The organism is Ensifer sp. 2TAB8 (assembly GCF_052115125.1).
GTDB lineage: Bacteria > Pseudomonadota > Alphaproteobacteria > Rhizobiales > Rhizobiaceae > Ensifer.
Genome location: NZ_JBFRGB010000001.1, coordinates 670044 through 725830, shown reverse-complemented (window position 1 = coordinate 725830; position 55787 = coordinate 670044). Strand labels below are relative to the sequence as shown.

54 protein-coding genes and 1 pseudogene (2 of these 55 cut by a window edge) are annotated in these 55787 nt (G+C 62.0%); 33 read left to right on the top strand and 22 right to left on the bottom strand.

The window, feature by feature from the left end:
• Positions 1-509 carry the 5' portion of an MFS transporter gene (locus AB4Z53_RS03605; protein WP_291148560.1) on the bottom strand. Its footprint begins 1066 nt before the window's first position, so 509 of the gene's 1575 nt are visible here — the first part of the coding sequence; the start codon lies at positions 507-509; its stop codon lies beyond the left edge, outside the window.
• 30 nt (positions 510-539) lie between these two features.
• Between AB4Z53_RS03605 and AB4Z53_RS03600 the strand changes: the two genes are divergently transcribed.
• Positions 540-1388 (top strand): helix-turn-helix transcriptional regulator, encoded by an 849-nt coding sequence (locus tag AB4Z53_RS03600; RefSeq protein ID WP_291148563.1) that lies wholly within the window; start codon positions 540-542, stop codon positions 1386-1388.
• 450 nt (positions 1389-1838) lie between these two features.
• Here AB4Z53_RS03600 and AB4Z53_RS03595 read toward each other — a convergent pair whose 3' ends face one another.
• The 6 genes from AB4Z53_RS03595 to spdA all read right to left on the bottom strand — a co-directional run bounded on the left by AB4Z53_RS03595 (position 1839) and on the right by spdA (position 9481).
• Positions 1839-2270, bottom strand: coding sequence for a DUF1810 domain-containing protein (locus AB4Z53_RS03595; protein ID WP_113536572.1), 432 nt, complete (start codon positions 2268-2270; stop codon positions 1839-1841).
• Positions 2271-2314: 44 nt separating this feature from the next.
• Entirely contained in the window at positions 2315-3301 is a 987-nt protein-coding gene (locus AB4Z53_RS03590) for an aldo/keto reductase (protein WP_113536571.1), read from the bottom strand.
• Between the two features lie 186 nt (positions 3302-3487).
• The gene (locus AB4Z53_RS03585; RefSeq protein WP_441594741.1) at positions 3488-4072 is read right to left on the bottom strand and encodes an IMPACT family protein; all 585 of its coding nucleotides are present in this window, start codon (positions 4070-4072) and stop codon (positions 3488-3490) included.
• Positions 4073-4423: 351 nt separating this feature from the next.
• A complete protein-coding gene (gene putA, locus AB4Z53_RS03580) occupies positions 4424-8131 on the bottom strand; it encodes a trifunctional transcriptional regulator/proline dehydrogenase/L-glutamate gamma-semialdehyde dehydrogenase (RefSeq protein WP_441594739.1) in 3708 nt (1235 codons plus the stop codon).
• Positions 8132-8318: 187 nt separating this feature from the next.
• On the bottom strand, positions 8319-8633 hold the full coding sequence (locus AB4Z53_RS03575) for a YkgJ family cysteine cluster protein (protein ID WP_113536568.1): 315 nt from the start codon (positions 8631-8633) through the stop codon (positions 8319-8321).
• Between the two features lie 41 nt (positions 8634-8674).
• Entirely contained in the window at positions 8675-9481 is an 807-nt protein-coding gene (spdA, locus tag AB4Z53_RS03570; protein ID WP_441594736.1) for a 2', 3'cyclic nucleotide phosphodiesterase SpdA, read from the bottom strand.
• A gap of 199 nt (positions 9482-9680) precedes the next feature.
• Between spdA and AB4Z53_RS03565 the strand changes: the two genes are divergently transcribed.
• A complete protein-coding gene (locus tag AB4Z53_RS03565) occupies positions 9681-10715 on the top strand; it encodes a proline racemase family protein (RefSeq protein WP_034797259.1) in 1035 nt (344 codons plus the stop codon).
• Between the two features lie 119 nt (positions 10716-10834).
• On the opposite strand, the gene AB4Z53_RS03560 is transcribed toward AB4Z53_RS03565, so the two are convergent.
• Positions 10835-11176 carry a tetratricopeptide repeat protein gene (locus AB4Z53_RS03560; RefSeq protein WP_441595223.1) on the bottom strand — a complete coding sequence of 114 codons (342 nt, stop codon included), beginning with the start codon at positions 11174-11176 and terminating at the stop codon, positions 10835-10837.
• Positions 11153-11698: pseudogene (locus tag AB4Z53_RS03555) on the bottom strand (sel1 repeat family protein); the annotation flags it as partial. The gene AB4Z53_RS03560 and the pseudogene AB4Z53_RS03555, both read right to left, overlap by 24 nt.
• A 214-nt stretch (positions 11699-11912) precedes the next feature.
• On the opposite strand from AB4Z53_RS03555, the gene AB4Z53_RS03550 reads away from it, so the two are divergent.
• Positions 11913-12536 (top strand): FecR family protein, encoded by a 624-nt coding sequence (locus tag AB4Z53_RS03550; RefSeq protein WP_441595222.1) that lies wholly within the window; start codon positions 11913-11915, stop codon positions 12534-12536.
• Between the two features lie 58 nt (positions 12537-12594).
• Here AB4Z53_RS03550 and AB4Z53_RS03545 read toward each other — a convergent pair whose 3' ends face one another.
• Both AB4Z53_RS03545 and AB4Z53_RS03540 read right to left on the bottom strand, forming a co-directional pair.
• The gene (locus AB4Z53_RS03545; RefSeq protein WP_441594734.1) at positions 12595-14457 is read right to left on the bottom strand and encodes a CHASE2 domain-containing protein; all 1863 of its coding nucleotides are present in this window, start codon (positions 14455-14457) and stop codon (positions 12595-12597) included.
• A gap of 5 nt (positions 14458-14462) precedes the next feature.
• Positions 14463-15167: a Crp/Fnr family transcriptional regulator gene (locus AB4Z53_RS03540; RefSeq protein WP_113536565.1), complete on the bottom strand. Its 705-nt coding sequence runs from the start codon at positions 15165-15167 to the stop codon at positions 14463-14465.
• A 262-nt stretch (positions 15168-15429) separates the two neighbouring features.
• Between AB4Z53_RS03540 and AB4Z53_RS03535 the strand changes: the two genes are divergently transcribed.
• Entirely contained in the window at positions 15430-15852 is a 423-nt protein-coding gene (locus AB4Z53_RS03535) for a DoxX family protein (protein ID WP_113536564.1), read from the top strand.
• Between the two features lie 57 nt (positions 15853-15909).
• Here AB4Z53_RS03535 and AB4Z53_RS03530 read toward each other — a convergent pair whose 3' ends face one another.
• Together AB4Z53_RS03530 and AB4Z53_RS03525 are read right to left on the bottom strand one after the other, a co-directional pair.
• Positions 15910-16338, bottom strand: coding sequence for an RbsD/FucU family protein (locus AB4Z53_RS03530; protein ID WP_113536563.1), 429 nt, complete (start codon positions 16336-16338; stop codon positions 15910-15912).
• Positions 16338-17570: an ROK family transcriptional regulator gene (locus AB4Z53_RS03525; protein ID WP_441594731.1), complete on the bottom strand. Its 1233-nt coding sequence runs from the start codon at positions 17568-17570 to the stop codon at positions 16338-16340. The genes AB4Z53_RS03530 and AB4Z53_RS03525 overlap by 1 nt, the downstream gene beginning before the upstream one ends.
• 348 nt (positions 17571-17918) lie before the next feature.
• On the opposite strand from AB4Z53_RS03525, the gene AB4Z53_RS03520 reads away from it, so the two are divergent.
• The 7 genes from AB4Z53_RS03520 to AB4Z53_RS03490 all read left to right on the top strand — a co-directional run bounded on the left by AB4Z53_RS03520 (position 17919) and on the right by AB4Z53_RS03490 (position 24694).
• Positions 17919-18944, top strand: a complete 1026-nt coding sequence (locus tag AB4Z53_RS03520) for a sugar ABC transporter substrate-binding protein (RefSeq protein WP_113536767.1) — start codon at positions 17919-17921, stop codon at positions 18942-18944.
• A 201-nt stretch (positions 18945-19145) separates the two neighbouring features.
• The gene (locus AB4Z53_RS03515; protein ID WP_113536561.1) at positions 19146-20231 is read left to right on the top strand and encodes an ABC transporter permease; all 1086 of its coding nucleotides are present in this window, start codon (positions 19146-19148) and stop codon (positions 20229-20231) included.
• Positions 20231-21013, top strand: coding sequence for an ATP-binding cassette domain-containing protein (locus AB4Z53_RS03510; protein ID WP_441594729.1), 783 nt, complete (start codon positions 20231-20233; stop codon positions 21011-21013). The genes AB4Z53_RS03515 and AB4Z53_RS03510 overlap by 1 nt, the downstream gene beginning before the upstream one ends.
• The gene (locus tag AB4Z53_RS03505; RefSeq protein WP_441594727.1) at positions 21010-21630 is read left to right on the top strand and encodes a nucleoside triphosphate hydrolase; all 621 of its coding nucleotides are present in this window, start codon (positions 21010-21012) and stop codon (positions 21628-21630) included. Before AB4Z53_RS03510 ends, AB4Z53_RS03505 begins: the two co-directional genes overlap by 4 nt.
• A gap of 186 nt (positions 21631-21816) precedes the next feature.
• Positions 21817-22854, top strand: a complete 1038-nt coding sequence (pyrC, locus tag AB4Z53_RS03500) for a dihydroorotase (RefSeq protein ID WP_441594725.1) — start codon at positions 21817-21819, stop codon at positions 22852-22854.
• 128 nt (positions 22855-22982) lie between these two features.
• A complete protein-coding gene (locus tag AB4Z53_RS03495) occupies positions 22983-23675 on the top strand; it encodes an orotate phosphoribosyltransferase (RefSeq protein WP_043618867.1) in 693 nt (230 codons plus the stop codon).
• Positions 23676-23767: 92 nt separating this feature from the next.
• On the top strand, positions 23768-24694 hold the full coding sequence (locus tag AB4Z53_RS03490) for a carbohydrate kinase family protein (RefSeq protein WP_441594723.1): 927 nt from the start codon (positions 23768-23770) through the stop codon (positions 24692-24694).
• 7 nt (positions 24695-24701) lie between these two features.
• Here AB4Z53_RS03490 and AB4Z53_RS03485 read toward each other — a convergent pair whose 3' ends face one another.
• Together AB4Z53_RS03485 and AB4Z53_RS03480 are read right to left on the bottom strand one after the other, a co-directional pair.
• The gene (locus AB4Z53_RS03485) at positions 24702-24917 is read right to left on the bottom strand and encodes a helix-turn-helix domain-containing protein (protein WP_113536556.1); all 216 of its coding nucleotides are present in this window, start codon (positions 24915-24917) and stop codon (positions 24702-24704) included.
• A gap of 3 nt (positions 24918-24920) precedes the next feature.
• Positions 24921-25475 carry a DUF2975 domain-containing protein gene (locus AB4Z53_RS03480; protein ID WP_441594721.1) on the bottom strand — a complete coding sequence of 185 codons (555 nt, stop codon included), beginning with the start codon at positions 25473-25475 and terminating at the stop codon, positions 24921-24923.
• Between the two features lie 82 nt (positions 25476-25557).
• Here AB4Z53_RS03480 and AB4Z53_RS03475 point away from each other — a divergent pair, with 82 nt between their 5' ends.
• Positions 25558-26151 (top strand): hypothetical protein, encoded by a 594-nt coding sequence (locus AB4Z53_RS03475; protein ID WP_441594719.1) that lies wholly within the window; start codon positions 25558-25560, stop codon positions 26149-26151.
• Between the two features lie 79 nt (positions 26152-26230).
• Here AB4Z53_RS03475 and pgi read toward each other — a convergent pair whose 3' ends face one another.
• Both pgi and AB4Z53_RS03465 read right to left on the bottom strand, forming a co-directional pair.
• Positions 26231-27856: a glucose-6-phosphate isomerase gene (gene pgi / locus AB4Z53_RS03470; RefSeq protein WP_291153408.1), complete on the bottom strand. Its 1626-nt coding sequence runs from the start codon at positions 27854-27856 to the stop codon at positions 26231-26233.
• Positions 27857-27994: 138 nt separating this feature from the next.
• Positions 27995-29695: a long-chain fatty acid--CoA ligase gene (locus tag AB4Z53_RS03465; RefSeq protein WP_441594717.1), complete on the bottom strand. Its 1701-nt coding sequence runs from the start codon at positions 29693-29695 to the stop codon at positions 27995-27997.
• Positions 29696-30038: 343 nt separating this feature from the next.
• On the opposite strand from AB4Z53_RS03465, the gene AB4Z53_RS03460 reads away from it, so the two are divergent.
• The 8 genes from AB4Z53_RS03460 to AB4Z53_RS03425 all read left to right on the top strand — a co-directional run bounded on the left by AB4Z53_RS03460 (position 30039) and on the right by AB4Z53_RS03425 (position 40921).
• Positions 30039-31265 carry an MFS transporter gene (locus AB4Z53_RS03460; RefSeq protein WP_441594715.1) on the top strand — a complete coding sequence of 409 codons (1227 nt, stop codon included), beginning with the start codon at positions 30039-30041 and terminating at the stop codon, positions 31263-31265.
• Between the two features lie 188 nt (positions 31266-31453).
• Complete coding sequence (locus AB4Z53_RS03455; protein ID WP_441594713.1) at positions 31454-32614, top strand: AI-2E family transporter; 1161 nt, start codon at positions 31454-31456, stop codon at positions 32612-32614.
• A gap of 329 nt (positions 32615-32943) precedes the next feature.
• On the top strand, positions 32944-33030 hold the full coding sequence (gene kdpF / locus AB4Z53_RS03450) for a K(+)-transporting ATPase subunit F (protein ID WP_057248082.1): 87 nt from the start codon (positions 32944-32946) through the stop codon (positions 33028-33030).
• A gap of 84 nt (positions 33031-33114) precedes the next feature.
• Entirely contained in the window at positions 33115-34824 is a 1710-nt protein-coding gene (kdpA, locus tag AB4Z53_RS03445; protein ID WP_441594711.1) for a potassium-transporting ATPase subunit KdpA, read from the top strand.
• Positions 34825-34837: 13 nt separating this feature from the next.
• Positions 34838-36955 carry a potassium-transporting ATPase subunit KdpB gene (kdpB, locus tag AB4Z53_RS03440; protein ID WP_441594709.1) on the top strand — a complete coding sequence of 706 codons (2118 nt, stop codon included), beginning with the start codon at positions 34838-34840 and terminating at the stop codon, positions 36953-36955.
• 2 nt (positions 36956-36957) lie between these two features.
• A complete protein-coding gene (gene kdpC / locus AB4Z53_RS03435; RefSeq protein WP_441594707.1) occupies positions 36958-37527 on the top strand; it encodes a potassium-transporting ATPase subunit KdpC in 570 nt (189 codons plus the stop codon).
• 8 nt (positions 37528-37535) lie between these two features.
• A complete protein-coding gene (locus AB4Z53_RS03430) occupies positions 37536-40232 on the top strand; it encodes a DUF4118 domain-containing protein (RefSeq protein WP_441594705.1) in 2697 nt (898 codons plus the stop codon).
• Entirely contained in the window at positions 40229-40921 is a 693-nt protein-coding gene (locus tag AB4Z53_RS03425) for a response regulator (RefSeq protein WP_223726331.1), read from the top strand. The genes AB4Z53_RS03430 and AB4Z53_RS03425 overlap by 4 nt, the downstream gene beginning before the upstream one ends.
• 30 nt (positions 40922-40951) lie before the next feature.
• On the opposite strand, the gene AB4Z53_RS03420 is transcribed toward AB4Z53_RS03425, so the two are convergent.
• Entirely contained in the window at positions 40952-42229 is a 1278-nt protein-coding gene (locus tag AB4Z53_RS03420) for an alpha/beta hydrolase (protein ID WP_441594703.1), read from the bottom strand.
• A 192-nt stretch (positions 42230-42421) separates the two neighbouring features.
• Positions 42422-43585, bottom strand: coding sequence for a class C beta-lactamase (ampC, locus tag AB4Z53_RS03415; RefSeq protein ID WP_441594701.1), 1164 nt, complete (start codon positions 43583-43585; stop codon positions 42422-42424).
• Positions 43586-44130: 545 nt separating this feature from the next.
• On the opposite strand from ampC, the gene AB4Z53_RS03410 reads away from it, so the two are divergent.
• The 4 genes from AB4Z53_RS03410 (at position 44131) to AB4Z53_RS03395 (ending at position 47440) form a co-directional block, all read left to right on the top strand.
• Positions 44131-44382, top strand: a complete 252-nt coding sequence (locus AB4Z53_RS03410; RefSeq protein ID WP_057248089.1) for a glycine zipper 2TM domain-containing protein — start codon at positions 44131-44133, stop codon at positions 44380-44382.
• 17 nt (positions 44383-44399) lie between these two features.
• Complete coding sequence (locus tag AB4Z53_RS03405) at positions 44400-44750, top strand: EF-hand domain-containing protein (protein WP_113536544.1); 351 nt, start codon at positions 44400-44402, stop codon at positions 44748-44750.
• A 396-nt stretch (positions 44751-45146) separates the two neighbouring features.
• Positions 45147-45818: a VOC family protein gene (locus AB4Z53_RS03400; RefSeq protein ID WP_441594699.1), complete on the top strand. Its 672-nt coding sequence runs from the start codon at positions 45147-45149 to the stop codon at positions 45816-45818.
• Between the two features lie 329 nt (positions 45819-46147).
• Positions 46148-47440, top strand: a complete 1293-nt coding sequence (locus AB4Z53_RS03395; RefSeq protein ID WP_441594697.1) for a tyrosine-type recombinase/integrase — start codon at positions 46148-46150, stop codon at positions 47438-47440.
• Here the strand turns inward: AB4Z53_RS03395 and AB4Z53_RS03390 are convergent.
• Positions 47437-47982 (bottom strand): hypothetical protein, encoded by a 546-nt coding sequence (locus AB4Z53_RS03390; protein ID WP_441594695.1) that lies wholly within the window; start codon positions 47980-47982, stop codon positions 47437-47439. The genes AB4Z53_RS03395 and AB4Z53_RS03390 overlap by 4 nt on opposite strands.
• 129 nt (positions 47983-48111) lie before the next feature.
• On the opposite strand from AB4Z53_RS03390, the gene AB4Z53_RS03385 reads away from it, so the two are divergent.
• From AB4Z53_RS03385 to nusG, 6 genes are all read left to right on the top strand, one after another.
• Complete coding sequence (locus AB4Z53_RS03385; RefSeq protein WP_441594693.1) at positions 48112-48336, top strand: helix-turn-helix transcriptional regulator; 225 nt, start codon at positions 48112-48114, stop codon at positions 48334-48336.
• A 112-nt stretch (positions 48337-48448) separates the two neighbouring features.
• Positions 48449-48766 (top strand): winged helix domain-containing protein, encoded by a 318-nt coding sequence (locus AB4Z53_RS03380; RefSeq protein WP_441594691.1) that lies wholly within the window; start codon positions 48449-48451, stop codon positions 48764-48766.
• A gap of 130 nt (positions 48767-48896) precedes the next feature.
• Complete coding sequence (locus AB4Z53_RS03375; protein WP_441594689.1) at positions 48897-49973, top strand: bifunctional DNA primase/polymerase; 1077 nt, start codon at positions 48897-48899, stop codon at positions 49971-49973.
• Positions 49974-50048: 75 nt separating this feature from the next.
• A complete protein-coding gene (locus tag AB4Z53_RS03370) occupies positions 50049-51137 on the top strand; it encodes a hypothetical protein (RefSeq protein WP_441594688.1) in 1089 nt (362 codons plus the stop codon).
• Complete coding sequence (locus AB4Z53_RS03365) at positions 51134-51763, top strand: ribonuclease H family protein (protein ID WP_441594686.1); 630 nt, start codon at positions 51134-51136, stop codon at positions 51761-51763. The genes AB4Z53_RS03370 and AB4Z53_RS03365 overlap by 4 nt, the downstream gene beginning before the upstream one ends.
• A 4-nt stretch (positions 51764-51767) precedes the next feature.
• Positions 51768-52328, top strand: a complete 561-nt coding sequence (gene nusG / locus AB4Z53_RS03360) for a transcription termination/antitermination protein NusG (RefSeq protein WP_441594684.1) — start codon at positions 51768-51770, stop codon at positions 52326-52328.
• A 125-nt stretch (positions 52329-52453) separates the two neighbouring features.
• Here the strand turns inward: nusG and AB4Z53_RS03355 are convergent, their stop codons facing one another.
• Both AB4Z53_RS03355 and AB4Z53_RS03350 read right to left on the bottom strand, forming a co-directional pair.
• Positions 52454-52708, bottom strand: a complete 255-nt coding sequence (locus tag AB4Z53_RS03355) for a hypothetical protein (RefSeq protein WP_441594682.1) — start codon at positions 52706-52708, stop codon at positions 52454-52456.
• 687 nt (positions 52709-53395) lie between these two features.
• Positions 53396-53842 carry a hypothetical protein gene (locus AB4Z53_RS03350; protein WP_441594680.1) on the bottom strand — a complete coding sequence of 149 codons (447 nt, stop codon included), beginning with the start codon at positions 53840-53842 and terminating at the stop codon, positions 53396-53398.
• 62 nt (positions 53843-53904) lie between these two features.
• Here AB4Z53_RS03350 and AB4Z53_RS03345 point away from each other — a divergent pair, with 62 nt between their 5' ends.
• The 3 genes in view from AB4Z53_RS03345 to AB4Z53_RS03335 are tightly spaced (at most 14 nt apart) and all read left to right on the top strand, a layout consistent with a single transcriptional unit that may run on beyond the window.
• Positions 53905-54294, top strand: coding sequence for a hypothetical protein (locus AB4Z53_RS03345; protein WP_441594678.1), 390 nt, complete (start codon positions 53905-53907; stop codon positions 54292-54294).
• Positions 54182-55621, top strand: a complete 1440-nt coding sequence (locus AB4Z53_RS03340) for a terminase large subunit domain-containing protein (protein ID WP_441594676.1) — start codon at positions 54182-54184, stop codon at positions 55619-55621. Before AB4Z53_RS03345 ends, AB4Z53_RS03340 begins: the two co-directional genes overlap by 113 nt.
• 14 nt (positions 55622-55635) lie before the next feature.
• On the top strand, positions 55636-55787 hold the beginning of the coding sequence (locus AB4Z53_RS03335) for an HNH endonuclease signature motif containing protein (protein WP_441594674.1). It continues 418 nt past the right edge of the window; the window shows 152 of its 570 coding nt (coding positions 1-152); it begins with the start codon at positions 55636-55638; its stop codon lies beyond the right edge, outside the window.

The following is a 55787-nucleotide window of genomic DNA, read 5'->3' as shown; positions in this document are numbered from 1 at the left end:
GCGTAGCCCACGCCGAACATGGTGGCCCAAATGCCGAAACCAAGCGCGCGCTGCCGGGGATCCCTGAAGATGTTGCTGATGAGCGCGAGCGTCGAGGGCATGAGTGTTGCCGCCGACACGCCGAGCGCTGCGCGGGCAGCGATCAGCATGACGGGGCTGCTCGAAAAGGCAGCAAAGATCGAGGTGACAGCAAAGGCCGATGCGCCGACCATCAACAGCCTGCGCCGACCGATGCGGTCGCCGAGCGTACCCATGGTGATGAGGAAGCCGGCGATCATGAAGCCATAGGCATCCATGATCCAGAGCGCCTCTGTACTGGAGGGGCGCAAATCTGCCGCCAGCGCCGGAAGCGCGAGGTGCAGAAGCGTCAGGTCAAGCCCGAGCAGCGCAGTGGGCAGGGAAAGAAGTGCCAGCCCCATCCATTCACGTAGGCTCGCCCTGTTCACGTCAGGCCGTGTGCCGCTCGTGGCAGTCTGGCGTTCGTGTAGATCGATATTGCTGTCGGACATCATCACCTCCTTGTGGGAGGGAGACAATTGATGCACGATCTAGACTGTTACAATATTGCTTATTATCCTGTTACTGAGGGCACTATCTTGTCTGGTCGAACCCTTGCACGCACGCGAAGCGATCTCTCCGACTTCCTGGTCCGGCACAGGGCAAAGCTCACGCCGAGCGACGTCGGGCTTCCGATAACAGGCGGCCGCCGCACACCGGGATTGCGGCGCGAGGAGGTGGCGCAGCTCGCCGGTGTCGGGCTCACCTGGTACGTCTGGTTTGAGCAGGGCCGCGACATTCAGGTCTCGGAGAGCTTCCTCCTCAAGGTCTCGAAAGCGCTGAGGCTAGATGACGCGGAGTGCAGCCGCCTTTTCCTGCTTGCCCATGGCCGTCCGCCGCGACCCGAGGCCTACCAATGGCCTTCCGTCGGGCCGCGGATCCAGCAGCTGCTGGACGATCTGGTCGCGCGCCCCGCCTATGTACTCAACCTGCGCTGGGATGTGATCGCGTGGAACCGAGCGGCCGACGGCCTGTTCGGCTTTTCAGGCCGCGACAAAGACGATCGCAACGTCATGCGGCTGGTTTTCGCCGATCCCGACATGCGCCATCGGCTGCCCGCATGGCAGGAGGATGCGCCGAGATTGCTTGCCCAGTTCCGTGCCGACCTGGCCACCGCCCCGGATGATCCCGCCATGCTTACCCTGATCGACGAACTGAAGACGCTTTCCCATGAGTTTCGCAAGTGGATGGAACAGCCCGGCATGGATCGCTACGGCCGCGGCCTCGGCTCCGTCCTGGACGCACAAGGTGCGCGCCAGGACTTCGCGCATGAGACGCTGCTCGTCGACGAGCACCGTCATTTGCGGATGATCGTCTACTTCGAACGCTAGAAGGCTTGATCGGATGACGCGCCGATCTTTGCGGCGGGGCAGAGCCTCCGCGCCGGCAGGCCGAAAGGCAATTGTTCAATGCCCCGAAGTGGTTAGGTGACAAGGAATATATATTAGTATAGCATAATTTACAGAGGTCGTGGAGGCGTCGAACCCGTCTCGGAGCCGTTGGAGGAGGGAGTTCCGGATCACAAAAAGGCGGGAGCGCCTTCACGAACTTTTGACGCCTGTATCTGAAAATTGGCCCAATGAATTCCTATATTCAGGGTGATATCGCGGCCATTGAAGGAAAGGAGGTGCCGGATGTATCGCTACATGATGAAAGAACTGCTGGTGATCGTTGCTGGCCTTTCGATTTGTGCCTTCACGATCTTGTTCTTCCTGGTCAATTCGACGCCCAATCTCTGACGGTCGCCAGACGGCGTTCCGCCAGCGCCAATGCGCTCGACATCACTGCCGATGCGCCAGTATGTCCAGAGTGCGCCGATCTCTCTCTCCCTCGAAGTAATTCCCTAGCGCCTGCTCGAACAGGCGCCCCGCTTCGTCGACCTCGGCAAACAAGGTCATCGACGACCGGAACTTCATGTCGTCGGGGCTTGCGAAGATGTCGTGCGCCGACTTCCCTGAAACCGAATTGACGAGCTCTGTGCATTGCCGAAGCCGTGGCCCCAGAAGCGGATGGGCGAGATAGGCCCGCGCTTCGTCAAGGCCGGAGATTGCGTAGCGTTGTGCCATCGGCGAGTGGCCGAGGCCGGCAATCTGCGGGAAGACGAACCACATCCAGTGCGTCCGTTTGCTGCCGCGGCCGAGCTCGTCCAGAACCGCGACATAGACGCGGTCCTGGGCTTCGACGAAACGTTGCAGCTCGAAGGGATCCGTCATGGCTGCGCCTCCCTTGGTCCAGCGCCCGCGGGCGCTGGCGTCAGTTACCAGCGGTGATGAACATGAACCTTCACCAGCCGCTCGTAAACCTTGGCGATTGCGGCCTTGGTTTCGCGTTCGATAGCGCCAAGGGCGCTGGCGGCCGCGTTCGATTGGGCCTGCGCCTCATTGCGAGCGCCGGGGATCACCACCGAAACCGCGTGCTGCTCGAGGATCCAGCGCAGTGCGAACTGCGCCATCGGCACGCCCGTGGGCACCAGCGGACGAAGCTGCTCGACGGCTTCCAGCGCCGCGTCGAAGGGTACGCCGGCAAAGGTCTCGCCGACATCGAAGGCTTCGCCGTGCCGGTTGAAGTTGCGGTGATCGTCGGCAGCAAACGCGGTTTCCCGGTTGATCTTGCCGGAGAGCAGGCCGGAGGCGAGCGGTACCCGCACGATGACGCCGACATTCTTCTTTTGCGCTTCCGCGAAGAACAGTTCGTGCGGGCGCTGGCGGAAGATGTTGTAGATGATCTGCACGGTCGCAACGCCAGGATATTCGATCGCCTTCAGCGCTTCCTCGACCTTTTCGACCGAGACGCCGTAGTGGCGGATCTTGCCCTTGGCGACGAGCCGGTCGAGCGCGCCGAACAGCTCCGGCCGGTAATAGACCTCGGTCGGCGGGCAATGCAGCTGCACCAGGTCGAGCGCCTCGACACCGAGATTGGCAAGGCTGCGGTCGATGAACGCTTCGATGTTTTGGCCCGTATAGCCTTCGGTCACATGCGGGCTGAGCCGGCGGCCCGCCTTGGTCGCGACGAAAGGCTTGTCGCCACCGCGCTCCTTCAGCACCGCCGCGATGATCTTCTCGGAGCGGCCGTCGCCGTAAACGTCGGCGGTGTCGACGAAAGTCACGCCGGCATCGAGTGCGGCATTGAGCGCACGCTTGCCGTCCGCCTCGCTGACATCGCCCCAGGAGCCGCCGATCTGCCAGGCGCCGAAGCCGATCTCGGAAATGGTTGCGCCGGTCTTGCCAAGAACTCTCGTCTTCATGGTGCTGTCTCCTGTTGTGCGTCATCGAGCATACGCTGGGTGGAGCGGTTCTAGTATGACGAGCTTGGTCGAGTAAATTAGAGCAGGGCAGGGCGCAGTAAACCGCGCACACTTTTCGCTGGCGCTCCTTTGTGCTGGGCGCGTTCGGTGTGGGTGAAGACCTGCGGGGTTTGGTTGACGGAGGAGTTAGTCGTCCAGCGAAACCACGGCCTTGCCGCGGCTGAGATCGACGACCATGGCGAGGATCGCCTCGGCCTCGTCTTTGCGCAGGTCCACGGTCAGAACCGGGCCTTTGTCCGTGAAGCTCTCGCCGACAATGGTCACGTCCCGGGCAAGAAGCCGCGCCTTGATCAGCGCCATGTCGGAAAAGTCGAGGGCGACGGTGGCGCGCACGGTTTCGATCATCTCGATCTTTTCCGCCGCCCGCAGGCATAGCGCTGCCGTACCGCCATAGGCGCGCACAAGGCCGCCGCTGCCGAGCAGGATACCGCCGAACCAGCGAGTGACCACGACCGCGACGCGGTCGAGTTCCTGGCCGTCTATGGCAGCGAGGATCGGCTTGCCGGCGGTACCGCTCGGTTCGCCATCGTCGCTGAAGCGATAGGCCTGGCCTATGCGCCATGCCCAGCAATTGTGGTTGGCGGTGGCATCGGAATGGGAGGCGAGGAAATCCTTTGCCGCTTGTTCATCGGCAATGGGCGCGGCGAAGGCCAGAAAGCGGCTCTTCTTGACGTCCTGGCTTGCCGTTTCGATGCGCTTGAGGGTGAACATGGCTGCTTCCGTTTTTCAGACGCTGATAACGGATTGTCGGGGGCGGCGCCACAATGGTTTGGATCGGTGCGGGTGCCGGTTTTGGTGCGGCGCTGTAAAAGGCCGCGTGCTTCCACCGTCATTCCTGTGCCTGTCACAGGAATGACGGTGGCGGCGCGTCTGCGCCGTGAGAAGACTGTTTCTTGTTGAGATATTCTTTTGCGCCGCCGACGCGGCGCGGCTGGTCCCGGTGACGGGGCACAGAGATGAGGTGGCGTGGGTGAGTGCCTCGCCCCCACCAAGAGTGGGGGAGAGGAGAACATCCAGTGCGCTCTCCTGAACCGGGAGGGCGGCGCTCGTCGAGCTGCGGCTCTAGCCGATCGCCATCAGGCTGGCATTGCCGCCGGCAGCGGCCGTGTTGATCGAGGTCGAGACCTCCTCGAGCAGCCAGTTCAGGCAATAGGCGTCGGGGTTCTTGCCGATCTCTTCGGTCGAAGCTGCCTGGACGAGGACGAGCGGACCCGGCAGGCCGGCGATCGCCTTGCTGACCTCGCGCACGCGGGCGCCATCACCTTCGACGAGCGCGCCTGCGAACGGACCGTCTGCCGCCCAGTCCTTCGACCAGGAAAGCCGCGCGGAGACGCTGGCCGGCATATCCTTCAGCGACGTCTGCAGGCCGGAAGCGGCGTCGACGACGACGGTGTTGCCGGTGGCGAGGGCAGTACCCAGCTGGCGGTAGAGGCCGGCTTCCGTCGCCGGAACCAGGAGCACGCGGCCACGCGGATGCAGCGCATAGAGGTTGCGTTCACCGACAGGGCCGGGAAGTTCCGAGTGCAGGCCGAGGGCCGAATTGCTGCCGGCGGTGCGGGCGGCTTCGGCCTCAGTCTTGGCGCCCTTGCCGTCGAGCCACTTGGCGAAGTCGAGCAGCGCCGGATCGGTGTGAACCGAGCTGTGCTGCGGCGGCACCGGGGCGGTGGCGACGAGGCGACCGAGATAGAGCGGACCGCCGGCCTTCGGGCCGGTGCCGGAGAGGCCACGTCCACCGAAGGGTTGGACGCCGACGACAGCGCCGATGACGTTGCGGTTGACATAGAGATTACCTGCCTTCACCCGCGAGGTGACGTGGGCGATCGTCTCGTCAAGACGCGTGTGGAGGCCGAAGGTGAGGCCGTAGCCGGTGGCATTGATGTCGTCGATCAACCGGTCGAGATCGTCGCGGCGGTAGCGGATGACGTGCAGCACCGGACCGAAGACTTCGCGCTTCAAGTCGGAGAGCTTGTCGAGCTCGATGATCGTCGGCGGCACGAAGGTGCCCTGTTCGGTGCCGGAGGCAAGGCCGATCTGCTCGACCTTGCGGCCAAGGCCACGCATGGCGTCGATGTGCTTCTCGATGATGCCCTTGGCCTCAGCGGTGATGACCGGGCCGACATCGACCGAGAGCCGGTCGGTGCGGCCGATCCTGAGCTCATGCAGCGCACCCTTCAGCATCGAAAGCGTGCGGTCGGCAACGTCTTCCTGCAGGCAGAGCACACGCAGCGCCGAGCAGCGCTGGCCGGCGCTGTCGAAGGCCGAGGCGATGACGTCGCCGACGACCTGTTCGGCAAGCGCCGAGCTGTCGACGATCATGGCGTTCTGGCCGCCGGTCTCGGCGATCAGCGGGATTGGCCGGCCGGCGGGCGAAAGCCGGTCGGCAAGCTGGGCCTGGATCAGGCGGGCGACTTCGGTCGAGCCGGTGAACATCACGCCGGCGATCTCAGGTGCCGCCACCAACGCTGCGCCGATGCGGCCGTCACCGGGAAGCAACTGCAGCGCGTCGGCGGGAACGCCGGCCTCGTGCAGGATGCGCACACCTTCGGCGGCGATCAACGGAGTTTCTTCCGCGGGCTTTGCCAGCACCGGGTTGCCGGCAACCAACGCCGCGGCAATCTGCCCGGTGAAGATCGCCAGCGGGAAGTTCCACGGGCTGATGCAGACGATGGGCCCAAGCGCCTTGTGGGCCGGGCCGAGCGTGCGGCGCGTCTGTTCGGCGTAGTAGCGCAGGAAGTCGATCGCTTCGCGCACTTCGGCAATGGCGTTCGGCAGCGACTTGCCGGCTTCGCGGGCGATGAGGCCGAGCAGCGTTGGCATGCGCGCCTGCATCAGGTCGGCCGCACGCGCCAGGCAGGCGGCGCGCTCGGCCGGCGAGACGGCGGCCCAGCTTGCGGCGGCCTTGGCGGCAAGGTTCGCTGCCTGGCGGGCGTCGGCTTCCGAAGCCTCAGTGACCGAGCCGACCACGTCACGATGATCGCCGGGGTTGACGACGGCGCGGGTTTCGCCGGAGGCGGGGCCCGTTGCCAGCTGCGGAACGGCCTTCCAGTCGACCGTAGCGCTCGCCTGCAGCGCTGCTGTCAGCGAGGTCAGGCCCGCTTCGTTCGAAAGGTCGAGACCGGCCGAATTGCGTCGCGTGTCACCGAACAGGTTGTCGGGCAGCGCGATCTGGTCGTGTGGCGCACCGACAACGGGCATGGCGCGCACGATCTCGACCGGATCTGCAATCAGTTCGTCGACCGATACCTTCGGGTCGGCGATGCGGTTGACGAAGGAGGAATTCGCGCCGTTTTCGAGCAGGCGGCGAACCAGATAGGCAAGCAGGGTTTCGTGCGTACCGACAGGCGCATAGATGCGGCAGGGACGGTCGAGGTTGCCCTTGCCGACCACTTCGTCATAGAGCGGCTCGCCCATGCCGTGCAGGCACTGGAACTCGTACTTTCCGACCTTGAAGTCCTTGCCGGCCATTTCGTAGATGGTTGCCAGCGACTGCGCGTTGTGGGTCGCAAACTGCGGGAAGATCACGTCGGTCGCGGCCAGCAGCTTCTTGGCGCAGGCGATGTAGGAAACGTCGGTGTAGATCTTGCGGGTATAGACCGGGAAGTCTTCGAGACCGTCGAGCTGGGCGCGCTTGATCTCGGCATCCCAATAGGCGCCCTTGACGAGGCGCACCATGACGCGGCGTTCGGCGCGACGGGCAAGGTCGATGATGAAGTCGAGCACGTAGGGGCAGCGCTTGCCATAGGCCTGGACAACGAAGCCCATGCCGGCCCAACCGGCCAGATCCTTGTCGAGGCAGAGTTCTTCGAGCAGGTCGAGCGAAAGTTCGAGACGGTCGGCTTCCTCGGCGTCGATGTTGAGGCCGATGTCGTACTTCTTGGCGATGACGGCGAGCGCCTTCACCTTCGGCAGCAGCTCTTCCATGACGCGCGAGGCCTGCGAACGGGCGTAGCGCGGGTGCAGGGCCGAAAGCTTGATCGAGATGCCGGGGCCTTCATAGATGCCGCGGCCGGCCGATGCCTTGCCGATCGCATGGATCGCCTGCTCGTAGTCGCGGTAGTAGCGCTCCGCGTCGGCGGCTGTGGTCGCCGCTTCGCCGAGCATGTCGTAGGAATAGCGGAAGCCCTTCTGCTCGAGCGCGCGCGACCGGCGCAGCGCCTCGTCGATGGTTTCGCCGGTGACGAACTGTTCGCCCATCATGCGCATCGCCATGTCGACGCCGCGGCGGATGACCGGTTCGCCGCAACGGGCGATCAGGCGGGTGAGCGCGGCGGAAAGGCTGCGGTCGTTGACGGTGGAAGTCAGCTTGCCGGTAACGACGAGGCCCCAGGTGGCGGCGTTGACGAACAGCGAGCGGCCGCCGCCGATATGCGACTTCCAGTCGCCGTCGGCGATCTTGTCGCGGATCAGCGCGTCACGGGTCGCGGTGTCCGGAATGCGCAGCAGCGCTTCGGCAAGGCACATCAGCGCCACGCCTTCCTGGCTCGAAAGCGAATATTCCTGTACGAGGCCTTCGACGCCGGAGCCCTTGTGCTTGGCGCGCAGCGCCTCGATCAGCTTGCGGGCGGTCTTGGCGGCCGCCTCCCGGGTCTTGGCGTCCAGCGTCGCGGCTTCGACGAGTGCCGGCAGCGCCTCCGTTTCCGGCCTGCGGTAGGCGGCGGTGATGGCCTGGCGAAGCGTGCTCTGCGGGCGCACCGGCGGAGCGAACTCGGCGAAAGGAGCCTGCGGCGCGCCGGTCTCTGCAGTGGTCTTGTGAAGCGGTGTCTGGCTCATCGAGCGCTATCCTCCGGGAAGCGGTTTCTAAGGGCGCAGCGCGCCCCTGATCATGGGCGGAAAATACGCTTCCTTCGGCCGTACATCCATCCGGCATTTTTTGTCTTTGGCGGAATGTTTCACTGTTCTGCGGATGTAATGCTGCAGAGGATGCGGAATGTTAGCGAATCCTCCGGATGATCCGATGTCAGGCAGCCTTGCCGAAATGCTTCTCGCGGGCCATCAGGCACTCATCGTCGCCGGGCATGCAGGTGCGGCAGACGATCGGCCGGATCGCATAGATCTTGCAGCCGACATGTTCGCCGAGCTTGCCACCGAGTGCTGAGCAGCGATCGTTCTCGCAGCGCATGCCGCCGAGATCGGCCGACACGTACTCAGCCGGGATCAGGTCGAGCTCCTCGTCCGTCTCCAGCGAAAAGCGCGGCCAGTCGGCCGAATACGCGCAGCAGGCGCCGCAGCTCTGGCAGTCGAAGGTTTCGTCGAGGGATACGGGTTCGGTCATATCCGCAAACTAGCATGAAGGTCGGCGGTCCGAAATGGCCCTTACGCGATGGCGGCGTCCCGGCGGGCAATCTCGTAGTCTTCCGTATGCACCAGCACGCCATCATCCGTCACGACGGCAATGCCGTAGGCGGCCGGTTCGTCGACGGACAAAGAGGTGTCGGGCGTGTCGAAGGGCATCGGCTGCTGGTGCACCGGGCTCTTGAAGATCGAGAAAGGAATGCCACGGCTGGAGCCGTTGATCGTGCGGTGCACATGTCCGGCGAAGATGTGACGGACGTTGCCGTGCCGTTTGACGAGATCGTAGAACTCCGTCTCGTTGGCGAGCCGGATCATGTCCATTCCGGTAAAGCCCGTCCGATGCGGCGGGTGGTGCATGAAGATGAGCGCCGGCTTGTCGCCGGCCTCAGTAAGCTGCCGGTCGAGCCAGGCAAGGCGCCTGGCGCAGAGAAGACCCGTATGGCTGGTCGGGTAGTCATATGGAGGAGCAAAGAGCGTATCGAGCAGGATGGCGCGGCAATCCGGGAAATCGATCGCCTGCTGCACGAAACCGTGATCGTCAGCCGTTGCGTCTGTAAAGACGTCAAGGAACACCTCGCGCCGGTCGTGGTTGCCGATGGTGATGGCGACCGGCGGCGTGAGCTGATCGACGAGCCGCTTCAGTCGCTCGTAGGAAATGCGATCGCCGTAGTGGGTAAGGTCGCCGGTGAAAATCACCCGTTCGGCGTCCGCATGGTAGCGGTTGACGTGCTCGATGCCGTTGGCGAGGCGCTGGTAGGGATCAAGCCCGATGATCGTCGTGCCTTGGGGCACCATGTGTAGGTCGGTGAAGATGATCAGCTTTGTCATGGAGATCCAGAAGGTTGCGTCGCGAGTGGCCCCAAGCTGTCCAGCGGCGTGTGGCGCGTCAAGCGGCAACTTTGGGGCGACTCTGGCGGCGTCCGGCGGTTTTCCTTGCGGCGGATCGAGGAAAGCGGTAATGCAAGCGCGTCTGATATATCAGCCATGATCGCCACCAGGGCGATGGCAAGCGAGTTGGAGAAACGGCATGCGGTGGAAGCGCACGATCCAGTTGCTGGACGTTCATTGCGAGGGTGAGATCGGCAAGGTCGCGATCGGCGGCGTGCCGAAGATCCCCGGCAACTCGATCGCCGAGCAGCTCAACCACATCAACACGGTCGATGACAGCCTGCGCCGGTTCCTGTGCCTGGAGCCCCGGTCCGGTTCGATCGGTTCGGTCAACCTCTTGGTGCCGCCGAAGCGGCCGGAAGCCGATGCCGGCTTCATCATCCTGCAGGCCGATCAGGCGCACGCCATGTCCGGCTCGAACTCGATCTGCGTCACGACCGCGCTTTTGGAATCCGGCATCATCGAGATGAAGGAACCCGAGACCGTCGTCATGCTCGACACCGCCTCCGGCCTCGTCAAGGCGACCGCGACCTGCCGCGACGGCCGGTGCGAAAAGGTGAAGCTGACGATGGTGCCGTCCTTCGTGCATGAGCTCGACGTCGAAGTCGACACGCCGAAGTGGGGCAAGATCAAGCTAGACCTCTGCTATGGCGGCATCTTCTACGCCCTGGTCGATGTCGGCCAGATCGGTACCACGATCGACAAGGCGAACGCCCGCGAGATCGTCGAAGCCGGGATGATCCTGAAGGACATCGTCAACCGCACCATCCCCGTCGTTCATCCGGAAATCCCGGAGATCAAAGGCGTCGCCTACGTCATGTTCCGTGATGTCGAGGCCGACGGCACGATCCGCACCTGCACTACCATGTGGCCGGGCCGTGTCGACCGCTCGCCCTGCGGCACCGGCAGCTCGGCCAATCTCGCGACGCTGCATGCGCGCGGCAAGGTCAAGGTCGGCGATGTCCTGAAGTCCCGCTCGATCATCGGCTCCGAGTTCGAAGTCGGCCTCGAAGGTGTGACGACGGTTGCCGGCCGTGAGGCGATCATCCCGACCATTGCCGGCCGCGGCTGGACCTTCGGCCTGCACCAGGTCGCACTCGATCCCTTTGATCCGCTCGCCGACGGCTTTGCACTGACCGATACCTGGGGGCCGCAGGCGGGCGAGATCCGCTAAAGCAATTCCAGGAAAAGTGCGAAGCGGTTTTCCGTCCGCAATTGCGCCATCCGAAACGAAAACGYGGCCGAAGATCCTGATGATCTCCGGCCCGCGTGGCCCTTGGGAGGCGTGTGGAGTTACTTGATGATCCGGCTGGTCTTGCCGAGCATGGCGGTCTGGAAGGTTTCGTCGGCGGTGAGTTCCGCGAGCTTCTGTCCGGCAAAGGCGTCGCCCTCCTTGGCGGCCTTGCGGAACATGGCATGGGCAGCGGGAAGATCCTTGGCAGTACCTTCACCGTTTTCCAGCATCAGGCCGAGGTTGACCATGGCGTCGACATTGCCGCGGTCTGCGGCCAACCGGTAGAATTTGGCAGCCCTTCGGTTGTCTTCCGCCACCAGCTTGCCTTCGTCCAGAATGACCGCGAGGTTGAAGGCGGCGACGTCGTCGCCGGCGAGCGATGCCCGCTCGAACCATTCGATTGCCAGCTTGCCGTTGATCGGCGTGCCCATGCCGTCGCGATAGGAAACGCCGAGATTGTAAGCGGCGAGAATGTTGCCGGCGGCCGCGGCCTTCTGGTTCAGCGAGAATTCGGTCGCCGTGTCGCCCTGTTCGCCCATGAGAACGGCGTAGTTGGTCATTGCCAATGCGTGACCGTGTTCGGCGGCTTCACCGAGAATGCGCAGCGACTGGGTCTTCTGCCCGGCCTTGTCGAGCACGCGGGCCAGCTGGAATTCGGCGCGAGCGCCGCTCTTCTGATTATAGGCCTCGCGGCAGGCCGACAGCGCGACGCCAATCCGGATGTCTTCGGTGGAAACGGCCGGGAAAGCCTGGTTGCGCTGCAGGTCGAAGATGCTGCCCGCCTCGCGGTCGCAGACTTCGGCAGCGGAGAGATCGGCAGCACGCGCCGGGGGGAGGGCGATGGCGGCCACCGCGAGCAGGCTGACGATCGCCAGCAGGAGGGCGTTGATGATGCGGGTGCCGGATGTGCTGCGCTTTTCCATGATGCTTTCCCCTTCTCTTGGACCTGAACTTATCCATGCCCGTCGAGGAAAGCTGTTCCGGCGGGAACAGCCCGGTGGCGAAAGCTCTGGCGAAGTGCTGAGGGATCGCCGAGGGCAGGCTTTTGAGCCGCTTGCATCCGGGAGCGCCGGGGCTATCCTCGAATGGCGGCACCGCTCAAACGGGAGAGAGGCAATGGAAGATCTGGCAGCGCCACTGCGCCACATGCTGGTGAGCCGCCGCGTTGTCGTCGGCGGACTGTTGCTGGCGGCTGTCGGCGGCCATCTCGCTCCGTCCTGGGCAAGTTCGGCCCTTGGCGAGGCAACCGAGGTGCGTGGCGACGTAAGGCGAAAGCGGGCGAAAAAGGACGAACTGCTTGCCGTCGGTAGCGAGCTCTTCGAAAACGATCGCGTGCACACCAATGTCGACAGCTATGCGACCTTGAACCTTGGCACGGACACCCGGGTGCTCCTCGGTGCCGAAACCGAGCTCCTCGTCGATAGCTTCATCGCTGACCAGGGCGGAACGCTCGAGCTTGGAACAGGACGCATGGTCTTCGATCGGCCCGAGGGGTTGCCGAAAGTCGATGTGGCCGTGCGCACCGCCTTCGGTATGATCGGTGTGCGCGGCACCAAATTCTTCTGCGGACCGAGCCGTGCCGCCTTTGCGGTCTTCGTCGAACATGGAAGCGTTACGGTCGCGCGCGGCGGCGTGACGAAGATCGTCGCTGCGGGGCAGGGGGTGGAATTCCATCACCGGGGTGATGCCCCGAGCGAGCCGGTCAACTGGGGCGAGGCGCGGATCAAGGAAGCCTATGCCAGCGTTGGCCTGACGCGTTGAATTGACGGAGCCCGAAAGCCGGCATGCCTTTCAGTGAGCGCGGGCGGTGGCCGTCGCCTCAGTCCGCAACCGTGAACAACTCCATCGTTGAGAAGCCGCGGATTTCGTGGCTGCCGAGCGGGCGAAGCGGCTGCTTGCTTTCCGCCGCGGCTGCAGGCCCGACGCAGATCGCCGTGCCGAGAAACTTGTTCGCCTCCTGCAGACGGGCCGCCAGGTTGATCGCGTCTCCATGGGCGGTGTAGTCGAGCTTGCCGCCGGCGCCGACTTCACCGACGACCGCCGGTCCGGTCTCGACGCCGATCCTCGTCCTGCCGAAGGTATTGGCCGCAAACTGCGGACGCCGCCGCATCTCTTCCGTCAACGCGTGGATCGCCTTCGCGCAATCGATGGCCCGGTCGACATGCTGCGGCAGATCCTCGGGAGCATTGAAAAACGCATGCACAGCATCGCCCACCACCTTGTCGACCATGCCGCCATGCGCCGCCACCAGGGCGTTGACCTCGGCGAAGTAGACATCGAGCAGGGCAATGAGATCCCGCGGCTTCAGCCTTTGCGACAGAGCGGAAAAGCTCTCGATATCGGTGAAAAGCGCTGTTACCTGCCGTTCCTCGCCGGCCACGCGCGCAAGCCCGGGATTGTCGATGTAGCGGGCGACGACCGATTGCGGCAGGTATTGCGAGAACTTCTGCCGTGCCGCCGCTTCGGCCCGTCGCACCCGGGCGAATTGCAGGACGCTGGTGACCGCGAGAACCGTAACAAGAGCGGCGGAAATGCTAACCGCATCGATAAGCCAGCCGCTGACGTCATAGATGACCGCCGCCGCCGCGACGACGGCGGCGACGGCGATAAGGCCAAGGGCTGCCGATATCAGCGGCCGAAGGCGTGCCGCCGCAAAGGCGATGCCAAGACCGGCGACGAGGGCCATGGTGGCTTCGGCCAGCGGAAGCCGGCTGTCGCGCTGCGGTATGAAGCCGGTCAGGATCGCGTTGGCGACATCGGCGTGAATCTGCACCGAGGGTTCGAGCGGCATCGAGGCGCTGGGCCGCAGGCCCCCAAGGCTCGGCAGGCTGCTGCCGATCAGCACGAGTTTGCCTGCAAACCGGTCTGCCGTCGCCTTGCCGGAGAGCACGTCAGCGGCCGAAACCGTGCGGGCTGCGAGCCGGTCCGCAGCGCTCGCGACGAAGCGCAGGCTGCCGGTTTCGTCGAGCGCAATTACTTGTCCGTCGATGCGCACCCACGCGGGCGCGCCGCCGAGAATGGGCGTACCAGCCCCGCGCATCCACCGCGCCGCCTCGATCGCCAGCGACGGATAGGCGTCGTTGCCGAGGATGGCATAGGCTTGCACCCGCCGGATCCGCGCGTCCTCGTCGCCAACGAGAAACGAAGCGACAGCCGCCTTTGCCTGCTCCATGAAAGCGGCGCAGGACGTTTCAGCGCCGTCGAGGAACCAGAGTTCGGGCGGAGAGAAGGGGCGGCTCAGGGCCAGTGGCGGTACCGGACGTGGCCGCTCCTGCACCGTATCGGCAACCAGAAAGCCGAGGATGACGGGGACGCTTCCGAGTGCCGAGGCGAGGGCAGCATTGCCGTCGTTGGTCGCATTGCAATCGGCGCTGAAGACGAAGTCGACGGCCACAGCCCTGGCACCGGCCGTCGCAAGCCGGGACAGGAGCTCGGCGGTTGCCGTCCTGTCCCATTCGCCGGACGGGCGCGATTGGTGGGCATGGCGGTCGATGTCGACGACAATGATATCAGGCGACTGCGGCGCGGGGATCCATTGTGTCAGATTGTCGAAGAACAACTCGCGCTGCGTTTCGAAGACCGGCTCGGCGAAGAGATAGAGAGCGACGGCGACAAGCAGGCTCGTCAGGAACCCGCCGGCAAGCGGAGTAAAACGCAATTGCCGGCGCGGCTCAGTGACCATGCGGTCTAGTGCTCCTCCGGGTCGGCAATACTGTGCAGGCGACCGACCTTGCAGGCGATGATGCCGTCGTTCCGCTTGATGGCGCCGCTCTCTTCCAGCCATTGGATGGCGCGGTTGACCTTCGGCCGGCTGGCACCGAGTACACCGGCGATATCCGTCTGGCTCATGGTCAGCCTGAGATTGGCGCTCTCCGGCAACTCGTTGCCGTGGATCTGGCGGAGTGTCGCGAGGAAGAAGCGCGCGACACGGGCGTTGAGGTCGTAGAGTGCAATGGTCTCCAGTCGCTCGGTTGTGTCTCGTAGCTGGGCGCAGAGGAAGCGGATGACGGCCTCGGCTGCCTCCGGTCGATTGGTGACGATATCGAGAAAGGCTTTCTTGCCGATCACATAGCCCTCGGAGGCGGTCATCGCCGTGGCATCGGCGGAGCGCGTCTGGCCGTCCAGCACCGCCATTTCGCCGAAGATCGCGCCGGCCTCGTGCTGGCGCAGCATCAGCTCGCGGCCCTGCGGGGTGATCAGCGATAGCTTGATGCGCCCGGAGATGACGACAATCATGTAATTGCCTTCGTCGCCGCGCTGGAAGATTACCGTGCCGGCCGGCCACTTCCTGTAGGTCGCGATATCGGCAAGTTCGGCAATGGCATTCTTGTCGAATTCTTCAAAGATCGGAAACGAGCGCCAGAATGTCGGGCTCCTGTTGATTTCGTTCATGACATGCCCCCGGGCGGCGTCCCCTGCCGCGCCGAAATTCTTCGCCTAGCCGCTGCGTCCTTGCAATAGAAAAGAACGATTTGCTGACGATGTAGTTCCGTGTCCGCCGTCAGACGAGCGAGAGAATGCCAGCCGCAAAGGTTGACGATGTCTCCGGGTCGTTTCATTTTTGTGAACGATCTGTCGCCCGCGCGACGGCTAGCTGATTTTGAGAATGCTGGTACTTCTGTTGCCAACACCCCATTTCTCACAGGAGCCTCGCATGCCTCAGAATGTTGTCGTCCTCGTCGGACGCGTCCTGCTCTCTATCATGTTCATCATGTCCGGTTTCAGCAAGCTGATGGATCCGTCGGGCACTGCCCAGATGATCACCGGCGCCGGCTGGCCGGCACCGACCGCACTCGCCTACCTCGCTGGCCTCTTCGAGCTGGTGGCCGGCCTTGCCGTTCTCGTCGGCTTCCAGACCAAGATTGCCGCCTATCTGCTGGGTCTGTTCAGCCTGGTCACGGCGTTCGCCTTCCACAGCGGCGCAATCAGCATCCCGAACTTCCCGCCGGAAGCCAACGGCCTGTTGACCGTCTTCAACGGCCTGATGATGATGAAGAACGTTGCTATCGCCGGCGGTTTCTTCGTGCTGGCCGCCTTCGGCCCCGGTGCCTTGTCGGTCGACAAGCGCGGCGCCTGAGACTTGGTCTCACCGCAATCACAAAAGCCCGCCGTCCATCGGCGGGCTTTTTGCGTTTCAGGGATAGATCACGCCCTTGCGCAGGATGACGTTGCCGTAGAGCCTGGGTTCACTCGTCTGGACCACGGTGTGGGCAGCCCTCACCCGCGGGTAGAAGTCCGCGCCGAGCAAGGGAATGACCGGGCGGTCCGGCTCATGCCGGCTGCAGCATGCGATGATCTCGCTGTGCACCGGGTCGAGCGCGTCCCTGTCCTGCTTGACCGTGGCACGGAAGATCGCTTCGGGCACGAAATCATCGATCGGGAAAACGCTGAGGATGGCGTCGAGCACCGGGATCAACGGGTGTCCGTCGAGACGGACGAGACGGCGCGCGTGCTCCTGCCCCGGGTAGTTGCCATCGACCAGCGCGATCTCGTCGCCATGGCCCATCGCCCGGAGCGTTGCCAGCAGCTCGGGACTGAGGATCGGGTTAATTCCTTTCAGCATCAGCCGAGCTCCTTGAAGAGGACATTGGTGTCGAGCAGGTAGCGGGAGAAGAGCGGCAGGCTGGCGCCGCCGATGGCGCGCGCATGGCTGCCGACGATGCCTTCCACCAGCTCCGGAATGGTCACGCCCTGAAGGTCGAGCTCATAGAGCGCCTTGCGCGTGGCGGCGAGCAGCCGGGCGCGGACCCAGGGCGGGAAGCCGCCGTCGATGACGACGGCGGAGAAGTCGACGATGGAAACGGCCGACACGACCGCCTGGGCGAGTGCTGCGCCACAGTCGTCGATCCAGACGTCCAGCGGCTCGCCGAAATCGATCCAGTCATCGGCCGAGTACCAGAGTGGCCGCGGATCGATGCCGCGTGCGCGCAAGAGGTTCTCGAGCACGAAAACCGAGGCGATCTTCAGGAGCTGGATAGTATTGCCGTCCTTGCCTGAGACCGGCAGCGGGCCAACGGCGCCGGCGGTGCCGGTGCGTCCGGAAAAGAGTGCTGAGTTCAGGACGACGCCGCCGCCGATGAACGAGCCGATGTAGAAATAGACGAAGTCCGGATAGCTGGCGCCGACGCCGAACGCGAGTTCCGCGCCGCAGGCGCTGGTGCCGTCATTCTGCAGAAAGACCGGATAGGTGGTGCGGGCCGAGACTGCCGCCTGCAGATCGACGTCGCGCCACTTGTTCATTTCCTCGCGTGGGGCGCCCACTTCCTCCGCCCAGTTCCAGAGCTCGAAGGGCGTGGCGATGCCGATGCCGGCGATCCGCTTCCTCTGGTCCGGTGAGAGCTGCTGTTCGAGCTTGGCCATGCCGGAAATGATGAAATCGACGAGATCACCGGGCAGCGGATAGGCGTGCACATGGTGCAGATGCAGCCGGATGCTGCCGACGAAATCCATCAGCACGAGATCGGCGCTGCGCCGGCCGATCTTGACGCCGAAGGAAAAGACCGCGTCCGGATTGAGCCGCATCGGCGTCGAAGGCTGTCCGACCTTGCCGCGAACCGGATCGCCCTTGACCAGAAGGCCATCGCTTTCCAGCGCCCGCATGATGACCGAAACGGTCTGCGCCGAAAGGCCCGAGCGGCGAGCGATATCGGCCTTCGAAAGGCCGCCGTGACGCCTGACCAGCGACATGACCAGGCGCTCATTGTAGGCGCGCACACGCGTCTGGTTGGCGCCGCCGCTCGGGTCGATGACTTCAGGTTGCGTCGGTCCCCGATCAGGACCGTCTGTCAATGACATGCCACCGTCTCCTCCCGTTGGCACTGGATCATAAATGAGAGCGGGATGCGGGCGGAAAACCGCATGCGATTTTCCCTGATCCCGTTCTGGTGCCCGCTTGGCGCAGGTCTCTTGTTTCCACTTGTCGCGGCTCTGTCAATTTGATGGGCGCACCAATCCTCCGGCGGAGCGTCGTCATCGCAAGAATGACACATCGAAATAATAATTCAATTTGATTTATTTATTGACACCCCGGAAATTTAGTGTTTGTTTTTATCTCGGAAGCGTCGCTCGCAGCGGAGGAGAATGCTGCGGTGGCGTGGCCTGGGCCGGTACGCCGGCACGATTTTCAATCCTTGGGAGGATTTCATGAAGAAGACTGTTCTTTCCGCCGCTTTCGGCGCGCTGTCGCTTGGCGTCGTCTTCGCCGCGCCGGCGCAGGCCGCCGATGTCAGCGCCTGCCTGATCACCAAGACTGATACCAACCCGTTCTTCGTCAAGATGAAGGAAGGCGCGACCGCCAAGGCCAAGGAACTCGGCGTGACGCTGAAGGCCTATGCCGGCAAGATCGACGGCGACCATGACAGCCAGGTGGCTGCGATCGAATCCTGCATCGCCGATGGCGCGAAGGGCATCCTGATCGCGGCTTCCGATACCAAGGCGATCGTCGACCAGGTGAAGAAAGCGCAGGATGCCGGCCTGCTGGTGATTGCCCTCGATACGCCGCTTGATCCGGCAACCGCAGCCGACGCGACCTTTGCAACCGACAACCTGCTCGCCGGCAAGCTGATCGGCCAATGGGCTGCGGCCACCATGGGCGAAGGCGCCAAGACCGCCAAGATCGGCTTCCTCGATCTGACGCCGTCGCAGCCGACGGTCGACGTCCTGCGCGACCAGGGCTTCATGATCGGCTTCGGCATCGACCCGAAGGACCCGAACAAGATCGGCGACGAGGATGATCCGCGCATCGTCGGCCACGACGTGACCAACGGCAACGAAGAAGGTGGCCGCAAGGCGATGGAGAACCTTCTGCAGAAGGATCCGGATATCAACGTCATCCACACCATCAATGAGCCGGCTGCCGTCGGCGCTTATCAGGCGCTGAAAGCCGTCGGCAAGGAAAAGGACGTGTTGATCGTCTCCGTCGACGGCGGTTGCCCGGGCGTCAAATCGGTCGCCGAAGGCGTCATCGGCGCCACCTCGCAGCAGTACCCGCTGATGATGGCCGCACTCGGCATCGAGGCGATCAAGAAGTTCGCCGATACCGGCGAAAAGCCGAAGCCGACCGAAGGCAAGGACTTCTTCGACACCGGTGTTTCGCTCGTGACCGACAAGCCGGCTGCCGGCGTCGAATCGATCGACACCAAGGTCGGCACGGATAAGTGCTGGGGCTGATCGCCTCTACGTTTCGAACGCATGAACGAGCTACGGAAGGGCGGCCCCGGCCGCCCTTCGCGTAAGCGCCGATGTCTTTGACAAGGCGATGAAAACCGCGCAGCTTCTTGTAAGAGTGCTGATGCCCGCCACACGGTGGGCGGGCTGTGCACCGAGCAGCATCGCAACCCCTTGGGAGTGGGGTTCACGGGAGGAAGGTCCATGGGCGAGCCCAACGCAGCCGCACAGCCATCCCAGGAATTCGAAAAAGTCCTGGTCAACAGTTCGACGCAGGTCGCGTCGTTCGATACGCATGACAAGACAGCGGTCCAGAAGATCCAGCATTTCCTGCATTCGACCCCGGCAGCCGTGCCGTTCATCGTCCTGGTCGCCGCGATCCTGATCTTCGGCATGGCCATCGGGGGCAAGTTCTTCTCGTCCTATACGTTGACCCTCATCCTGCAGCAGATCGCGATCGTCGGTATTCTCGGCGCAGCGCAGACACTGGTGATCCTGACGGCCGGCATTGACCTTTCGATCGGCGTGATCATGGTGCTCTCGGCGGTCATCATGGGCAATTGCGCCGTGACCTACGGGCTTCCCGCGCCAATCGCGATTTTCCTCGGCTTTGTCGTCGGCGGCGCTTGCGGCTTCCTCAACGGTTTCCTCGTCTCCAGGGTCAAGCTTCCGCCGTTTATCGTCACGCTCGGCACCTGGTACGTGATCATGTCGACGAACTTCATCTACTCCGCCAACGCTACGATCCGCGAGGCCGATGTGACGGCGGTCACCCAGATGCTCCACGTCTTCGGCGTCAGCTTCAAGGTGGGCTCTGCGGTGTTCACGCTTGGCGTAGTGATGATGGTCGTGCTGGTCTTCGGCCTCTGGTACGCGCTCAACCACACCGCCTGGGGACGGCACCTCTATGCTGTCGGCGACGATCCGGAAGCCGCCAAGCTCTCCGGTATCCGCACCAGCCGCGTGCTCCTCAGCGCCTACACGCTCGCCGGTCTGATCGCCGCTCTTGCCGCCTGGGTCTCGATCGGCCGCAATGGCTCGATCTCGCCCTCCGCAGCCGTCACCGACTACAATCTGCAGGCCATCACTGCGGCGGTGATCGGCGGCATCTCGCTGTTCGGTGGACGCGGATCGATACTTGGCACGCTGATCGGTGCGATGATCGTCGGCGTGGTCTCCATGGGCCTCAACATGCTGGGTGCCGACCCGCAATGGAAAGTCTTCCTCACCGGCGTTTTGATCATCACCGCCGTCGCAATCGACCAATGGATCAGAAAGGTAGCAGGCTGATGGCCCAGGAACCCATTCTCACCGCACGCGGCCTGGTCAAGCGATATGGTCGGGTCACCGCTCTCGACCATGCGGATTTCGATCTCTATCCCGGCGAAATCCTCGCCGTGATCGGCGACAACGGTGCCGGCAAGTCCTCGATGATCAAGGCGATCTCCGGCGCCATCTCCCCTGATGAAGGCGAGATAAGGCTGGAAGGCAAGCAGGTGAATTTCCGCTCGCCGATGGATGCGCGAACGGCCGGCATCGAGACGGTCTATCAGAACCTGGCACTGTCGCCGGCGCTGTCGATCGCCGACAACATGTTCCTCGGTCGCGAAATCCGCAAACCCGGCCTCATGGGCAAGCTCTTCCGCACGCTTGACCGGGCCGAGATGGAGAAGAAGGCGCGGGCCAAACTGTCCGAGCTCGGCCTGATGACCATCCAGAACATCAACCAGGCGGTGGAAACGCTCTCGGGCGGCCAGCGCCAGGGCGTGGCGGTGGCCCGTGCCGCAGCCTTCGGCTCCAAGGTGGTGATCATGGACGAGCCGACAGCCGCGCTCGGCGTCAAGGAAAGCCGGCGCGTGCTGGAGTTGATCCTTGACGTGCGTTCGCGCGGTCTGCCGATCGTGCTCATTTCGCACAACATGCCGCACGTGTTCGAGGTGGCCGACCGGATCCATGTTCACCGTCTCGGCAAGCGCCTCTGCGTCATCAATCCGAAGGAGCACACGATGTCGGATGCGGTGGCCTTCATGACCGGCGCCAAGGAGCCGCCGCGCGAGGCGCTGGCGGCATGAACGTCGAGCCGATCGCCAACGAAATCCTGAAGCGGGCGTCCGGCGCCGCCCGCTTCGTCGTCGCCATTGCCGGTCCGCCCGGTGCCGGCAAGTCGACGCTCTCGGATGCACTCGCCGAGACGCTGGTGGCCGGCGGAGAAAAGGCGGCGGTGCTGCCGATGGACGGTTACCACATGGACAATGCCGTTCTGGAGGAAAAGGGCCTGCTGCCGCGCAAGGGAGCGCCGGAAACTTTCGACGTCAGGGCGTTCCTGTCGACCGTTGCGGCAGTGCGTGCCAATGACGGCGAGGTGCTGGTGCCGGTCTTCGATCGTACGCGCGAGATCGCGATCGCCTCTGCCCGGATCGTCTCACCCGAGACCCGCATCATTCTGGTGGAGGGTAACTATCTGCTGCTCGACGAGTCGCCGTGGAACAAGCTGGAGGGCGCCTTCGACTTTACCATCTTCATCAATCCAGGCGTCGAGGAGCTGGAGCGGCGACTTTTGAAGCGCTGGTACGATCATGGTTATGACGAGGAGGCGTCGAAGCGAAAAGCCTTCGGCAACGACATTCCGAATGCCCACCGCGTCGTTGACCGTCAGCGGCCGGCCGATCTGGTGCTAGCGGATTTCTGAGCGATGGTTGGATTGTCGATTGTATTTCCTGGCGCATTGGTGATATCGAGACGCGGTTCCACCACATGAGAAACCGCCCGCGACCCGCACCTGCCGGCTGCAAAGCCGCGCGCGCGGGTCGGGCGCGACGAGCCTGGAGCGGCGGATTTCCGTCTGCGCCTGCTCTGACCTAGGAGAACGCTGACCATGCAAGACCTCGTAATCCGCCGGCCGGATGATTGGCACCTTCACCTGCGCGACGGCGATATGCTGAAGGGCGTTATCGCCGATACCAGCCGCCATTTCGCCCGCGCGATCATCATGCCCAACCTGGTTCCGCCTGTCGTCACGACGGCAGATGCGAGCGCCTATCGAGAGCGTATCCTCTCGGCGATCCCAACCGGGGACCGGTTCGAGCCGCTGATGACGCTTTATCTGACCGCAGGTACCAGCCCCGACGACGTCGAGGCCGGCCACAGGAGCGGCCTCGTCAAGGCCGTCAAGCTCTACCCCGCGGGCGCGACGACCAACTCGCACAGCGGCGTGCGCAACATCGATGAGGCGATGCCGGTGCTGGAGCGCATGGCGAAGATCGGCCTGCCTCTCTGCGTGCATGGCGAGGTCACGAGCTCGGATGTCGATATCTTCGACCGCGAGGCCGTGTTCATCGAGACCGTGCTCGATCCGCTCCGCAAGCGGCTGCCGGAGCTGAAGGTGACGATGGAGCATGTCACCACCAAGGACGGTATCGACTACATCAAGGCGTCGAAGGCGAACCTTGCGGGTTCGATCACCACCCATCACTTGATCATCAACCGCAACGCCATTCTCGTCGGCGGCATCAAGCCGCATTACTACTGCCTGCCGGTTGCCAAGCGCGAGAACCATCGCCTGGCGCTGCGCGCTGCCGCGGTTTCCGGCGACAAGCGCTTCTTCCTCGGCACGGACTCGGCACCCCATGTCGACCCGCTGAAGGAGTGTGCTTGCGGCTGCGCCGGCATCTACACTTCGATCAACACCATGAGCTGCCTGGCGCATGTGTTCGAAGAGGAAGGCGCGCTCGACAAGCTCGAAGCCTTCGCCTCGCTGAACGGTCCCTCCTGGTACGGCCTGCCTGTCAACGAGGAAACGATCACGCTACGCAAGCAGGCTGACGCCGTCATTTATCCCAAGAAGATCGAGACCGGCGCTGGTCCGGTCACCGTGTTCGATCCGATGTTCCCACTGCACTGGGCCGTCGTCTGATCGCCACTGCATAATTCCTTGGATCGGATGGATCCAAGGACAAAATTATGCAGCAGTCAAAGATGTTGCAGCGACCTTTGCGCGTCTGAACAGACGCGCGGCGCTGCAGAGAATTGAAGGAGAGTTTGATGTTTTCCAACGCGTTCACCGACAAGGCCGTCATGGCCGAGCTGGTCGCCAAGATGCTCTGGGAGATCAAGGCCGTGCATTTCAGCGCCGACAAGCCCTACAAGCTGTCGTCCGGCATGGCGAGCCCGGTTTATATCGACTGCCGCAAGCTGATTTCCTATCCGCGCATCCGTTCGGCGGTGATGGATTTTGCTGCAGCGTCGATCCTGCGCGAAGCCGGTTTTGAGAAGTTCGACGTGGTGGCCGGTGGCGAAACTGCGGGCATTCCCTTTGCTGCGATGCTCGCCGAGCGCCTCGGCCTGCCGATGATCTATGTCCGCAAGGCGCCCAAGGGCCACGGCCGCAACGCCCAGATCGAAGGCCATATGCCGGAAGGCGCCCGCGTCCTCGTCATCGAGGACCTGACGACGGCCGGCGGCTCGATGTTCAAGTTCATCGACGCCATCCGTGCGGCTGGCGGCATCGTCGACCATGGCATTGCGCTCTTCTACTACGACATCTTCCCGGAAGCGGTCGGCGAGATGAAGGGCAAGGGCGTCGACCTGCACTGGATCGCCACCTGGCGCAACGTGCTAGCGGTTGCCCGCGAGCAGAAGCTGTTCGACGAGAAGACGCTGGGCGAAGTCGAGGCCTTCCTCAACGCGCCGCTCGCCTGGTCGGGCCGCAACGGTGGCGTGAGCGCTCTGGCATAATGTTCGACGAGGCCCCGGTTCCGCCGGGGCCTCGTCAAGTCTTGAGCTATTCGTTTTAAATCGATTGAAATACTATCGGGGAGGAAAATCCGATGATCGTATGTTGCGGAGAAGCGCTGATCGACATGCTGCCGCGGGACACGACCGCGGGCGAGAATGCTTTCGCGCCCTATGCCGGCGGGGCGATCTTCAACACGGCGATCGCGCTGGGGCGGCTCGGCATTCCGACCGGCTTTTTTACCGGCCTCTCCGACGACATGTTCGGCGATATCCTGCGCGAGACGCTGAAGGCGGCGAACGTGGATTTCGGCCCCTGCGCGACCCTCTCGCTGCCTACGACGCTCGCCTTCGTCAAACTCGTCAACGGCCATGCGAGCTACGCCTTTTTCGACGAAAACACCGCCGGACGCATGATCGCCCGCGAGCACCTGCCGGCGCTCGGCGATTTCTGCGAGGCGCTGCACTTCGGCGCGATCAGCCTGATCCCGGAGCCCTGCGGCTCGACCTATGAAGCATTGATGACGCGCGAGCACGAAAAGCGGGTGATCTCCTTCGATCCGAACATCCGTCCCGGCTTCATCAAGGATAGGGAAGCCCATCTCGCGCGCATGAACCGTATGGCGGCGATGTCGGATATCATCAAGTTCTCCGACGAGGATCTCGCTTGGTTCGGCATGGAGGGCAGCCACGACGATCTTGCTGCCGAATGGCTGAAGCGTGGACCGAAGCTGGTGCTGATCACCAAGGGTGCCGATGGCGCCGTCGGCTATACGGCGCGTCACAAGGTCGAAGTCGCCGGCGAAAAGGTCACGGTGGTCGATACGGTCGGCGCCGGCGACACGTTCGATGCCGGCGTGCTGGCGTCGCTGAAGCTCGCCGGTCTCCTGACCAAGGCCGATGTCGCCGATCTCACCGAAACCGCCGTCCGCAACGCGCTGGCGCTCGGCGCCAAGGCGGCGGCCGTCACCGTCTCGCGCGCTGGCGCAAACCCGCCGTGGAAGCACGAAATCGGCCTCTGAGCTTTTCTTATTCTTCCGGTTCCGGGCGGTATTCCAGGATATCGCCCGGCTGGCATTCCAATGCGGCGCAGATCTTCTCCAGCGTATCGAAGCGCACGCCTTTCACTTTTCCCGATTTCAACAGCGAGATGTTCTGCTCGGTGATCCCCACCTGCTCGGCGAGATCGCGTGAGCGGACTTTCCGTTTCGCCAGCATCACATCGAGATTGACGACAATCGGCATGCGTTAGACGAAGCTCCTGTTCTCCGCTTCGACCCCCGACGCGATGACCATAACGTGGCCGAGGCCGACGACGAGCCCGGACATCAGCATCACGATGATGGTGCCTCCGTTGATGTCGAACATGACTGAGTGTCCCGTCGTGCCGGGATTGTCGTAGGTGACCGCCAGGATACCGATTGCGTTGCTGATCGTTATGCACAGCGAACCGGCGATCGCCGTCAGTCCCACCCGCCGAAGCAGAACGCCGTTGCGGCCGGAGAGGATCTCGCCGCGCTGAAAGCCATCGAAAAGCTGCCAGGCAAAGACGAGGCCGGCGATGACGAGTGCATTGTTGATCGCAGTCAGGAAAATGACCGTGGCGATTGCGCGGTAGGAAAGGGTGATGATTTCCACGCGCGGAAAGACGATGTCGCGTATTTCCTGCTCGAAGCCCTGCCGGTCGAAGAAAATCTGCCAGTGCCCGTAGACGACGGCAGAGCAAAACAACGCGCCGCTCAAAATCACCATGACCTTCATGAACCGGCTGAGCTTGCGCAGCCTCTCGGCGGTATTCGTCATCAAAATTCCTTTATCGTTTGACTTGTATTTTTATCGTAAAACAATAAGTAATTGTCGTCAATCGTGATTTTGGTGTCGCGCCATGCCTTTTCGTTTTCTCAAAAACCCTTTCCTTTTCCTGCTGTTGAACCTGCTTGCCGCCTGTGCGGCACTGAACGTCGGCTCGATCGACAAGTTGTCGAGGCTCGACCCCTCGAAGACCAATCCGGCCGATCTTCGTGTCGCGCTCGTCGTACCAAAGGAGCTCGTCCTGAGGCGAGGCGATGCCACGCTGGGGCTCTCCTGGCGGGACGGGAATGCTCCTCCGGAGAGCCAGAACTATGCGCTCGACGTTCAGGCGGGAGGGGTGTCGAGTTCCGTACTCGCAGACCGCATATCTTCGGGCGAGACGCTCTACGTTTTGGCGCTCGCTGAGACCGATGCCGCACGTTTGCGGGTGTTGCAGGCGAAGATCGCATTGGCACAAGGGAACGCGCCCGGCAACCGTGGCAGCCTGTCGGTCAATTTCTCGGGCGGCTGCTGGCGTGGTGACTTCCCGGCGGGCCGCAAGGTCGCGGTCAATGCCTGGATGCAGTTGGCGCCGGACACGGACTATTTTCCGGTGTTGTCGAATCTCGATCTGATGCAGGTGCTGAAACCGGCGGGCGCCATGGCGCTACCGGCCTGCGCAAAATGATGGGGCCCGAGGTGCGACGCGCGCCTCGGGCCTTGTTGCTTAGAGCTGTGCGGTTCCGGGGTGAACCACGCGGACCTGGTTAATGCGCGGCCTTCAGCAAGGCTGCTACCAGACCTGCGGTCGAAGAATCGTGACCGGCTGCACTCTCCTTGCCTTCGACAACAGGAAGCAGGCCGGTTGCCAGCTCCTTGCCGAGCTCGACGCCCCACTGGTCGAAGGAGTTGATGTTGAACAGCGCACCTTCGACGAAGACGCGGTGCTCATAAAGGGCAATGAGCCGACCGAGCGCGAAGGGATCGAGCTGGTCGTAGACGATCGTCAGCGACGGGCGGTTGCCGGTGAAGACGCGGTGCGGAGCAATCTTGTCGGCCTTGGCATCGGCCATGCCCTTGGCGGTCAGCTGTGCCTTGGCCTCGGCAAGCGTACGACCCTTCATCAGCGCCTCGGACTGTGCCAGGCAATTGGCAATCAGCAGTTCGTGCTGGTGGCGCAGGTTCTTCTCGTGGCCGTTGGCGGCGATCATGAACTCGGCCGGGATGATGTCCGTGCCCTGGTGGATGAGCTGGTAGAAGGCGTGTTGGCCATTGGTGCCGGGCTCGCCCCAGACAACCGGACCGGTCGAGTACTCGACGGGCGTGCTGTCGAGCGTGACCGCCTTGCCGTTCGATTCCATGTCGAGCTGCTGCAGGTAGGCCGGGAAGCGCGACAGGCGCTGGTCATAGGGCAGGATCGCGCGCGACGGGTAGCCGAGCACGTTGCGATGGTAGAAGCCGAGCAGGCCGAGCAGAACCGGAATGTTCTCACGGATCGGCGCGGTGCGGAAATGTTCGTCGATGGCATGACCGCCATCGAGGAAGCGGCCGAAATTCTCCTTGCCGATGGCGATCATCAGCGGCAGGCCGATCGCCGACCAGATCGAGTAGCGCCCGCCGACCCAGTCCCAGAAACCGAAGACGCGAGCGTGGTCGATGCCGAAGGCGGCTACCTTGTCGAGTGCGGTCGAGACGGCAGCGAAGTGATGGCCGACGGCAGCTTCGCCGAGCTTGTCGGCGATGAAGGCGCGAGCTGTCGCGGCATTGGTCATCGTCTCGATGGTGGTGAAAGTCTTCGAGGCGATGATGAAGAGCGAGGTTTCCGGATCGACGAGCTTCAGCGTGTCGGCGATATGGGCGCCGTCGATGTTGGAAACGAAGTGTAGGCGCGGACCATCATGGAAAGGTGCTAGCGCCAGCGTCGCCATGACGGGGCCGAGGTCGGAGCCGCCGATGCCGATGTTGATGACGTCGGTGATCTTCTTGCCGGTCGCACCCTTGAGCGCTCCCGAGCGGACGCCGTCGGCGAAAGCGCCCATGGCGGCAAGCACGCCGTTGACGTCGGGCATCACGTCCTTGCCGTCGACGAGGATGGGGCGGTTGCCGCGGTTGCGCAGCGCCGTGTGCAGCACGGCGCGCTCCTCGGTGATGTTGATGATGTCGCCGCGGAACATCGCGTCCCGCTTCTCCTCGACCTTGGCCGCCTTGGCGAGCGCTTCCAGGCCGTCGAGCACCTTGTCGTTGACGGCGCATTTCGAATAGTCGAACAGCATATCACCGAGCGTGGTGCTGAAGCGCTGGAAGCGATCGGCGTCGCTGGCGAAGGCCGCGCGGATATCGGTTGCGTTGGTCTCAGAGGCGGTTGCTTTGAGTTGGTCGACAAGCGCTTTCATCGCGGGGCTCCTTGGTCGGACAGTGTGTCGGACAATCGCCTGCGTAGCTATTCGCTTTAAGTGGACCAAATCAAGACTGGAAAACCGCCGAAGTGGCGGTTTTCAGGATTTTTTAAATCGTTTGAATTTTGGAGTAGTTTACCCGCGCAGGTCCTTGCGCAGGATCTTGCCGACATTGGTCTTTGGCAATTCGGTACGGAATTCGACGAAACGCGGGCGCTTGTAGTTGGTGAGATTGGCGGCGCAGTGACGCTTGACGTCGTCCTCCGTCAGTGCGGGATCCTTCTTGACCACGAAAAGCTTGACCGCCTCGCCGGAGTGCTCGTCCGGGATGCCGATCGCGGCGCATTCGAGGATGCCGGGATGGGTCATCGCCACTTCCTCGATCTCGTTCGGGAAAACGTTGAAGCCCGAGACGAGGATCATGTCCTTCTTGCGGTCGACGATCTTGACGAGTCCGGCCGCGTTCATGAAGCCGACATCGCCCGAGCGGAAGAAGCCATCCGGCGAGATCGCCTTGGCGGTTTCATCAGGCCGCTGCCAGTAGCCGGCCATCACCTGCGGGCCGCGGATGCATATCTCGCCGACTTCACCGATCGGCAAGGTGTTGCCCTGGTCGTCGCGGATTTCGACATCGGTGGACGGGATCGGCATGCCGATCGTGCCGGTGAACTCGGTTGCGTCGAGGATGTTGGCCGTTGCCACTGGCGAGGTCTCCGACAGGCCGTAGCCTTCGGCGATCGAGCATCCGGTCATCTGTTTCCAGCGTTCGGCGACCGGGCGCTGGATCGCCATGCCGCCGCCGAAGGTCAGCATCAACGACGAGAAGTCCAGCTTCTGGAACTCCGCATTGTTCATCAGTGCGTTGAACAGCGTGTTGAGGCCGGGGAAGATGTTGGTCTTGTGCTTGCCCAGTTCCTTGACGAAGCCCGGAATGTCGCGCGGATTGGGGATCAGGATGTTGTTGCCGCCAGTGGCAAGCCCCATCAGTGAATTCACCGTGAGCGCGAAGATATGATAGAGCGGCAGCGCGCACATGAAGACGAGGTTGTCGGGGCGTGCGCGCGAGCGAAATGCCGTCTCGAACCAGATCTCCATCTGCGCCATGTTCGACAGCAGGTTCGAATGGGTGAGGGTCGCACCCTTCGAGACCCCGGTCGTGCCGCCGGTATATTGCAGGAAGGCGACATCGCTTGCGGCGACGTTCGGCTTCTTCATTGTGTTGCGGCCGCCCTTGGCAAGCGCGCTCTTGAAGGGGAGGTGGCCGGGGATCGACCAGGCGGGAACCAGCTTCTTGATCCGGCGCACCACCAGATTGACGATCGCACCCTTCAGACCAAGCATGTCGCCCATCGTGGCGACGACGACGTGTTTAACCGAGGTCTTGTCGAGGACCTGCTGCACCGTATGCGCAAAGTTCTCAAGAACGAAGATCGCCTTGGCGCCGGAATCGACCAACTGGTGCTGCAATTCGCGCGGCGTATAGAGCGGGTTGACGTTCACCACGGTGAAGCCGGCTCTGAGAATGCCGTAAACGATGACCGGGTTCTGCAGGACGTTGGGCATCATCACCGCGACGCGATCGCCCTTGGCAAGGCCAAGGGACTGCAGCCAAGCGCCGATCTTGGCGGACTCGGCATTGAGGTCGGCAAAGCTCAGCGTCTTGCCCATGCAGGTGAAGGCCGGACGGTTCGAATAACGGGCAACGGCGTGGTCGAAGAACTCGCCGATCGATTTATAGGGTAGGGGGCCGATTTCGGCGGCTATTCCGGGTGGATAGGATTTCAGCCAGATCTTGCCTGGGCTGGTACCCGTTTGTTGTGCGCTGACTTCCGCCATGACCTCTCTCCCTCTGGTCGCCACAGGCTGGCCTGCTCGCGGCCTGAGAAAATCCCTCCCGACCTTCTCATGCCGATGAAGATGATGCTTTTGATACACCTCTTCAAGCTGAGATTCGGGATTATCTAACTTTGACGTAAACGTCAACCAAGCTTACGGTTAACAGGCGCTGACTGCGCTCCCGAAAAAGTATGACGAGAGCTGCAAAAGCTTTGCCTGCCAAGGGAAAACACTGTATTGCATTGCAGCATATCCTTGTTGGTTCGATCCGACATCCGCCGACATATTCCCCAGATTCTTCTCCGGTCTTCTCCCTTGGGTCGGACGATGCAGGCTATTGCTCATGTGTGACGAAGCTTATTCCTCCGCCGTCGAACCGCGCCGGGCGCGCGTCTCCGCCGCCGAAGTGGCGCTCGCCGTCGGCGGCTTCGGGATCGGCACCGGCGAATTCGCCATTATGGGTCTGTTGCCGCAGGTCGCCGATGATGTTGCTGTGTCGGTGCCGCGGGCCGGGGCCGTGATCAGCGCCTATGCGCTCGGCGTGGTCGTCGGTGCGCCGTTGATTGCGGTGCTGGCCGCCCGCTTCTCCCGCTTCCGCGTGCTGCTCGCACTGATGCTGATCTTCGCCGTCGGCAATTTCGCCAGTGCGATCGCGCCGGACTTCTACACGCTGATCGCCGCGCGCTTCTTCGCCGGCCTGCCGCATGGTGCCTATTTCGGCGTTGCCGCCCTGGTCGCGGCGGGTCTCGCGCCGCTGCACCAACGGGCCCGCGCCGTTGGCCGGGTGATGATGGGGCTGACGATCGCCACCCTTTTCGGCACGCCGCTCGTCGCCTGGTTCGGCCAGGCGCTCGGCTGGCGGTCCGCCTTTGCGATCGTCGGCGCTATCAGCCTTTTGACCGTGGCGCTGAGCTTCGTCCACGTGCCGCGCGACAAGGGCAACCCGAAGGCGACGCCGCTCCGCGAACTGGGAGCGCTCGGCAAGCTGCAGGTCTGGCTGATGCTCGGCATCTGCGCCATCGGCTGCGGCGGCATGTTCGCGGTCTTCAGCTACATCACCCCGGCGCTCACCGAAGTCGCGGGTGTCTCGCTTGCCAATGTGCCGATCATGCTGTCGGTCTTCGGCGCCGGCATGATCCTCGGCAACATCGTGGGCGCGCGACTTGCCGACTGGGCGCTGTTGCCGGCGATCGGCATCGCCATCGTCTTCAACATCTTTGCCTATGTGCTCTTCTATTTCACCATGGGCAATCCGTGGATCGCGATCGTCAACGTGCTCTTCATCGGCGGCGGTTTCGCGGTCGTGCCGGGTGTGCAGACGCGGCTGATGGATGTCGCCGGCGAGGCACAGACACTGGCGGCGGCACTCAGCCATTCCGCCTTCAACCTTGCCAATGCGCTGGGCGCCTGGCTTGGCGGCGCCTCGATCGCCGCAGGCTATGGCTGGACCTCCACCGGTCTTGTCGGTGCCGTTCTCGGTGTTGCCGGCTTCGGCATCTTCCTCGCATCCGTCTTCGTCGATCGTGCTCAGCCCCCCGCTCGCCTGGCCGCAAAGCCTGCGGCGGAATGACCGGCTTTGCCGAAAGAAGGCCTGGAGAACTTGCACCCTCCTAAATTTTTCTGTCATGTCCCGCCGCTAGCGTCGCTTATGGCCCTGAAACTACCGTAAAGCAGGGGCAAAGGGGCGGCGCGCGGCACTAGGCAGGCTGGCAAGGCCGCGGGTTTGTTGTAAGCTCGTCGGAAGACGGAGGATCATTGGTGCAATTGGGTAATCGCGAACGAGAGAACTTTGCGGTGGAGCCACGGCTCCTCGGGCACACAGCCATTTCGCGCCATGCCCTTGTCGGCCCGATGACCGCTGCCCGCTGGATGCTGGTCTTCGTTCTCCTTGCAGGCGTCTATTTCTTCCATGGCTTCGTGGTGCCGGTGCTGGCCGCCGTCGTCATCGGTTTTGCCAGCTGGCCGATCTACCGCCGGCTGCTTGCCGCCGTGAACGGCAATCGCACGCTCGCCGCGACCATCGCCATCGTTTGCGTCATTTCCTTCATCGTCGTGCCGATCTCGATCGCCGCGGTCTATGCGGTCGATGAAGTACGCGACTGGGTCGTCTGGGCGGTCGAGACCAATGCCAACGGCGCACTGGTCCCTGCCTGGCTGTCCGGTATCCCGGTCGCCGGCGCCTGGCTCGGCGAGCAATGGGTGAAGCATATCGGTCACCCGGGTGCGCTTGGCGAACTCGTCCAGCTCGTCAGCGGTTCCAACATCGGCAATATCTATCGTGGCGTTCTGGTTGTCGGTGCCTCGACGTTCCACGCCTTCCTGACGCTGCTGTTCATGCTGATCACGCTGTTTTTCGTCTATCGCGACGGCCATTCCTTCTCCGGCCAGCTCGATAAGCTTGGCGAGCGCATCTTCCCGATGCGCTGGGAGCGCCTGTCGCGCGTCGTGCCGCTGACGATCAGTTCGACGGTCACGGGCATGGGCATCATCGCCATCGGCGAGGGCATCGTGCTCGGCGTGGCCTACTGGCTTGCCGGCGTGCCGTCGCCGGTTACGCTCGGCATCATCACCGGCCTCATGGCCCTCATTCCCGGCGGCGCGCCGCTCTGCTTCACGCTGGTCTCGGTCTATCTCGTCGCCAGCGGCTCTCCGGTTCACGGCATTGCTCTGTTTGCCTGGGGCACGACCGAACTCTTCATCGTCGACAAGACGCTGCGGCCGCGCCTCGTCGGTGGACCGATCAAGCTCCCGTTCCTGCCAACCTTCTTCGGCCTCGTCGGCGGTGTGAAGACCATGGGCTTCCTCGGCCTCTTCGTCGGTCCGGTGCTGATGGCGCTGCTGGTGGCCATCTGGCGCGAGTGGATGCGCGAAGTCACCGCTCACACGGAAACGAACGTCAACCACATCATCAAGGGCTAGGCGCATTCGCGCCAAGCCAGCGGCCGCAAAAGCTCGGCCGCGCGGAAGCGTTCAACGTCTTGCCGATACGCGGACATTGATCCGATCCTGTGTTCACGAAGGCCGCTTCTCGCCTTCCCGAACTGGAGACAACGGGCGTCTTTACCTTTTCCTTATGCGCCCTTCCAACCATCGCAATCGATAATTGACCCGCCACGGGCGCAAGATCCGGACCTCAACAGTCCGGAGTATTTGCATGTCCGATGTTCTTTTCCTTGCCGCCGGCATTGGTGGCTTTGTCGTGTTCGCGCTTTATGCGCGCGCGCTGAGCCGTCTCTAGGAGGGTCACGATGTTCGAAGCCCTGATCGGTCTCGCCGTCGCCGTCGCGCTCGCTGCCTATCTCGTCGTCACCCTCGTTCGCCCGGAACGGTTCTGATCCCGGCCGAAGGGTTCGCACCCGTGCCGTTCGCATCAGCCGGGCGTGTTCGCGCCGTCCGGTCGCCCTTAGCGGAGTAATCTCATGTCTATCATCGGGTGGCTGCAGATCAGCCTCCTTTTCGCCGCCGTCCTGATTGTCATCAAGCCGCTGGGGCTTTACATGGCGCGGGTCTTCTCCGGTGACCGCAACGTCTTCTCACCCATTCTCGGTCCCGTCGAGCGCGGCCTTTATCTCGCTGCCGGCGTCGATCCGAACAAGGAACAGGGCTGGCTCGCCTATACGATCTCGATGCTGGCCTTCAGCCTCGCAGGCTTCGTCTCGCTCTATGCGATCCTGAGGCTGCAGGCCTTTCTGCCGATGAACCCGCAGGGCTTCGCGGGCATGCCCTCCGACCTTGCCTTCAACACGGCGGTCAGCTTCGTCACCAACACCAACTGGCAGAACTACGGCGGCGAAACGACCCTCAGCCACTTCAGCCAGATGGCCGGATTGACGGTGCATAACTTCGTCTCGGCTGCGACCGGTATCGCCATGGCGCTCGCGGTCACCCGTGCCTTCGCCCGTTCGAATGCCGCAACCGTCGGCAATTTCTGGGTCGATCTCACCCGTTCGACGCTCTATGTGCTCTTGCCGATCGCGGTCGTCATGGCGCTCGCCATGGTCTGGAGCGGTCTACCGCAGACCTTCCACGCCGACCTCACGGCAACGACGCTCGAGGGCGCCAAGCAAACGATCTCGATCGGTCCGGTCGCAAGCCAGGAGGCGATCAAGCAGCTCGGCACCAATGGTGGCGGCTTCTTCAACGTCAACGCCGCCCATCCCTTCGAGAACCCGACGGCGTTTTCCAACTACCTCAACATCTTCGCGATGCTGTCGATCTCGGCAGCGCTCGTCTACACCTTCGGCCAGATGGTCGGTAACCGTCGTCAGGGCTGGGCCTTCATCGCCGTCACCGCAATCCTTCTGATTTCCGGTGTTGCCGTTGTCTATTGGGCCGAATCCCAGGGCAACCCGATCCTGACCGCGCTCGGTCTCGATGCCGCGCAGGGCAATATGGAAGGCAAGGAAGTCCGTTTCGGCCAGGCGATGACGGCGCTCTACGCGGCTGTCACGACCGGTCTGTCGGATGGCGGCGTCAACGGCATGCACGGTTCGCTGACGGGGCTCGGCGGCCTCGTGCCCATGTTCCTGATGCAGCTCGGCGAGGTTCTGCCCGGCGGCGTCGGTTCCGGCCTCTACGGCATGGTCGTCTTCGCGATCCTCGCCGTCTTCGTCGCCGGCCTGATGGTCGGCCGCACGCCCGAACTGCTCGGCAAGAAGATCGAAGCGCGCGAGATGAAATACGCGATGTTCGCGGTGCTCATCCTGCCGGTGACGATCCTCGGTTTTGCCGCCGTCTCCGCCATGCTGCCCTTCGCGGTCGCGAGCATCGGCACCGCCGGGCCGCACGGCCTGTCGGAAATCCTCTACGCCTTCACCTCCGCCGCCGGCAACAACGGCTCGGCCTTCGGTGGGCTGACCGGCAATACGCCCTGGTACAACACGACACTCGGCCTCGCGATGCTGCTCGGCCGCTTCGCCTATGCCGTTCCGGTCATGGCGATCGCCGGCGCCATTGCCGTCAAGACCCGCGTGCCGGCGTCCAAGGGTACCTTCCCGACCGACACGCCGCTCTTCGTCGGCCTGCTCGTTGGCATCATCCTAATTCTCGGCGGGCTGCAGTTCTTCCCGGCGCTCGCTCTCGGTCCCATCGTCGAGCATTTTTTGATGCTTGCCGGCCAGACCTTCTAAAGGAATTCGACACATGTCTTCCAAACCAGTTGCTCCCAGTCTTCTGGACCCGGCCATCCTCCTGCCGGCGGTCAAGGCGGCGTTCGTCAAGCTCGATCCCCGCCAGCTCGTGCGCAACCCGGTGATCTTCGTCACCGAGGTGGTTGCGGCCGTGGTTACCGGCTTCTTTGTCCGCGATCTTGCAACCGGCAGCGGCAGCCCGCTCTTCTCCGGGCAGATCGCGGCCTGGCTGTGGTTCACCGTGCTGTTTGCCACCTTCGCAGAAGCCGTCGCCGAAGGGCGCGGCAAGGCACAGGCCGACAGCCTGCGTCGCACCAAGTCCGAACTGACGGCCCGCAAGCTGGTATCGGCAGAAGGCCGCGAAACCCAGGAAATCCCGGCGACATTGCTGAAGGTCGGCGATCTCGTGCTGGTCGAAGCCGGGGACCTGATCCCCGGCGACGGCGAAGTGGTCGAGGGCGTCGCCTCCGTCAACGAAAGCGCCATCACCGGCGAATCCGCGCCCGTCATCCGCGAGTCCGGCGGCGACCGTTCGGCCGTCACCGGCGGCACGCAGGTTCTGTCCGACTGGATCAAGGTGCGCATCGCCGTTGCCCCCGGCAACACCTTCGTCGATCGCATGATCGCGCTGATTGAAGGCGCCCAGCGTCAGAAGACCCCGAACGAGATCGCACTGTCGATCCTGCTCTCGGGCCTGACGCTGATCTTCCTCGTCGCCGTCGTCACGCTCTGGGGCCTTGCCGGTTATTCCGGTACCGTTCTCTCGGTCACTGTGCTTGCCGCCTTGTTGGTAACGCTGATCCCGACCACCATCGGTGGTCTGCTTTCGGCAATCGGCATTGCCGGCATGGACCGCTTGGTCCGTTTCAACGTCATCGCCACCTCCGGCCGCGCTGTGGAGGCTGCCGGCGACGTCGATACGCTGCTGCTCGACAAGACGGGCACGATCACCTTCGGCAATCGCATGGCCGCCGACTTCATGCCGGTCCCCGGCGTGACAGAGGCCGAACTTGCGGATGCGGCGCTGCTTGCCAGCCTTGCCGACGAAACGCCGGAGGGGCGCTCGATTGCTGCACTTGCGACCGGCGAGTTCGGCCGTCAGACCCCGGATGTGTCGCTTCCCGCCTCGGAAAAAGGTGAAGTCGTGGCGCTCGCCGTCGGTGGTGGCGCAAGCCCGGCCGGCACGACCCGGATCGACGCCGTCATCCCCTTTGCCGCGGAAACCAGGCTCTCGGGCGTCGACTTCGGCGGGCGCCGGCTGCGCAAGGGTGCTGTCGATTCCATCCTGAAGTTCACCGGCATCCGCGACGAGAACGTGCCGAACGAGTTCCGCCGCGCCGTCGACCAGGTGGCGCGCACCGGCGGCACGCCGCTTGCCGTTGCCGATGGTCCGCGCCTGCTCGGCGTCATCCATCTCAAGGACGTGGTGAAGCCCGGCATCAAGGAGCGCTTCGCGGCCCTGCGTGCCATGGGCATCCGCACCGTCATGGTCACCGGCGATAACCCGGTGACCGCCGCGGCCATTGCCTCTGAAGCGGGGGTCGACGACTTCCTCGCCGAAGCGACGCCGGAGGACAAGCTTGCCTATATCCGCCGGGAGCAACAGGGCGGCCGTCTGATCGCCATGTGCGGCGACGGCACCAACGACGCTCCGGCGCTCGCCCAGGCCGATGTCGGCGTCGCCATGCAGACCGGGACGCAGGCCGCCCGCGAGGCCGCCAACATGGTGGACCTCGATTCCAGCCCGACGAAGCTCATCGAGATTGTCGAGATCGGCAAGCAGCTGCTGATGACCCGCGGCTCGCTGACGACGTTTTCGATCGCCAACGACGTGGCGAAGTACTTCGCCATCATCCCGGCGCTGTTCATCACCACCTATCCGGCGCTGGCCGCGCTCAACGTAATGGGCCTCGGCTCGCCGCAGTCGGCGATCCTCTCGGCCGTCATCTTCAACGCGCTGATCATCGTCGCGCTGATCCCGCTGGCGCTGAAGGGCGTCAGGTATCGGCCGGTCGGCGCGGCCGCCCTGCTGCGTCGCAACCTCATTGTCTACGGCCTCGGCGGTCTTCTCCTGCCCTTCGCAGGCATCAAGCTCGTCGACCTCGCCGTCAACGCATTCAATCTGGTGTAACCATGCTGAACCAACTTCGCCCCGCCATCGTGATGATCGTGCTTCTGACCGCCATCACCGGGCTTGCCTATCCCTTCGCCATCACCGGCGCCGCGCAGGTGTTGATGCCCGCTCAGGCAAATGGCAGCCTCGTCAGGAAGGACGGCACCCTGATCGGCTCCGCGCTGATCGGCCAGAACTTCACGTCCGACAAATACTTCTGGCCGCGCCCATCCGCGACCGGCCCGGAGGCCTATAATGCCGGTGCGTCGAGCGGCTCCAATCTCGGGACCACCTCGGTCAAGCTGAAGGACCGCGTCGCCGCCGACGTCGAGCGGCTGAAGTCCGCAGGCCTCGCCGGCGAAATCCCCGCGGATGCGGTGACGACATCCGGCTCCGGCCTCGACCCGCATATCACGCCGGCTTACGCCGATGCGCAGGTCGCTCGCGTCGCCAAGGCGCGCGGCCTCGCCGAGGCGGATATCGCCGCCATGGTCGACAAGGCAACGGAAGGCCGCCTCTTCGGGATCGTAGGCGAGCCGCGCGTCAATGTGCTAGAACTGAACCTGGCTCTTGATGCGCCTCAAACCTGAGACAATGAATGCCCGACAGTGAACGCGACGCCAAAAGTCGCCCCGACCCAGACGCCCTGCTGGCGCTCGCTGCACAGGACCGTCGGGGAAAACTGACCGTTTTCCTCGGCGCCGCCCCCGGTGTCGGCAAGACCTATGCGATGTTGATGCGGGCACGCCGACTGAAGGAAGACGGCGTCGATATCGTCATCGGGCTGGTCGAAACCCACGGACGCGGCGAAACCGCCGCGCTGGTCGAGGGTCTGGAAATCCTGCCGCGCCGCGATGTGAACCATCGCGGCCGTGTGCTTTCCGAATTCGATCTCGATGCGGCCCTTGCCCGGCGACCCAAGATCATCGTCGTCGACGAGCTTGCCCACAGCAATTCGGCTGAAAGCCGGCACCCGAAGCGTTACCAGGATATCGAGGAACTGATCGCCGCGGGCATCGATGTCTGGACCGCGCTGAACATCCAGCACCTCGAAAGCCTCTCCGATATCGTCGCGCAGATCGCCGGTGTGCCGGTGCGCGAACGGGTGCCGGACACGGTGTTGAAGCGCGCTGACGACGTGCTGCTTGTCGATCTGCCGCCGGCTGAGCTGATCGAGCGGTTGAAGGAGGGCAAGGTCTATCTGCCCGACAGCGCCAAGCGCGCGGTCGACCGCTTCTTCCGCCTCGGCAACCTGACGGCCCTGCGCGAACTCGCGCTTCGGCGCACCGCCGACCGCGTTGACGACCAGATGGTCGACTATCTCAAGCAGAATGCGATCGAAGGGATCTGGGCGAGTGGCGAGCGTCTGCTGGTCTGCATCGGTTCCGATCCACTCTCCGAAAAGGTGGTGCGCACCGCAAGCCGGCTGGCCGAGGGCTTGAATGCTCCCTGGATCGTCGTGTTCATCGAGCGCGCCGACCGAGAGAGTGGTGATGGCGAGGACGTCCGCCGCCTCGACGAGACCTTTCGCCTCGCCGAACAGCTGGGCGCTGAGACGCGCCGCATCATCGGCAACGATTTCGTCGAGGAAATCCTGAAGCTTGCGCGTCGCGAACACGCAACGCAGATCGTCATCGGCGCCCGCCGTCAGTCCCTCCCGATGCGGTTGTTTCGCCAGCCGCTTCCCGATGCTCTGGCGGAGCGGGTGTCCGGTGTCGGCATCCACCTCGTCACCGATCGCGAAACGGTGCCGGCCAAGCGGCGATCCACCGTCAAAAGGTCCCTGCCGCCGGGGCTCGGACGCGCCATCGGCATCGCCGCCGGGTCGGTGGGGGCGGCAACTGCGATTGGTCTGCTGCTCGGCCGTTTCGTCGTTCTGCCCAACATCTCGCTGCTCTATCTGCTCGCCGTGCTGGCTTCTGCGACCTATGCAGGCCACGTCGCGGCGATCGCGGCGGCGCTGTTTTCGGTGCTCGCCTACAATTTCTTCTTCATTCGGCCGACCGGCACTTTCACAATTGCCGAGCCGCACGAGGTCTTCGCGCTCGTCATCTTCCTTGCTGCCGCCGCCCTTGCCGGCAGCCTGGCATCGCGGGTTCGCGAACAGGCAAAGACGGCTCGCCGGCGCGCTGCTGCAACCCAGGCGCTCTATGATTTCTCCCGCAAGCTTTCCGGTACGGCCAAGGCCGATGACGTGCTCTGGGCGGCCGTGACGCAGATGCAGTCGACGTTGAAGCGCAGCTCGGCGCTGCTGTTGCCCGAGGAGGGCGATCTGCAGCTGAAGGCTGCCTGGCCACCGGATACGGAGCTCGACGTCACCGATATCATGGCGGCGCGCTGGGCAATGGACAAGCAGGAGCCGGCCGGCAACGGAACCGGCACGCTACCGAACAGCCCCTTCCACTTCCGCCCGCTGACGAGCCCGCACGGCGTTGTCGGCGTCTGTGGTTTCATCCAGGCCGACAAGCCGCTAGAGATCAACGAGGAGCGCGCGCTGGCCGCGATCCTCGACCAGACGGCGATTGCCGTCGACCGGGCGCGCTTGTCGCGCGAAAGCCTGGATCAGGCGGCAAAACTCGAGGGCGAGCGCTTTCGCGCGGCCCTCCTGTCGTCGATATCCCATGACCTTCGGACGCCGCTTGCCACCATCACAGGGGCCGTCACCAGCTTGCGCCAACTTGGCGACCGCATGCCGCCGGAAAGCCGCGACGATCTGTTGAAGTCGATCGAGGAAGAAGGTGGGCGACTGACCCGTTTCGTCGCCAACCTGCTCGACATGACCCGCATCGAGGCGGGTACTGTCAACGCCAAGCGCGATTGGGTCGATGTCGCCGACGCGGTTCGAGCTGCCGTCGATCGTGCCCGCAAGTATTTCCCTGACCGCGAGATCGAAACCAGCATCGCGCCCGATCTGCCCCTGATGCGCGGCGACAGCGTGCTTCTCGGGCAGGTGCTCTTCAACCTGCTCGACAATGCCAACAAGTATGGCGGCGACGAGCCGATCAGCATCTATGCCCGCTCGGACGGCAAAGAGATCGTGCTGTCGGTGACCGATCTCGGCAAGGGCATCGCGCCTAAGGATCTCGAACAGGTCTTCGAAAAGTTTTTCCGCCGCGGCAAGGCGGATGGCCGCACGCCAGGTACGGGCCTCGGGCTTTCGATCGCCAAGGGTTTCGTCGAGGCAATGGGCGGCCAGATCAAGGCGGAAAGCCCGGCGCTTCGCCGCCGCGGCACGCGCATTTCCATGCGCTTTCCCGCCGCCAAGCCTGAAATATCCGAAAAGGACCGTGCATGAGCGTGGAGCGTATCCTCGTTGTCGACGACGAACCCCAAATCCAGCGTTTTCTGAAACCGGCCCTCAGCGCCGCCGGCTACGATGTTCGGGAGGCCATGACCGGCGCCGAGGCGCTGAAAGCAGCTGCGACGACGGCTCCGGATGTCGTCATCCTCGATCTCGGCCTGCCCGATATGGACGGCAAGGAAGTCATCGCCAATCTGCGCGGCTGGTCGCAGGTGCCGATCATCATCCTTTCGGCCCGCGACCGCGAAAGCGAGAAGATCGCGGCGCTTGACCTCGGCGCCGATGATTACATCGAAAAACCCTTCGGCATCGGCGAGCTGACCGCCCGCATTCGAGCTGCCCTTCGCCATCGCGTGCAGATGGAAGGCGGCCAGACCCAGCTTTCCGCCGATGGCGTGTCGATCGACACGATCAAGCGGGTGGTGACCAAGGACGGCGAACCGGTGCGGCTGACGCCGAAGGAATATGACCTCCTGGTCATGCTCGCCCATCACGCCGGCCGCGTCGTTACCCACAAGACGCTGCTGACCTCAGTCTGGGGCGTCGCGCATGGCGAAGACCTGCATTATCTGCGCGTCTTCATCGGCCAGCTGCGCGGCAAGATCGAGCGTGACCCCGCCGACCCGAAGATCATCCGCACTGAGCCGGGCGTCGGCTATCGTTTCGTCGGTGACGAGGGTTGACGGCAGGCTGCCGCCAAAAACGGCGGCCGCTTACTTGATCTTCACCGGCGTCGGCACGTCGGTCGCCAGCGTTTCGCCGACGACTTTCTTCTTCTTGGGGGTCGGCATCGGGTTTTCGAGCATCGATACCGGCGCCGATACGGTGACTGCAGCAACATTGCCGACGTTTCTTGCCGTGCCGGCAACGACTGCCGCAATGCCGGTTCCAACCGAGATGTCGGAGTCCGTGAGTGTCTGGCCCGTAGCCAACCGTGTGCCAATGAGCTGGACGATTTGCGGGCTTTCCGCGAATTTTCCGTGGTGGAGGCCATCCTCCGATTTGACCTTGGTCAGGTCGATTGCGGTGATGCCGGCCCGTTCCAGCTGGCTGCGGTAGGGCTCGGCAGAAGGATCGATCGCTCCGAGGCGGGAAACGTCGCCGGAAATGAAGCTGGAAAGCGCCAGCGCGCGGTCGTCCTGCGAAACGAAGATCGTGAATTTGGGCCGCTTGTGGCCCATCTCGACGAACTGCTTGGCGAAGACGTCGAGGTCGATGTCGGGCGACGCGAGGATGACGTTCTCGATCTTGGCGGGCACGTTGCCATCACGGATGCCCATTTGCCGAAGCGTCTCCATGGTCAGCCAGGTCCCCATCGAGTGGGCAAGGATGGTAATGCTCTTGACCTTCGGCGCGTCGGAGAGCTTCTTCAGGATATCTTCCAGCGCCGTGCGCGAATAGTTCGTGCTTTCCTTGTCGTAGTTGTAGTCGAACACATTGGCGCGCGAAGGCCAGGTGAAGAGAACGGGCGTCGCCTTGACGTCCGAGTCGTGGACGATCTGCGCGAGCCGGTAGACCGAATCCTCGTAGCGGTTGTTGAATCCGTGCACGAAGACGAAGGCATTGCCCTCGACGTCGTGCTGTAGGAACCAGGACTTGGCCTCATCGAGTGTCTGGAGCTGACGCACACGGGTGACGGCGAATTCCTTGGTGGGATCCGGGGGCAGCTTGCGCGGCCACTGCACGGTGCCAGATTTGCGCGCCGTGTCCGGCGGGATCGAGACTGCGACGTCGGTCAGGAAGGTATTGGCGTCACGTTCGCCGGAAAACAGCGTTGCCGGGTCACCTGAGGGTTCGCGCGTCGTGGCGACCAGCATGTCGACTGTGGATGCGCCCGGGACCGGAGCTGTGAGTGCAACGGGCGCCATCACGCCTTTCGCATGGCCACCGCAGCCGGACACCAGCGCCAAGGCCGCCAGCACGAACACTATTCGTCCCCTGTCTGCGCATTTGTGCCGCAACGAACTTTGAAACCCCACCCGCTCGAACATCGGCATCCCCACATACGCCTGAACTCGACTGCATCTGATCGCGCTTTCGCGAAACGAAGATGACAACACTCGGCGTTAATATGCAAGCGCGCGCTTATTGAAGTTTCGCTACAGAGTTGTTGATGAACGCAGATTCCCTCGTGGCGAGCCTGCCGCAACACGGGGGTCGTCTTTATCGAAGGCTCCGCCTGCCTATTCGGACGCGGCAGCCAGCGTTTCCAGGATCGCATGTGCCGCCTTGATCCGCTCGGGATTCGGGAAGCTGCGGTTGGCAAGCAACACGACGCCGATCTTCTTTTGCGGCACGAAGGCGACGTATCCGCCAAAGCCGTTGGTGGATCCGGTCTTGTTGTAAAGCGTCGCGCCCGCCGGACGCTTCGGGGGGATCAAGGCCGTAACCGGGTTGGCCTCGAGTGCCATGGCACGGGAGTTGCCGTCGAGCACCCGCTCCAGCGAAACCGGATAGGGATATTGTTCCCAACCGAGCCCCTGGACCATTTTCTTGGTGTCGAAGTAGCCGACATGCGTTCCTTCTATGGCGCGGCGAACGGTGTCGTCGAACTGTTCGGGCCTGATGTTGGCCTCGACGAAGCGGATCATGTCTGCCGCTGACGATTTGACGCCGTACGCTTCCGCGTCGAACATGCCTGGGCTTACCCGGATCGGCTTGTCAGCCTTGCCGTAGCCCCAGGCGTAGTCGTTCATCGCGCGCGCCGGCACGATGACATAGCTGTGCTTGAGGTTGAGCTTCGGGAACAGCACGGTCTCGAGCGCCGTGGCGAAACTGCTGCCCATCGCCAGGCCCGCGACATGGCCGAAGAGGCCGATGCTCGGATTGGAGTAACGGCGCCTCTTCCCCGGTTCGGCGGCGGTCTTCCAATCACGGAAGTAAGCCACCATGTCGGCGTCGCTCTTGACCGCGTCGGGGAACTGCAGCGGCAGGCCGCCGGCAGTATAGGTGGCGAGATTGAGGAGGGTCGCCTTGTCGATCGCGCTGCCGCCAAGGCCTGGCACGTACTTGCCCGGATGGTCCTCGAGGGACAGCTTGCCGAGCACCTGCGCATAGGATGCGAGCGTGCCGGCAAAGGTCTTGCTGATCGAACCCAGTTCGAACAGCGTGTTTTCGGTGACGGGTGCTTTCGTTTCCTTGGACGCGACGCCGTAATTGGCGAAGTAATTCCGGCCATTGACGGTGACCGCGATCGCGACGCCCGGCACCTTGTATTCGCGCATGATCGGCTCGATGGCCTTGTCCACGGCGGCAGTAATCCGGGCCTGCTCGTCGTTCTCGGCGAAGGCGGTCGTGGCAAGCGAAAAGAGGATTGTAGTAGCAAGGCCTAATTTTGTTATCGTCATTCTATCCACTCGATCTTTTCTTTCTTGTGCGGCGAGTGAGCCGCTGGCTGGGCCCGGAAATGGGTCGTCAGGCCCAAACAGCGACGGATAGCCGCATCGGTTCCCGTTGAGCGTGCCTTTCGTCCGACAGGTCGCTCGGCGAGCTTCAGGTAAATGCAAGGAGCTGTGCCCGGGGGCGAGCCAGACCTAGGCTGCCGCTTGCCTTGTCGCAAACGATGATAATTCGCGGGAGACCCAAAAAAATCTAGGGACAGGGATTTCCGTCCTTTGGCGCACGTGGTCGACGAGGGTGAGGGTTATTTCAGTTGGAAAAGCTAATACTACGTGGAACATTGTCATCGCCGGTCGCTAAGGGTAGTATTCGCCCCGCAAGTTTGGGGTCTTTGTCTCCGGACTCTGTGTTTTATTCGTGAGCTGCTTCTGATTGAACAGAAGAGCCTCCCTTATCCTGGGAGCATACTCGGAAGCTTATTTACATCTGACGCCACTCAATGGCGCCTCCGCCCGATCTCTATTCTAAACAGACGGCCATATTGGAGGATAAAATGAGCAAGCAGACCGTAACTATCATTCTTGCCGGCGCCCTAGCCTTGTCCGGGTGCCAATCCGCCTACGTGTCGAAGAGCGGCCCGACGGGCAACGAATTCGGCTGCATCGCCGGAACGGTGGGTGGCGCAATCGTCGGCGGCCTGATCGGCTCGACGATCGGCTCAGGCACCGGTCAGCTCTGGGCTGTTGGCGGTGGCGCCACGCTCGGCGCTGCAGCCGGCAATGCGCTGACGTGCCGTTACTATTGATCACGGAAGGTTGAGGGATGAGAAAACTCGTTCTTTTGAGTGTCCTTGTGTTCTGCCCGGCTGGTCTCGCTGTCGCGCAGCAGGCTGCAACGGTGAGCCAGGGGCAGATGGATGCGCTCGACCGCAATAAGGACGGTGCGGTCGATCGGTCCGAGTACGAGGCCTTCATGACGACGGCCTTTGCGAGCCTGGACAAGAACAAGGACGGTAACCTTACCCCCGACGAGACGAAACAGGCGCTCACTGCTCAGCAGTTTGCCGCCACCGATGCCAATAGCGACGGCAAGATCACCCGGGCCGAATTTCTGGACCGGGTGATGGCGGACTTCAAAACGGCGGATCGCAGCGGCGACGGCAATCTGAAGTGATTCTCCCGGGCGGAGGCGGGTCTGCGGCGACGTCCGCGGACCCGTGTCTGGTGACAGAACCTTGGCGCGTTAGGTGACCGGTCGACTACTGGTAACCTAACGTTAGCATGCGTGCTGAGTTGCCGAAGGGAGACTGCGGAGGTTGGCCCAACGGGATCGGCTCGATCACGACACCCAGACCGGGCCACGCCTTTGTGGTGCGCCGGCTTGATGGCTTTCGTCACGGCATGCCTGCCAATTTAACTCCTCCCCAGTCTCAACTTCGCGTCCCCATATCGACGAGGTCCCCTGTCGGCCGTGGTGAATTGGCGTCACGCGCGTCTTGACCTCAACTTATCTTGGGGTCGTAAAACGGTGTCCGATACAGCCAAATCGCTTCGATGGGGATCGGATTTCATGCGCATAGATAAACTGACACTCCCTGCATCGGATATCTTGAAGAGCGCCGCGTTCTTTCGTGGCGTGCTGGACCTGCCGGTAACCGGGAATTCCATCCAGGCGGGGTGGAGCGAAATCCGTCTGATCTCTGCGGCGGAAGAGGCGCCGTGCGGCGTGCACCTGGCTTTCAATGTGCCCTATGATCGGTTTGATGCCGCAGTGGAATGGCTGAAGGAGCGTACGCCTGTCCAGCGGGAACCGGACGGCAGGGAGTGCTTCGTTCTTGACGGACATTGGCAGGCAAAGTCTGTCTACTTCGACGGTCCCGATCGCTCGGTGCTGGAGTTGATCGGCCGTCGCAGGCTGGCCGACCCCGCAGGGGATCGACCGTTCAGCGGGGCTGATTTATCCTGCCTGAGCGAGGTCGGGCTGCCGACCGAAGATGTCGGGAGCCTCGTTGCCGAGTCCCTCAGGGCGTTCGGGATGGCAACGCTCGGACCGGCCTCGTCCGGTTTTGCCGCGATCGGTAATGATGAGGGGCTGCTGATCGCCGTCGAACCAAGCCGGTCATGGTTTCCGCAAAGGCGTCAACTGCCGAGTGCGCAAGGCCTGGAAATTACGTTGGCTGGCGTGGACGCGCCTGGAGCCGTGTCGGACCCGAAATATGGGTGGACGATCCGCGCGGCATAGTGCTGTTCCGGGAAGAATCGGCGGGCGGCTGACGTTGCAGTGTCGTCCAGCAGGCAGGGATACAGTAGGCTGGAACGATGCCAAGCCGACAATTTCAATACTGATTTCCGGGAGAAGAATGGTGCCGCTTACGTGACTCGAACACGTGACCCCATCATTACGAATGATGTGATGGACCCTTTCACGGTGTGACATGAACCAACAGTGGGGAACTGTAGAAGTCCAGTATTTTCAGGGCTTGCGTGGCGATATGTGGGTAGTGTTAATAACACCATCTGACAGCAGCAGACGCCCGTCTGCGTTACCCAGGCGTTACCCCGGAAATCGAAATGTCTAAGACCGTACTCACTCAGAAAAAACTTGAGTCGATTGGCAAAGCAGCGGCTGCCGAAGGCTACGTGGTGAGGACAGAGATACCGGATGCAGGACTTCCGGGCCTATATCTCGTGGTGCAGCCGAGTGGGTCCATGAGCTGGGCCGTCCGTTATCGGCATAGTGGCCGACCACGTAAGATGACCATAGGTCCGTTTGTGCTGGGTGAGGATGCGACGTTCCCTCTCTCTGTTGCCAGGGAGAAAGCACGCGAAGCATTGCGCGTTGTGGCTGACGGCCGTGATCCTGCCGCCGAGAGGGCTGAACGCGAGGCACAACGGCCAGCGGAGATGGACCTAGTTCCCGCCGTCCTCGACGACTTCGTCAAGCGACATGTCAAAAAAGAAAACAGGGAAAGCACCCAGAAAAACACCATCGCTTTCATTGACAATGAAATCCGGTCGGTCTGGAAAACCCGCGACATCAAGACCATTACGAAACGCGATGTCGTCGATCTGCTCGACAAGATTGCCGATCGGGGGGCACCGGAATCCGCGGCTCGCGTTCGTGCCATCCTGAGCAAGTTTTTCAATTGGTGTGTTGATCGTGACATCGTGGAAGCTTCTCCCGTCCCAAGAGGATCTACGGCCAAGCAGGGCCCAAGCCGTGAGCGAGTCTTGCGGGACGATGAGATTAGGCTGCTCTGGCTCGCCTGCGACAAGGCCGGGTGGCCTTTTGGCACCCTTGTGAAGCTTTTGCTCTTAAGCGCTCAACGCCGCAATGAAGTGGCGCATGCCGAACGCGTCGAATTTGTTCTCGCGGGGAATGATCAGCAATGGGTAATACCCGAGGAACGCACGAAAAATGGGAAGGAACATGTGGTTCCTCTCTCTGCGCTGATGTTGCAGATTATTGATGGGCTGCCGAAAGTGGGGAAACAATTCTTACTATCGACGACCGGAGAAACCCCAGTGAGCGGCTTCTCCAGGGCAAAAAAGATCATTGATGCAGAGATGATGGTGCTCGCCAAAAAGCAAGCGGAAGAGCGTGGCGTAGTTCCGGAAGCGGTTAAGTTGGAGCCATGGACGTTCCATGACCTTCGCCGAACCGCAGCGAGCGGAATGGCGCGGCTTGGCTTTCCTGTCCACGTGGTCGAGGCGGTGGTAAACCACAAGAGCGGCAGCATTAAAGGCGTGGCAAAGATCTACAACCGCTATGAATACTTGGATGAGAAGCGACAGGCCCTTGTTGCGTGGGCTGATCACGTTCAGCAGATTGTGTCTGACAAAACGCCTACCGCTCAATGCTAGAACGGGATGTCGTCGTCCATGTCTCTGCTTAGTTTTTCCGACTTTTTCGGTATAGGCCAGTCGGGGGCCTCAAGTCGCGCTGTGCGAAGAGCGGCCTGCATAGCCTCTCCGGCAGCGAAATAGTCCTCATGCTTCCGGTCGTCGTGGAGTTGAACAAACTGGTCAATTCGTGGCCAGAGAACATCCACGTAGTAGTTCAGAAGCTTTTCCTTCTTGTCACTGGCATAGAAGAAAGGCCAATGTTCCCTTGCAAAGGCGAGCCGGCGCTCTTCCTCGTAGGTTGGATACATTTCCGGTATCTTCGCCATTGTGAGCGCTCTAACACCTTCGCTCACGTCCCAAATATCCTGCCAGACAATATCCCCGTCGTATTCTCCTCGGGGAATCGGCGTGTTTGAGGCCGCTGCCACAATAGCTCGCTCAACCACGGTCGTGATTGTCTGCCCCTTTAGCCGAGACATGTAGTCCAAGACGAAACGCGTCTTCGGATCCAATCGGATCGTGAGCGTTTCGCTTTTGCTGGTCTTCGTGTCTTTGGCCATAGCTCCCTTCCTTTAACGCCCCCATGCATATCCGGCTTGTGAATAGCGGGCAATAGTATTGTCGTCTGTTGTGCGCTTGAGTAGAGTCGTGTAATTATTCGCTAGTGCAAATCACAATGGAGATTGCGAATGAAAACGGAACATGCGGCGCGCTCGTTCGGCGCCGCGCGCACGGAATACCTCACAGGCCCGCAGGTGGCCGAGCGTTACAAAATCTGTGGAATGACGCTTTATCGTTGGCTTCGCGACCCGAAGCTAAACTTTCCCAAGCCAATGGTGATCAATCGTCGCAAGTTCTTCAATGAAAACGACTTGGCTGCGTGGGAGCGCGAACGCGCAAAGGTGTCGGCATGAACATCACCGACACGAAGAAAGCAGCAGGGGCTGAGTTTGGCGACCGCACCCCTACTGCCCGATTCAAAGCCGTTTTTAACGGCCCCTCCATCACCAGCGATAAGGACCGCCGATGACGAATGCAGGTAAAGCACAGTACACGATGCGCGTCCAGATCATGGACAAAGGCGCACCCCTCGGTCTCCCGATCACTGTTGTCGGCCGAGACGCGTGGATGCTCAAGGAGTTGATGACGTCGGGTAAGGCCGGCTGCACCAGCATCAACAATCCTGCTCCGAGGGTTTCCCACTACATTTTTAAGCTGCGCGGGTACGGAATCGCCATCGAGACCGTTCACGAGTCCCATGCAGGGCCTTTCCCTGGCTCCCATGCCAGATACCACCTCCGTTCAGAGTTGGTCATCTTGGATGAAAAGGGGTGCGCCGCATGATCGGAGTTGTCCCGGAAGAGAAGGTGAGGGCTGCCGCAAGGTGGCTCTCCAAACAGGACCCCGCGCCCTCGCACGTCGTCGACGTTCTGAGGGGTATGTTCGGCTTGAAAGCTTTGCAGGCATGTGAGGCATGCAAGCTGGCACAGGCGTACCGTTCCGACCGGAGGGCCGCTATCTGATGGGGGCTTTTGCGGAATGGCAACCGCAGTACGCAGCTCACGGGATAGCGACCTTCCCCGTCATCATCGACGGCAAGGACAAACGCCCTGCCGTCAGCGGGTACCTCAAGCTGGGCTCTAAAGTGAGCAGCCAGCTTACCATGAAGTTTCCCGGGCACGAGGCTATTGGCCTCGCTTGTCGGCGAAACAAAATTACCGTCCTCGATGTCGACACTCCAGATGAGAGAGTTCTAGCCGATGGCTTGAGCCGTCACGGTCACACGCCGTTCATCGTCCGTAGCGGATCCGGAAATTTCCAGGCCTGGTATCGGCACAACGGAGAAAAACGGCGGGTGCGTCCCGATCCGGGGCGGCCAATCGATATCCTTGGGGATGGCTACGTCGTCGCCCCTCCGTCACGCGGCAGCAGGGGGCGGTACGAGATCATCCAGGGCAGCCTCGATGACCTTGACCGCCTGCCACGCATGATCGGAGGGCAGGACAATGCACCGCCTCCATCGCCAGTAGAACCGGGCGCCGAGGGGATAGTGAACAACCTTGCCGGGGCCGGGAAACGGAACGACAGCCTCTGGCGGCATTGCATGCGGGCAGTCCGCGGGTGCGCCAGGCTTGAGGATCTGATGGAGATTGCCGTGAGCTACAATCGAACGCAGTTCTATGAACCTCTCCCCGATGCGGAGGTGCTTCGGGTCATCGCTTCCGTCATGTCTTATGAGAGCCAGGGCAAGAACTGGTTCGGGCATGGCGCACGCGTAGTCGTGGAAACTGCGGTCGTAGATGACCTGGCTTCAAGCGATCCTCATGCCTTCGCGCTGCTGAGCATCCTCCGCCGTCATCATTTTGGAAGAGACTTCGCGCTCGCCAAGGTATTCGCCGAAACGCTCGGATGGACGCTGCCTCGGTTCAAATCCGCTCGCGACGTTCTGGTCAAACGCAAGCTGATCGAGTGCATTCATCGCGGCGGGAATGGCCCAAAAGATCCACCTATCTACCGTCTGGCAAAGGGGTACGAAAATGTACCCCAATAAGAAACATAACACTCTCTCTCCTCTGTCCTCCTCTCCCCCTCTTTCATCAGGGGGCAATCTTACTCGGGGTCAACCATGACAGATGCAGCAGCAGCAGAACGCTATTTCCCGGTATTTGAGCAGCAGCCGAGCGAAGAATTCGTAAGCGGCTGGAATGAGCACTTGAATTCGACAGGCTACCCGGAACTGTTTGATCGCGTCTCCACAGTGCGGCCGTTCAATCTGTCGGACGTCCGACTGCTTTCCGGTGAACTTCGGGTTCCAACTACGCGCCGCGAAGATCAGTCGCTGGTGCCTTGTCCGCTGTGCCAGCCGAACAACCCAAAGTTCAAGGTCGGGCGTATGGCATGGTTCCCGCACGAAAGGACCGTTCTTTTCATCGGTCATGAATGTGCGAAAAAGCACATCGGCGAGGACTACGTACGTGCTGAAAAGTACTTCAGGCGCGAACGCCGTGCCATGAAATACAAAAGGGTGTGGCACGACCTGCGGTCGAGAGTTCCGGCCTTAACAGGCCTGCTCCAAAAGTTGGAGCCCATGGTTCGTGCCATCGATGCGGGCAAGGTCGCGATCGAGAAAGACGCTGACGGATTTGCCGGCTTAATCCTTGGTGAACTCACCCACAGCGAAGGCAAGGTCTCGACCTACGTCGATACTGGCCTCACCGATAACCGGGGTCGGAGAATTGCAGAAACGGTTGCCTTGGGAACGGTCGTCGGGCTGCGCTTCCTCGAGAGGGGGCGACTGACATCAAAGCTGCGGGAGGCGCAGAGAATATTGAAGGATATCGAAGCCGGATTGCCCGAATGGAATACCGGTAGCGAAGATAGCGAGGCGTTGGATGAATTGCTCAATGTCGGGCACCGGGGCGTGTCGGTGATCAAAATGGTAAGTGACCTTCTAGACACCGTGTCGGATGCGAGAGTGTTCTTGCACGAAAACAACCTCGCGCTGATGGAGCGATGGGCGAGCGCCGATGACTCCCCGTTCGATCACCTTAGCTTCAGGCGCAAAGGATCTTGGATCTTCTTGGATTCGATTTCTTACGCGGGCCATCACAAAGCGAACTTCCGCATCTCAGACGAAATGTTCGCCGATGTGCCTTCATCAGGCCGAACATTGTCCAAAATCGATCTGGACTCCATCGAAGGAGAGGTTCCGTGAAGTTCAAGAAGCGGTTTTCACGAAAGTCCAAAAGCGCAACTCGTTACGAGATAGATGACGCCATATTTGCGATGGGGCTGCATATCTTCGCGGATGGCGCGTGCGAGCCAAATCCCGGTCCTGGCGGCTGGGGCGTGGCGGTCTACAGGGACGGCTTGGAGGTGGCTTCCGATCATGGCGGCGACGCAGAGACCACGAACAACCGAATGGAGCTGATGGGGCTCCTGAAGGGCATCGAGGCGGCCAAGGCTCTGCAGGCTCCGGCAACCCTTTGGTGCGATTCTCAGTACGCTGTGAAAGGCGCCAACGAGTGGATGCATAACTGGAAGAAGCGCGGTTGGAAGAAGCCGGGGAACGAAGAGCTGAAAAACGTCGAGCTTTGGAAGTCGATCGATGCGGCGCTTTCTGGCGTCGATCAAATCATGATCCGGTGGTGCAAAGGGCACGCCGGCATTGTCGGCAATGAGCGTGCGGACGCTCTGTCTAACGCGGGGATGGCGAGCGCCACATTACAGTCCCGCGGCAGTAACGTTACGTCATGCGACGTCACAGGGCAGGACGTGACTGAGCGTGACGAACCGTTGGATTATCTGACGGCACAATACCGACTGATTGTGGGAGGATAGTGCAATGGATTCAGTAGTTTGCTATTCTCACACCTCATCAATAGGAGCGCTTCGCATGGGTCATTGGTACGTTGTAAGGACGCGGGTAGGGGAACAGCGGAAGGCCCCGCTCGAATTCGAGGCTAACGGTATTACGATGTACTGCCCAATGATGCGACGTGAGACTAGGCACTTCAAATCGAAGAAGTGGTTGATGAAAGAGTGTCCGCTCTTCACGGGCTACATCTTTGCGTATCTGCGCATCTCAGACTTCGGTACGCTACGCGACATGCGTTGCGTGCTCTCTGTGCTAGCCGATGTTGGCGGGACCCCCGTACCCGTCGCGGGGAGCATCGTGGAAGAAATCCGCGACGCACAGGAACGTGGCGATTTCGATGTTCTCCGGCCGCCCGTGCGCCGCCTGAGGGCTGGTGATACGGTCCAAGTTAAGGAAGGGCCACTTGTAGGTCATTACGCTGCAGTAACGAATGTAGTAGGTCGGCGCGCGATCAAAGCTTTTGTTGAGATGTTAGGATCTGTGCGCGAAGTGGAAATCGGCCTTGAAAGTATCAGGCGAGTAGCTTAGTTTGGCTTTAGCGATTTGCAGCCTGTTTCTGCTGGGCGCCTTAGAGTGACCCACGGGGCTTAGGGGAGATTTCGCACTCCCCGCCTCGGTTTTACTTTGCCAAAAATTTTTGTGAAAATAGCCCTTCACCCTGTGTAGGTGAAGTAGGCTCCCTCGCCGTAGTCGTAGACGACGATCTGCCTGCGGTTAACCCTGACGGTGAAGGCACTACTAGTGCCGTAATCATGACCTCGATAGGAACCTTTTCCATTTGGTTTGAGCATGATTGCCGCAGACTCACCGTAATGAAAGAGCCTGTCCATTCTGCCTTGGATGCTGCTGTTAGTCGTGTAGTCGAATGCCTTAGCGTTCTCGCCATCGACGTTCGCTGAAATGCTCATATGGCCTTCTCCCGAATAGGAGTACACCGATTTTACCGGTCGACCTGTTGCGTGGCTTAGAGCGATTGCTGCCACGGATGCGCGCACATGAGGCTTCAAGGTGATTCTCCCGCAGATTGTGCTTTCGCATCAGCTAAACAAATAGCTGAAGGAATGACAAGCGGAGCGCGCGGGAGGTTGTTCCTGTTGTTGTTGGGTGACCGGATCAGGTCACTTGCCAAAGCGTACTGCCCTACTTTCGACGTGGCCGCAGTTCGTGCATGACCAAGTATCGAGCCGCTCACGATTCCCAAAAGTCCCCATGACGCGGCCCGATTCTTTTAGCCGCATCGTGTGTTCTCCACATTTGTTGCAGGTCTCTCCGGGGCGGGTTTTTAGCCGCTCCTCAAGAGCACTCACTCGTCCTTCGAGGGCCTCCAGCTTAGATGGCACCTTCTCTAGCTCCTGCCAGATCGGAATTTCCTTTAGCCATTTCCGAATGTCTTCGAACATCCCCATCGCGTCCTCCCGGCTGCTAAAGCGAGCAGGCGAGTTGCCTGCAACTCGGGAGTCAAGGGCATAGCCGCGAGTAGCGGTTTTCCATTTCACAGGTGACATCATGGCCGCCCCGTGGCAACCGGTTCTGGAGGCAAGGAACACGCACCGTCGTGCTCCGATCTTACGGCGAGCATGAGTTACGGCGGCAATTCAGGAGTGCGAGACTTTGTACCGCGACATCGCCTCCTCGAATGCAAGCGTTGCGGCAATCCCGAGCGAGAATGGCGATTGCGTTTTGAGGGTGGACAACTCCCCAGTCATGTAAGCGGCTTTTAGCTTGGTTGATTGATCAATCTCGTTGTCATCCATCACACCGCTTAAAAAGTGCATCGCATCGAAATATGGTGCCGCCGATGGAAATCGATGTTTGTGAAACTGGGCGAGATAAACCCGCGTCAGTTTCTCTTTCAGAAATACGTTGTAGCCCAGCCAGAATTTGATCAGCCCCCATAAGTTCAGTGCGAGGGGTATGATCCACAAAACTCCGACGACGAAAAGAAAGACGAAGAAGCGGTCGGATGGATCAGCGAAATATGCGGCCACGCCAGCAGCGAACAAATCGATGGCGCCATAGAAGGCGGTTGCCACGAACGTCATATTGCCTCCCTTGATTGAAGCTTCCCATTAGTCCCGCAAGGAAACCCACGAGGCAAGAGCGAGTGACAGACGACGCCCGAAATAACGGGGAGAAAACGGGCAAGCCCATCCCTCCCGTTGAGCACCAGTTCAAGCCAGGCAATCCAGGCAGACCGAAGGGCGCGCGCAACAAGCTCGGCGAGGCGTTTATCGAGGCCATGCACGCCGACTTCGAAGAGCACGGCTCGGATGTCATCGAGCGCGTGCGAAAAGAGAAACCTGACCAATACCTCAAGGTCGTTGCCTCGATCCTCCCGAAGGATCTGAACGTCAACATCAACCAAATGGACGATTTAACGGATGACCAGCTTATCCAGCGCATCCGGCAACTCGACTCAGCAATCAGACCTTTCCTCGATGCTCAAGGAGCAGGCGAAGCTGTTGGCGGAGTTGGACAGGAGACGGCGCACTAATCTGCTTTCGGCCTACAAGCCGTATTCGAAGCAGGTCGCATTCCACGAAGCCGGGAAGCAGTATCGGGAACGCCTGTTCATGGCGGGTAACCAGCTTGGCAAGACGCTCTCTGGCGCTGCTGAAGCCTCGATGCACCTCACCGGTCAATATCCTGATTGGTGGACTGGTCGCAGGTTTGAGCGTCCGATCATCATGCTCGCCGGCTCTGAATCGTATGAGCTGACCAGGGATGGCGTTCAACGCCTTCTCGTCGGCCCTCCGATGAATGAAGAGGACTGGGGCACTGGGTATATACCGAAGGCCGCGATTATCGAGACCACCCGGCGTTCTGGTGTCTCTGGCGCATTGGATAGCGTCACGGTTCGGCATGTCTCGGGCGGCGTCTCAATCCTGCTCTTCAAGGCATATGAGCAGGGTCGTGGTAAGTGGCAGGCCAATACGGTTGACTACGTCTGGTTCGATGAAGAGCCCCCGGAAGACGTTTATTTCGAAGGTATAACGAGAACCAACGCGACAGGCGGGTCGATCGCTGTCACGTTCACGCCTCTCAAGGGCATGAGCACGGTTGTCGCCCGGTACATTCTGGAGCACTCGGAAGACCGCATCGTCGTCACTATGACGATCGAGGACGCGGATCACTACACACCGGAAGAGCGCGCAAAGATCATCGCGAGCTACCCGGCTCATGAACGTGATGCGCGAACGAAGGGTGTCCCGTCGCTCGGCTCTGGTCGCATCTTCCCGGTCTCGGAGGAGAGCATCACCGTCGCGCCGTTCGAGATCCCGAAGCACTGGGTACAGATCGGCGGTCTCGATTTCGGGTGGGATCATCCGTTCGGCGCCACCGGCTGCGCGTGGGACCGCGATGCAGACGTGTTCTATGTCACGAAGGTCTATCGAGAGCGCGAGACGACACCGATCATTCACGCCGCGGCGCTGAAGCCTTGGGGGGACTGGCTGCCGTGGTCGTGGCCGCACGATGGTTTGCAGCATGACAAGGGCAGCGGGGAGCAATTGGCTGTCCAGTATCGAGCCCAGGGTCTCAAGATGCTGCCGGAGCGCGCCACCTTCGACGACGGCACGAACGGCGTTGAGGCTGGCATTTCTGACATGCTGCAGCGGATGCAGACGGGCCGCTTCAAGGTGTTTTCCACCTGCGGCGAGTTCTTCGAAGAGTTCCGGCTCTACCACCGGAAAGACGGGAAAATCGTGAAAGAGCGCGACGACGTGATTTCGGCGTCTCGTTACGCGCTGATGATGAAGCGGTTCGCGAAGGTCAAGGCTGACGCCGCGGCTTGGAAGTTCACCGATCGCAAGGTCGTGTAGGCAAGGAATATCTCATGCACCGAAAAAGCTACCCGGCGCGGGATCGTCTCGCGGCGCTGTTCGATTATTGCCCTGTCACAGGGGTGCTGACCTGGAAGGTGCGGCCGATTGAAGACTTCCCGAGCGTTCGAACCTGGCGCATGTGGAATTCGCGCTTTGCTGGTGA

Excerpts from the sequence above, each read along its gene's own strand:
- AB4Z53_RS03600 (WP_291148563.1), top strand. The coding sequence starts at position 540 with ATGCACGATCTAGACTGTTACAATATTGCTTATTATCCTGTTACTGAG.
- AB4Z53_RS03595 (WP_113536572.1), bottom strand. The coding sequence starts at position 2,270 with ATGACGGATCCCTTCGAGCTGCAACGTTTCGTCGAAGCCCAGGACCGC.
- AB4Z53_RS03590 (WP_113536571.1), bottom strand. The coding sequence starts at position 3,301 with ATGAAGACGAGAGTTCTTGGCAAGACCGGCGCAACCATTTCCGAGATC.
- AB4Z53_RS03585 (WP_441594741.1), bottom strand. The coding sequence starts at position 4,072 with ATGTTCACCCTCAAGCGCATCGAAACGGCAAGCCAGGACGTCAAGAAG.
- putA (WP_441594739.1), bottom strand. The coding sequence starts at position 8,131 with ATGAGCCAGACACCGCTTCACAAGACCACTGCAGAGACCGGCGCGCCG.
- AB4Z53_RS03575 (WP_113536568.1), bottom strand. The coding sequence starts at position 8,633 with ATGACCGAACCCGTATCCCTCGACGAAACCTTCGACTGCCAGAGCTGC.
- spdA (WP_441594736.1), bottom strand. The coding sequence starts at position 9,481 with ATGACAAAGCTGATCATCTTCACCGACCTACACATGGTGCCCCAAGGC.
- AB4Z53_RS03565 (WP_034797259.1), top strand. The coding sequence starts at position 9,681 with ATGCGGTGGAAGCGCACGATCCAGTTGCTGGACGTTCATTGCGAGGGT.
- AB4Z53_RS03545 (WP_441594734.1), bottom strand. The coding sequence starts at position 14,457 with ATGGTCACTGAGCCGCGCCGGCAATTGCGTTTTACTCCGCTTGCCGGC.
- AB4Z53_RS03540 (WP_113536565.1), bottom strand. The coding sequence starts at position 15,167 with ATGAACGAAATCAACAGGAGCCCGACATTCTGGCGCTCGTTTCCGATC.
- AB4Z53_RS03535 (WP_113536564.1), top strand. The coding sequence starts at position 15,430 with ATGCCTCAGAATGTTGTCGTCCTCGTCGGACGCGTCCTGCTCTCTATC.
- AB4Z53_RS03530 (WP_113536563.1), bottom strand. The coding sequence starts at position 16,338 with ATGCTGAAAGGAATTAACCCGATCCTCAGTCCCGAGCTGCTGGCAACG.
- AB4Z53_RS03525 (WP_441594731.1), bottom strand. The coding sequence starts at position 17,570 with ATGTCATTGACAGACGGTCCTGATCGGGGACCGACGCAACCTGAAGTC.
- AB4Z53_RS03520 (WP_113536767.1), top strand. The coding sequence starts at position 17,919 with ATGAAGAAGACTGTTCTTTCCGCCGCTTTCGGCGCGCTGTCGCTTGGC.
- AB4Z53_RS03515 (WP_113536561.1), top strand. The coding sequence starts at position 19,146 with ATGGGCGAGCCCAACGCAGCCGCACAGCCATCCCAGGAATTCGAAAAA.
- AB4Z53_RS03510 (WP_441594729.1), top strand. The coding sequence starts at position 20,231 with ATGGCCCAGGAACCCATTCTCACCGCACGCGGCCTGGTCAAGCGATAT.
- AB4Z53_RS03505 (WP_441594727.1), top strand. The coding sequence starts at position 21,010 with ATGAACGTCGAGCCGATCGCCAACGAAATCCTGAAGCGGGCGTCCGGC.
- pyrC (WP_441594725.1), top strand. The coding sequence starts at position 21,817 with ATGCAAGACCTCGTAATCCGCCGGCCGGATGATTGGCACCTTCACCTG.
- AB4Z53_RS03495 (WP_043618867.1), top strand. The coding sequence starts at position 22,983 with ATGTTTTCCAACGCGTTCACCGACAAGGCCGTCATGGCCGAGCTGGTC.
- AB4Z53_RS03490 (WP_441594723.1), top strand. The coding sequence starts at position 23,768 with ATGATCGTATGTTGCGGAGAAGCGCTGATCGACATGCTGCCGCGGGAC.
- AB4Z53_RS03485 (WP_113536556.1), bottom strand. The coding sequence starts at position 24,917 with ATGCCGATTGTCGTCAATCTCGATGTGATGCTGGCGAAACGGAAAGTC.
- AB4Z53_RS03480 (WP_441594721.1), bottom strand. The coding sequence starts at position 25,475 with ATGACGAATACCGCCGAGAGGCTGCGCAAGCTCAGCCGGTTCATGAAG.
- AB4Z53_RS03475 (WP_441594719.1), top strand. The coding sequence starts at position 25,558 with ATGCCTTTTCGTTTTCTCAAAAACCCTTTCCTTTTCCTGCTGTTGAAC.
- pgi (WP_291153408.1), bottom strand. The coding sequence starts at position 27,856 with ATGAAAGCGCTTGTCGACCAACTCAAAGCAACCGCCTCTGAGACCAAC.
- AB4Z53_RS03465 (WP_441594717.1), bottom strand. The coding sequence starts at position 29,695 with ATGGCGGAAGTCAGCGCACAACAAACGGGTACCAGCCCAGGCAAGATC.
- AB4Z53_RS03460 (WP_441594715.1), top strand. The coding sequence starts at position 30,039 with ATGTGTGACGAAGCTTATTCCTCCGCCGTCGAACCGCGCCGGGCGCGC.
- kdpF (WP_057248082.1), top strand. The coding sequence starts at position 32,944 with ATGTTCGAAGCCCTGATCGGTCTCGCCGTCGCCGTCGCGCTCGCTGCC.
- kdpA (WP_441594711.1), top strand. The coding sequence starts at position 33,115 with ATGTCTATCATCGGGTGGCTGCAGATCAGCCTCCTTTTCGCCGCCGTC.
- kdpB (WP_441594709.1), top strand. The coding sequence starts at position 34,838 with ATGTCTTCCAAACCAGTTGCTCCCAGTCTTCTGGACCCGGCCATCCTC.
- kdpC (WP_441594707.1), top strand. The coding sequence starts at position 36,958 with ATGCTGAACCAACTTCGCCCCGCCATCGTGATGATCGTGCTTCTGACC.
- AB4Z53_RS03430 (WP_441594705.1), top strand. The coding sequence starts at position 37,536 with ATGCCCGACAGTGAACGCGACGCCAAAAGTCGCCCCGACCCAGACGCC.
- AB4Z53_RS03425 (WP_223726331.1), top strand. The coding sequence starts at position 40,229 with ATGAGCGTGGAGCGTATCCTCGTTGTCGACGACGAACCCCAAATCCAG.
- AB4Z53_RS03420 (WP_441594703.1), bottom strand. The coding sequence starts at position 42,229 with ATGTTCGAGCGGGTGGGGTTTCAAAGTTCGTTGCGGCACAAATGCGCA.
- ampC (WP_441594701.1), bottom strand. The coding sequence starts at position 43,585 with ATGACGATAACAAAATTAGGCCTTGCTACTACAATCCTCTTTTCGCTT.
- AB4Z53_RS03410 (WP_057248089.1), top strand. The coding sequence starts at position 44,131 with ATGAGCAAGCAGACCGTAACTATCATTCTTGCCGGCGCCCTAGCCTTG.
- AB4Z53_RS03405 (WP_113536544.1), top strand. The coding sequence starts at position 44,400 with ATGAGAAAACTCGTTCTTTTGAGTGTCCTTGTGTTCTGCCCGGCTGGT.
- AB4Z53_RS03400 (WP_441594699.1), top strand. The coding sequence starts at position 45,147 with ATGCGCATAGATAAACTGACACTCCCTGCATCGGATATCTTGAAGAGC.
- AB4Z53_RS03395 (WP_441594697.1), top strand. The coding sequence starts at position 46,148 with ATGTCTAAGACCGTACTCACTCAGAAAAAACTTGAGTCGATTGGCAAA.
- AB4Z53_RS03390 (WP_441594695.1), bottom strand. The coding sequence starts at position 47,982 with ATGGCCAAAGACACGAAGACCAGCAAAAGCGAAACGCTCACGATCCGA.
- AB4Z53_RS03385 (WP_441594693.1), top strand. The coding sequence starts at position 48,112 with ATGAAAACGGAACATGCGGCGCGCTCGTTCGGCGCCGCGCGCACGGAA.
- AB4Z53_RS03380 (WP_441594691.1), top strand. The coding sequence starts at position 48,449 with ATGACGAATGCAGGTAAAGCACAGTACACGATGCGCGTCCAGATCATG.
- AB4Z53_RS03375 (WP_441594689.1), top strand. The coding sequence starts at position 48,897 with ATGCAAGCTGGCACAGGCGTACCGTTCCGACCGGAGGGCCGCTATCTG.
- AB4Z53_RS03370 (WP_441594688.1), top strand. The coding sequence starts at position 50,049 with ATGACAGATGCAGCAGCAGCAGAACGCTATTTCCCGGTATTTGAGCAG.
- nusG (WP_441594684.1), top strand. The coding sequence starts at position 51,768 with ATGGATTCAGTAGTTTGCTATTCTCACACCTCATCAATAGGAGCGCTT.
- AB4Z53_RS03355 (WP_441594682.1), bottom strand. The coding sequence starts at position 52,708 with ATGAGCATTTCAGCGAACGTCGATGGCGAGAACGCTAAGGCATTCGAC.
- AB4Z53_RS03350 (WP_441594680.1), bottom strand. The coding sequence starts at position 53,842 with ATGACGTTCGTGGCAACCGCCTTCTATGGCGCCATCGATTTGTTCGCT.
- AB4Z53_RS03340 (WP_441594676.1), top strand. The coding sequence starts at position 54,182 with ATGACCAGCTTATCCAGCGCATCCGGCAACTCGACTCAGCAATCAGAC.